The 57,421-nt window shown below is 44.7% G+C and carries 58 protein-coding genes and 2 tRNA genes (2 of these 60 only partly in view); 27 read left to right on the top strand and 33 right to left on the bottom strand.

What is annotated here, in order from left to right; translation table 11 throughout:
• From R7Q48_RS15545 to btuD, 3 genes are all read left to right on the top strand, one after another.
• Positions 1-1,000, top strand: the 3' portion of a protein-coding gene (locus tag R7Q48_RS15545; protein ID WP_017820882.1) for a succinylglutamate desuccinylase. The gene continues 29 nt to the left of window position 1, outside the view; only the last 1,000 of its 1,029 coding nucleotides appear in the window; its start codon lies beyond the left edge, outside the window; its stop codon occupies positions 998-1,000.
• 82 nt (positions 1,001-1,082) lie between these two features.
• Positions 1,083-2,078, top strand: a complete 996-nt coding sequence (gene btuC, locus R7Q48_RS15540) for a vitamin B12 ABC transporter permease BtuC (protein WP_042521936.1) — start codon at positions 1,083-1,085, stop codon at positions 2,076-2,078.
• The gene (gene btuD, locus R7Q48_RS15535) at positions 2,065-2,832 is read left to right on the top strand and encodes a vitamin B12 ABC transporter ATP-binding protein BtuD (protein ID WP_017820884.1); all 768 of its coding nucleotides are present in this window, start codon (positions 2,065-2,067) and stop codon (positions 2,830-2,832) included. Before btuC ends, btuD begins: the two co-directional genes overlap by 14 nt.
• A 70-nt stretch (positions 2,833-2,902) precedes the next feature.
• Here the strand turns inward: btuD and R7Q48_RS15530 are convergent, their stop codons facing one another.
• The 3 genes from R7Q48_RS15530 to R7Q48_RS15520 all read right to left on the bottom strand — a co-directional run bounded on the left by R7Q48_RS15530 (position 2,903) and on the right by R7Q48_RS15520 (position 5,473).
• Entirely contained in the window at positions 2,903-3,478 is a 576-nt protein-coding gene (locus R7Q48_RS15530) for a nucleoside triphosphate pyrophosphohydrolase family protein (protein WP_005377875.1), read from the bottom strand.
• A gap of 109 nt (positions 3,479-3,587) precedes the next feature.
• Entirely contained in the window at positions 3,588-4,160 is a 573-nt protein-coding gene (locus R7Q48_RS15525; protein WP_115385896.1) for a DUF1415 domain-containing protein, read from the bottom strand.
• An 89-nt stretch (positions 4,161-4,249) separates the two neighbouring features.
• On the bottom strand, positions 4,250-5,473 hold the full coding sequence (locus R7Q48_RS15520; protein WP_256902869.1) for an MFS transporter: 1,224 nt from the start codon (positions 5,471-5,473) through the stop codon (positions 4,250-4,252).
• 106 nt (positions 5,474-5,579) lie between these two features.
• Between R7Q48_RS15520 and R7Q48_RS15515 the strand changes: the two genes are divergently transcribed.
• Positions 5,580-6,449 carry a LysR family transcriptional regulator gene (locus R7Q48_RS15515; protein ID WP_017820887.1) on the top strand — a complete coding sequence of 290 codons (870 nt, stop codon included), beginning with the start codon at positions 5,580-5,582 and terminating at the stop codon, positions 6,447-6,449.
• Positions 6,450-6,476: 27 nt separating this feature from the next.
• Here the strand turns inward: R7Q48_RS15515 and R7Q48_RS15510 are convergent, their stop codons facing one another.
• Positions 6,477-6,707: a glutaredoxin family protein gene (locus tag R7Q48_RS15510; protein WP_005377871.1), complete on the bottom strand. Its 231-nt coding sequence runs from the start codon at positions 6,705-6,707 to the stop codon at positions 6,477-6,479.
• A gap of 138 nt (positions 6,708-6,845) precedes the next feature.
• Here R7Q48_RS15510 and R7Q48_RS15505 point away from each other — a divergent pair, with 138 nt between their 5' ends.
• Complete coding sequence (locus R7Q48_RS15505; RefSeq protein WP_005377870.1) at positions 6,846-7,361, top strand: M48 family metallopeptidase; 516 nt, start codon at positions 6,846-6,848, stop codon at positions 7,359-7,361.
• Positions 7,348-8,475 (top strand): 23S rRNA (adenine(1618)-N(6))-methyltransferase RlmF, encoded by a 1,128-nt coding sequence (rlmF, locus tag R7Q48_RS15500; RefSeq protein ID WP_115385898.1) that lies wholly within the window; start codon positions 7,348-7,350, stop codon positions 8,473-8,475. Before R7Q48_RS15505 ends, rlmF begins: the two co-directional genes overlap by 14 nt.
• A 71-nt stretch (positions 8,476-8,546) precedes the next feature.
• Here the strand turns inward: rlmF and R7Q48_RS15495 are convergent, their stop codons facing one another.
• The 6 genes from R7Q48_RS15495 to R7Q48_RS15470 all read right to left on the bottom strand — a co-directional run bounded on the left by R7Q48_RS15495 (position 8,547) and on the right by R7Q48_RS15470 (position 15,075).
• Positions 8,547-8,867 (bottom strand): hypothetical protein, encoded by a 321-nt coding sequence (locus R7Q48_RS15495; protein WP_137281910.1) that lies wholly within the window; start codon positions 8,865-8,867, stop codon positions 8,547-8,549.
• A gap of 70 nt (positions 8,868-8,937) precedes the next feature.
• Positions 8,938-10,533 (bottom strand): S41 family peptidase, encoded by a 1,596-nt coding sequence (locus R7Q48_RS15490; RefSeq protein WP_115385900.1) that lies wholly within the window; start codon positions 10,531-10,533, stop codon positions 8,938-8,940.
• Between the two features lie 364 nt (positions 10,534-10,897).
• The gene (locus tag R7Q48_RS15485) at positions 10,898-11,662 is read right to left on the bottom strand and encodes a transcriptional regulator (RefSeq protein WP_213880136.1); all 765 of its coding nucleotides are present in this window, start codon (positions 11,660-11,662) and stop codon (positions 10,898-10,900) included.
• 30 nt (positions 11,663-11,692) lie between these two features.
• Positions 11,693-12,367, bottom strand: coding sequence for a GntR family transcriptional regulator (locus tag R7Q48_RS15480; protein ID WP_005377862.1), 675 nt, complete (start codon positions 12,365-12,367; stop codon positions 11,693-11,695).
• A gap of 152 nt (positions 12,368-12,519) precedes the next feature.
• A complete protein-coding gene (locus tag R7Q48_RS15475; protein WP_318132371.1) occupies positions 12,520-14,052 on the bottom strand; it encodes an aldehyde dehydrogenase (NADP(+)) in 1,533 nt (510 codons plus the stop codon).
• 21 nt (positions 14,053-14,073) lie between these two features.
• The gene (locus tag R7Q48_RS15470) at positions 14,074-15,075 is read right to left on the bottom strand and encodes a 4-hydroxyproline epimerase (RefSeq protein WP_213963923.1); all 1,002 of its coding nucleotides are present in this window, start codon (positions 15,073-15,075) and stop codon (positions 14,074-14,076) included.
• A 109-nt stretch (positions 15,076-15,184) separates the two neighbouring features.
• Between R7Q48_RS15470 and R7Q48_RS15465 the strand changes: the two genes are divergently transcribed.
• The 7 genes from R7Q48_RS15465 to R7Q48_RS15435 all read left to right on the top strand — a co-directional run bounded on the left by R7Q48_RS15465 (position 15,185) and on the right by R7Q48_RS15435 (position 22,995).
• Complete coding sequence (locus R7Q48_RS15465) at positions 15,185-16,441, top strand: FAD-dependent oxidoreductase (RefSeq protein WP_318132368.1); 1,257 nt, start codon at positions 15,185-15,187, stop codon at positions 16,439-16,441.
• A 124-nt stretch (positions 16,442-16,565) separates the two neighbouring features.
• On the top strand, positions 16,566-17,639 hold the full coding sequence (locus R7Q48_RS15460; protein ID WP_262638490.1) for a polyamine ABC transporter substrate-binding protein: 1,074 nt from the start codon (positions 16,566-16,568) through the stop codon (positions 17,637-17,639).
• An 87-nt stretch (positions 17,640-17,726) separates the two neighbouring features.
• Entirely contained in the window at positions 17,727-18,701 is a 975-nt protein-coding gene (locus R7Q48_RS15455; RefSeq protein ID WP_318132370.1) for an ornithine cyclodeaminase family protein, read from the top strand.
• Between the two features lie 56 nt (positions 18,702-18,757).
• A complete protein-coding gene (locus R7Q48_RS15450) occupies positions 18,758-19,672 on the top strand; it encodes a dihydrodipicolinate synthase family protein (RefSeq protein WP_005377851.1) in 915 nt (304 codons plus the stop codon).
• 73 nt (positions 19,673-19,745) lie between these two features.
• A complete protein-coding gene (locus tag R7Q48_RS15445) occupies positions 19,746-20,867 on the top strand; it encodes an ABC transporter ATP-binding protein (RefSeq protein ID WP_213963920.1) in 1,122 nt (373 codons plus the stop codon).
• Positions 20,864-22,144, top strand: a complete 1,281-nt coding sequence (locus R7Q48_RS15440; RefSeq protein WP_154204651.1) for an ABC transporter permease — start codon at positions 20,864-20,866, stop codon at positions 22,142-22,144. Before R7Q48_RS15445 ends, R7Q48_RS15440 begins: the two co-directional genes overlap by 4 nt.
• Positions 22,145-22,146: 2 nt before the next feature.
• Complete coding sequence (locus tag R7Q48_RS15435; RefSeq protein WP_025766753.1) at positions 22,147-22,995, top strand: ABC transporter permease; 849 nt, start codon at positions 22,147-22,149, stop codon at positions 22,993-22,995.
• Positions 22,996-23,115: 120 nt separating this feature from the next.
• On the opposite strand, the gene R7Q48_RS15430 is transcribed toward R7Q48_RS15435, so the two are convergent.
• Entirely contained in the window at positions 23,116-23,550 is a 435-nt protein-coding gene (locus R7Q48_RS15430) for a hypothetical protein (protein ID WP_017633960.1), read from the bottom strand.
• A 302-nt stretch (positions 23,551-23,852) separates the two neighbouring features.
• Between R7Q48_RS15430 and R7Q48_RS15425 the strand changes: the two genes are divergently transcribed.
• Positions 23,853-26,297 carry a collagenase gene (locus R7Q48_RS15425; RefSeq protein ID WP_256902875.1) on the top strand — a complete coding sequence of 815 codons (2,445 nt, stop codon included), beginning with the start codon at positions 23,853-23,855 and terminating at the stop codon, positions 26,295-26,297.
• Between the two features lie 161 nt (positions 26,298-26,458).
• Here R7Q48_RS15425 and R7Q48_RS15420 read toward each other — a convergent pair whose 3' ends face one another.
• The 7 genes from R7Q48_RS15420 to R7Q48_RS15390 form a co-directional block, all read right to left on the bottom strand.
• Entirely contained in the window at positions 26,459-28,255 is a 1,797-nt protein-coding gene (locus R7Q48_RS15420; protein WP_256902876.1) for an aminopeptidase P family protein, read from the bottom strand.
• Entirely contained in the window at positions 28,255-29,247 is a 993-nt protein-coding gene (locus tag R7Q48_RS15415; RefSeq protein WP_047100689.1) for an ABC transporter ATP-binding protein, read from the bottom strand. Before R7Q48_RS15415 ends, R7Q48_RS15420 begins: the two co-directional genes overlap by 1 nt.
• 9 nt (positions 29,248-29,256) lie before the next feature.
• Positions 29,257-30,240: an ABC transporter ATP-binding protein gene (locus R7Q48_RS15410; protein WP_213880148.1), complete on the bottom strand. Its 984-nt coding sequence runs from the start codon at positions 30,238-30,240 to the stop codon at positions 29,257-29,259.
• Positions 30,241-30,250: 10 nt separating this feature from the next.
• Positions 30,251-31,183: an ABC transporter permease subunit gene (locus R7Q48_RS15405; RefSeq protein ID WP_005377839.1), complete on the bottom strand. Its 933-nt coding sequence runs from the start codon at positions 31,181-31,183 to the stop codon at positions 30,251-30,253.
• Positions 31,184-31,192: 9 nt separating this feature from the next.
• Positions 31,193-32,113: an oligopeptide ABC transporter permease OppB gene (oppB, locus tag R7Q48_RS15400; protein WP_318132367.1), complete on the bottom strand. Its 921-nt coding sequence runs from the start codon at positions 32,111-32,113 to the stop codon at positions 31,193-31,195.
• A 144-nt stretch (positions 32,114-32,257) separates the two neighbouring features.
• Entirely contained in the window at positions 32,258-33,868 is a 1,611-nt protein-coding gene (locus R7Q48_RS15395; protein WP_215810295.1) for a peptide ABC transporter substrate-binding protein, read from the bottom strand.
• Between the two features lie 264 nt (positions 33,869-34,132).
• Complete coding sequence (locus tag R7Q48_RS15390) at positions 34,133-35,239, bottom strand: M20/M25/M40 family metallo-hydrolase (RefSeq protein WP_136976262.1); 1,107 nt, start codon at positions 35,237-35,239, stop codon at positions 34,133-34,135.
• Positions 35,240-35,777: 538 nt separating this feature from the next.
• Here R7Q48_RS15390 and hppD point away from each other — a divergent pair.
• The 8 genes from hppD (at position 35,778) to R7Q48_RS15350 (ending at position 41,390) form a co-directional block, all read left to right on the top strand.
• Positions 35,778-36,851, top strand: a complete 1,074-nt coding sequence (gene hppD, locus R7Q48_RS15385; protein WP_005388950.1) for a 4-hydroxyphenylpyruvate dioxygenase — start codon at positions 35,778-35,780, stop codon at positions 36,849-36,851.
• Complete coding sequence (locus tag R7Q48_RS15380; RefSeq protein WP_042521907.1) at positions 36,844-37,974, top strand: homogentisate 1,2-dioxygenase; 1,131 nt, start codon at positions 36,844-36,846, stop codon at positions 37,972-37,974. The genes hppD and R7Q48_RS15380 overlap by 8 nt, the downstream gene beginning before the upstream one ends.
• Before the next feature lie 9 nt (positions 37,975-37,983).
• Positions 37,984-39,021 (top strand): fumarylacetoacetate hydrolase family protein, encoded by a 1,038-nt coding sequence (locus tag R7Q48_RS15375; RefSeq protein ID WP_114322409.1) that lies wholly within the window; start codon positions 37,984-37,986, stop codon positions 39,019-39,021.
• Positions 39,022-39,042: 21 nt separating this feature from the next.
• Positions 39,043-39,711 carry a maleylacetoacetate isomerase gene (maiA, locus tag R7Q48_RS15370; protein WP_206957294.1) on the top strand — a complete coding sequence of 223 codons (669 nt, stop codon included), beginning with the start codon at positions 39,043-39,045 and terminating at the stop codon, positions 39,709-39,711.
• 195 nt (positions 39,712-39,906) lie between these two features.
• Positions 39,907-40,566: a DUF2726 domain-containing protein gene (locus R7Q48_RS15365; RefSeq protein ID WP_005377831.1), complete on the top strand. Its 660-nt coding sequence runs from the start codon at positions 39,907-39,909 to the stop codon at positions 40,564-40,566.
• A gap of 119 nt (positions 40,567-40,685) precedes the next feature.
• Entirely contained in the window at positions 40,686-41,024 is a 339-nt protein-coding gene (locus R7Q48_RS15360) for a hypothetical protein (protein ID WP_005377830.1), read from the top strand.
• Between the two features lie 179 nt (positions 41,025-41,203).
• Positions 41,204-41,280: transfer RNA gene (locus tag R7Q48_RS15355), tRNA-Val, on the top strand.
• Positions 41,281-41,313: 33 nt separating this feature from the next.
• Positions 41,314-41,390 (top strand) — tRNA-Val (locus tag R7Q48_RS15350).
• 258 nt (positions 41,391-41,648) lie between these two features.
• On the opposite strand, the gene R7Q48_RS15345 is transcribed toward R7Q48_RS15350, so the two are convergent.
• The 15 genes from R7Q48_RS15345 to R7Q48_RS15275 all read right to left on the bottom strand — a co-directional run bounded on the left by R7Q48_RS15345 (position 41,649) and on the right by R7Q48_RS15275 (position 52,724).
• On the bottom strand, positions 41,649-41,879 hold the full coding sequence (locus tag R7Q48_RS15345; protein WP_017820907.1) for a hypothetical protein: 231 nt from the start codon (positions 41,877-41,879) through the stop codon (positions 41,649-41,651).
• Between the two features lie 129 nt (positions 41,880-42,008).
• Complete coding sequence (locus tag R7Q48_RS15340) at positions 42,009-42,647, bottom strand: DJ-1/PfpI family protein (RefSeq protein WP_054729556.1); 639 nt, start codon at positions 42,645-42,647, stop codon at positions 42,009-42,011.
• A gap of 165 nt (positions 42,648-42,812) precedes the next feature.
• Positions 42,813-43,211, bottom strand: a complete 399-nt coding sequence (locus tag R7Q48_RS15335) for a VOC family protein (RefSeq protein WP_017820909.1) — start codon at positions 43,209-43,211, stop codon at positions 42,813-42,815.
• A gap of 205 nt (positions 43,212-43,416) precedes the next feature.
• Positions 43,417-44,055 (bottom strand): hypothetical protein, encoded by a 639-nt coding sequence (locus R7Q48_RS15330; protein WP_054865570.1) that lies wholly within the window; start codon positions 44,053-44,055, stop codon positions 43,417-43,419.
• 126 nt (positions 44,056-44,181) lie between these two features.
• A complete protein-coding gene (locus R7Q48_RS15325) occupies positions 44,182-44,631 on the bottom strand; it encodes a nuclear transport factor 2 family protein (RefSeq protein WP_005377826.1) in 450 nt (149 codons plus the stop codon).
• 163 nt (positions 44,632-44,794) lie between these two features.
• Positions 44,795-45,184 carry a lysozyme inhibitor LprI family protein gene (locus R7Q48_RS15320; protein ID WP_065274430.1) on the bottom strand — a complete coding sequence of 130 codons (390 nt, stop codon included), beginning with the start codon at positions 45,182-45,184 and terminating at the stop codon, positions 44,795-44,797.
• Positions 45,185-45,588: 404 nt separating this feature from the next.
• On the bottom strand, positions 45,589-45,840 hold the full coding sequence (locus tag R7Q48_RS15315) for a TIGR03643 family protein (protein WP_318132366.1): 252 nt from the start codon (positions 45,838-45,840) through the stop codon (positions 45,589-45,591).
• Positions 45,841-45,938: 98 nt separating this feature from the next.
• Positions 45,939-46,439 (bottom strand): GNAT family N-acetyltransferase, encoded by a 501-nt coding sequence (locus tag R7Q48_RS15310; RefSeq protein ID WP_318132365.1) that lies wholly within the window; start codon positions 46,437-46,439, stop codon positions 45,939-45,941.
• A gap of 150 nt (positions 46,440-46,589) precedes the next feature.
• Positions 46,590-46,970, bottom strand: coding sequence for a hypothetical protein (locus tag R7Q48_RS15305; RefSeq protein ID WP_318132364.1), 381 nt, complete (start codon positions 46,968-46,970; stop codon positions 46,590-46,592).
• Positions 46,971-47,123: 153 nt separating this feature from the next.
• On the bottom strand, positions 47,124-47,528 hold the full coding sequence (locus tag R7Q48_RS15300; RefSeq protein ID WP_318132363.1) for a DUF1801 domain-containing protein: 405 nt from the start codon (positions 47,526-47,528) through the stop codon (positions 47,124-47,126).
• A 141-nt stretch (positions 47,529-47,669) separates the two neighbouring features.
• Entirely contained in the window at positions 47,670-48,002 is a 333-nt protein-coding gene (locus R7Q48_RS15295) for a YnfA family protein (protein WP_005377819.1), read from the bottom strand.
• 64 nt (positions 48,003-48,066) lie between these two features.
• Positions 48,067-48,534 (bottom strand): Sbal_3080 family lipoprotein, encoded by a 468-nt coding sequence (locus tag R7Q48_RS15290; RefSeq protein ID WP_005385757.1) that lies wholly within the window; start codon positions 48,532-48,534, stop codon positions 48,067-48,069.
• A gap of 419 nt (positions 48,535-48,953) precedes the next feature.
• Positions 48,954-49,637 (bottom strand): DUF4336 domain-containing protein, encoded by a 684-nt coding sequence (locus R7Q48_RS15285; RefSeq protein ID WP_318132362.1) that lies wholly within the window; start codon positions 49,635-49,637, stop codon positions 48,954-48,956.
• A 249-nt stretch (positions 49,638-49,886) separates the two neighbouring features.
• Positions 49,887-51,362, bottom strand: a complete 1,476-nt coding sequence (locus R7Q48_RS15280; protein ID WP_005377816.1) for a Na+/H+ antiporter NhaC family protein — start codon at positions 51,360-51,362, stop codon at positions 49,887-49,889.
• An 18-nt stretch (positions 51,363-51,380) separates the two neighbouring features.
• The gene (locus R7Q48_RS15275) at positions 51,381-52,724 is read right to left on the bottom strand and encodes a glutamine synthetase family protein (RefSeq protein ID WP_053350396.1); all 1,344 of its coding nucleotides are present in this window, start codon (positions 52,722-52,724) and stop codon (positions 51,381-51,383) included.
• 340 nt (positions 52,725-53,064) lie between these two features.
• Here R7Q48_RS15275 and R7Q48_RS15270 point away from each other — a divergent pair, with 340 nt between their 5' ends.
• The 5 genes in view from R7Q48_RS15270 to aguB are tightly spaced (at most 37 nt apart) and all read left to right on the top strand, a layout consistent with a single transcriptional unit that may run on beyond the window.
• Positions 53,065-53,811, top strand: a complete 747-nt coding sequence (locus R7Q48_RS15270) for a gamma-glutamyl-gamma-aminobutyrate hydrolase family protein (protein WP_206957287.1) — start codon at positions 53,065-53,067, stop codon at positions 53,809-53,811.
• An 18-nt stretch (positions 53,812-53,829) separates the two neighbouring features.
• Positions 53,830-54,387: an HTH-type transcriptional regulator PuuR gene (gene puuR / locus R7Q48_RS15265; protein WP_005377813.1), complete on the top strand. Its 558-nt coding sequence runs from the start codon at positions 53,830-53,832 to the stop codon at positions 54,385-54,387.
• A gap of 35 nt (positions 54,388-54,422) precedes the next feature.
• Positions 54,423-55,907 (top strand): aldehyde dehydrogenase, encoded by a 1,485-nt coding sequence (locus R7Q48_RS15260; protein ID WP_318132361.1) that lies wholly within the window; start codon positions 54,423-54,425, stop codon positions 55,905-55,907.
• A gap of 37 nt (positions 55,908-55,944) precedes the next feature.
• Entirely contained in the window at positions 55,945-57,222 is a 1,278-nt protein-coding gene (locus R7Q48_RS15255; protein ID WP_318132360.1) for an FAD-binding oxidoreductase, read from the top strand.
• 17 nt (positions 57,223-57,239) lie between these two features.
• Positions 57,240-57,421: the 5' end (the start) of an N-carbamoylputrescine amidase gene (aguB, locus tag R7Q48_RS15250; RefSeq protein WP_318132359.1), read on the top strand. It continues 685 nt past the right edge of the window; only the first 182 of its 867 coding nucleotides appear in the window; it begins with the start codon at positions 57,240-57,242; the stop codon falls past the right edge of the window.

Genomic DNA, 57,421 nt, shown 5'->3' with positions numbered 1-57,421 from the left:
TTTAACTGACACGTTAGATGTTCATATTGATGTTGCACCAGCGGAGCAGGTGCTTTCTAGCGGTGTAAAACTTAAACTCTATCAGCGTGGTGTATTAGAAGTAATCCCTGCGAATTATACTCAGGATACGAAGAACATCATCATCTCTTGTGGGGTTCACGGAGATGAAACCGCACCGATGGAGCTGGTGGATTCCATTATTCAAGACATAGAATCTGGGTTCCAGACGGTCGATACCCGTTGTCTGTTCATTATCGCTCACCCAGAGTCCACTCTGGCGCACACGCGATTCCTCGAAGAAAACCTCAACCGTCTGTTTGACGAAAAAGAACACAAACAGACAAAAGAGCTTGTTATCGCCGATACACTTAAGCTGCTTGTTCGAGATTTTTATCAGGATACCGACCCGACAACACGCTGGCACCTTGATTTACACTGCGCGATTAGAGGCTCGAAGCACTATACGTTTGCAGTAAGTCCTAAGACTCGTCATCCTGTGCGCAGCAAGGCATTGATCGATTTCTTGGACAGTGCACACATTGAAGCTGTGCTCCTGTCAAACTCACCATCGAGCACGTTTAGCTGGTACAGTGCCGAGAACTTTGGTGCGCAGGCTCTCACGATGGAGCTTGGACGCGTGGCTCGTATTGGTGAAAATGACCTCGATAAACTGACCGCGTTTGATTTGTCTTTACGTAATTTGATTGCGGAAACGAAGCCAGAACACCTACCAAAACCATGCATTAAGTATCGCGTAAGTCGCACAATCGTTCGTTTGAACGAAGACTTTGACTTTATGTTCGACGACAATGTTGAAAACTTCACCTCATTTGTTCACGGCGAAGTGTTTGGTCATGATGGCGACAAACCATTAATGGCGAAGAATGAAAACGAAGCGATTGTCTTCCCGAACCGCCACGTCGCAATAGGTCAACGTGCAGCTCTTATGGTTTGTGAAGTGAAAACCCGTTTTGAAGAGGGTGAGTTGGTTTACGATTAATCCAACATTGCTTTGAGAAGTTAATTGCAATTTACCGAGGCTTAACTGTAAGGTTAAGCCTCGTTTGTTTTTATCGGCCGCTATGGATTTTCAACAACTTATCCTGAACAAGGAACGACGCTGGCAACGTAACCTGATGGTTATGTCGATCGTCCTCGCTGTACTCTCTGCCATTCACTTGATGGTCGGAGAAATTTTCCTTTCTCCTTTTCAATCCTTATCTGCATTTGAACAGAAGTTATTGGTGGACTTGCGTTTACCGAGGTTAGTGTCTGCGGCAATTATTGGTGCTGCGTTAGCGGTATCTGGCGCGACGTTACAAGTGTTGCTTGGGAACGTGTTGGCTGAACCTGGCGTGCTTGGTATCTCTGGTGGCGCAAGCTTAGCAATGGTCTTAATCATGTTCGCGTCACCTGTTCTTCCTACCCCGATTGTTTTTATGTTGGCAGCGATTGCTGGCTCGATGGTATTCACGTTTGTTTTGGTGGCGATAGCAAGGGCAATGCACCTGACGACGGCTCGATTGCTTTTGGTTGGGGTCGCATTGGGTATTTTATCGAGCGCGATTGTGACGTGGGCATTTTACTTTAGTGATGATCTCAGTTTACGCCAACTGATGTATTGGTTAATGGGCAGTATTGGCGGTGCAAGTTGGTATCAACATACCGTTACTTTGGTGATGTTACCGGTGCTTATCTGGTTATGTTGTAAAGGCAAGTCGCTTGATAAATTGATGCTGGGTGAGATTCATGCGACCCAATTGGGTGTCGATGTGCATCAAATGCGTTGGAAATTGATCCTCGCCATTTCTGTTTTGGTGGGTAGCTCAGTCGCTTTGGGTGGCATCATCAGTTTTGTTGGTTTGGTGGTGCCGCACTTGTTGCGTTTGGCTTTTGGTACGGAAAACCGTTATTTATTGCCACTTTCTGCAATATCTGGTGCTGCGTTGCTTGTATTTGCTGACATCGGCGCAAGACTGTTATTGGACTCCGCAGAGTTACCTTTAGGTGTCATGACAACATCGATTGGCGCACCTATTTTCATCTGGATGCTGGTGAAGAGTCATGATGCACGTTAAACATATGTCGGTTGGTAGTCGATTATTGCCTCTTTCTTTTGAATGCAAAGCTGGCGAAATCGTACATATCGTTGGGCCTAATGGTTCCGGTAAGAGTACTTTATTGGCTGCGATTTCTGGTACGTTAAGTCACCGAGACGGTATGAGTGGTGAAGTGTACGTTGGCAACAAAAACTTGCTTACTTTACCGTTGTCAGAGCAAGCTCATGTTCGAGGTTATTTGTGTCAGCAATCGCGCCCAGCGTTTAATGTTGATGTGTTTCAGTATCTCGCTTTATCTCTGCCAAGTGGTGCTGAGATTGCGGATATCAAAGTGCGTGATGCCGTCAATATGGTGGTGGAGCTGGTACAACTGCAAGATAAGCTTCATCGCAGTATTCAAACATTATCCGGTGGTGAGTGGCAGCGTGTCCGATTAGCAGGTGTATGTTTGCAGGTGTGGCGTACCATTAATCCTTTTTCGCAGTTTTTAATTTTGGATGAGCCAGCAGCACCGTTAGATATTGCGCAAGAGGGTCTGCTCTATCAATTGATTAACGCTATGGCGGCGCAGGGAATTGGAGTATTGGTTGCTAATCACGATCTCAATCGCACATTAAAGCACGCAGATAAAGTATTGCTGCTTAACAACGGTGTGCTGCACTCATCAGGAAGTGCCGATACTGTGCTAACGGAAGAAGCTCTCGGGGAAGTGTTCAATACTCAAGTCAAAAAGGTCATCGTAGATGAGCAACCTTATTTAATCTTTGATTAATGTTTAGGGACAATAAAAAACGACCTACTTGAGGTCGTTTTTTTTTAATCGAGATAGCCAAACTCAACGCTTATTGAGTTAACGGTTTTAGATCTGCAGGGCGGTAGTAAACAGATTTGAGTACTTTGCCTTTACGAATGGTTTTACCTTCCGATACGAAATCTTCGGCGCATTTCGCGATGATGTATTCACCTTTCTGCACCGCCATCAACTTGATGCCTTGTTCTGCGTAGAATGCTTCTGTTTCTGAGTACTCTTGCTCGTTACGGCATACTTTGCTCATGTTGCTTGAATGTACTTCATCCCAGCAAGGAATAAATTCGATACCACGGTTTACCGCAACGTTTAATAGAAGATCAATTAAGTAGCTGATCGCCAGGTTGTCTTCTACTTTGCTGTGGCCAAGATGAACGAGACGGCCCATTAATACATACACGCTGTCTACGATGGCATCTGCTTGCTCAGTTTTACAATCTGCTTCTGCTAGCTCTGTTAGCTCTTCGATCGCCAAAGAGGTGTGTAGTGTGTCTGCTTGCGTATCAAGGCTTGCAGCGTCTGCGACTGGTAAGTCGAACGTACTACGGAACTCGGTGATATCACGGTATAAGTGATCAAAAATCTCTTGGGTTAGCTTTGACAGTTGCATTCTAATTTCCATTGAATCGATTGAAGCGGCAATGATACCAAACCGCACTTTGAACCCCAAGGGCATTGCATCTAACTGGTGATAAATCTGCCTTTGGGAATGGTGGTGCTTAACGAAATAGGTAAGGGAACAGCTTTTTACGTTCTTCCTCTGAAAGGGAGGAAACACGAGCGATGTTTGTATCGGGAATGGATTCAGGATCAGGATAGTGTTTTAGTACCTTTTCCATACTCTCTTCGCGAATCAAATGGAAGATCGGGTAAGGAGAACGATTGGTCAGGTTTTCGTCGTCTTCAGGCCTTGCGCCGCCAAAACAGTAATCAGGATGGAAAGTCGCTACTTGGAAAATACCTTCCCAGTTTTGCTGCTTAATTAATCCTTCAACCCAATCTATGCAAAAGTTGTAGTCCCAGAAATCTTGTAGCATGTTGGGAACCACAACCAACGTGGTCTCAAGTTGTTCGGGCTCTGTGTTACTCAGCTCAATCAGTTGCAATAAAATATCTTCAAGAAGCGTTTCTTCTTGAGTCGCTTCACTAACAAAGATTTTGATTTGTTTATTACGTTGCGGCTTGGCAGCAAACGGACAAAGGTTGAGACCGATTACTACATCGTTGAGCCATTGATCGACCTGTTGAGTGATCGCTTCGATATCTGTGTTTTGTGTTGAACGCGTTGACATACGACTTTCTGGTTTTTATTAAAGTAGCGCAAGCATAGCAGAGTTGGTTATCCAAGTAACCAGAGAGGTATTACGCAAATGAGCGTACCTTAGCTACTCTTTAAACTCGCAGCGTCAGGTGTTTGGTCAGTATGCTTTCTTTCGGCAATGTGTTTCAAATACGCAATCGCAGCAAACATCGCTAGGTAGACGGCGCTTCCCCCCATAAGAACACTCGACCAACCACCATGCTGCCAACAATAAAGAAGTAAGAATCCTCCTAAGCTACCGCCTACGTAGTAGTGTACTAAGTAGAGCGCTGTCGCGGTGGCTTTGGCGCGAGTGGCGTTCTGACCGACCCAACCGTAGGCGAGGGTATGAGTAAAGAAGGCACCAAAACTTATCAGCAACAACCCAAATAGCATTGCAGTCAAGCTTTCAACCGCCGCAATCCACATCCCCGCCATGCTCACTATCGCGCCTAAGAACATACCGAGGATTGATGAATAACGTTTACTCCAGTGGCCTGCGCAACGAGAGGAGAAAGTCCCTCCCAAGTAACAAATAAAGATCAGTGAGGCCAACCCGACGGGCACATTGTGAGGTTCACTCACCAGACGGAAACCCATGACGGAGTAAAGGTTGACGAACAAAGCAAAGTTGAGTCCTCCTATCAGCATCGCGAACCACACGCGTTGGTTTTTAAAATGACCAATAAGCGCACGATTTTGATGGCGCAAGCTGCTTGATGACGGGGTGAAGTTGCGCTGTGTTGGCAATAAATAGTGAACGCCAATGACACCAAGAAGAGTGAGCACCATCATAACTTCAATGGCGACATCAACACTGAAATTGTCCGCCAATAAGCCACCGCTAATACGCCCTGCAATGCCGCCTAATGAGTTAGCCGCAATGTACGTTCCAATTGCCATCGAGAAGGCGTGCTTGTCGAGTTCTTCTGCCATGTAAGCCACGGCGACCGCAGCAAAAGCGGCGAGCGCGACACCGATCAGTGCTCGACATACCACCAAAAACAGAAATGAGTCACCAAACAGCATCAAAGCGGAAAGGGTAGGAATTGAAAACAGACCAGCCATCATGACTGGCTTTCTTCCCACTGATTCTGACAACACAGCCATTGGAACGAGGCTAAAAGAGAGAGCGAGTGTCGAGGCCGCAAATAACCAGTTCACTTGCGTTTCTGAGATCGTGAAAATTTGGGCAAAAGTGGGCAGCATTGGCTGTAGTAGGTATAAATTTGAAAAAACCAAGAAGGAACCAAGCGCTAGCGAGAGCGTAATGCGTTTGTATTCCGGTGTGCCAAAACTGACCATGAATCCTGCCTAATGTGAGCAAATGGAGAGACTGTGATCAATCTATCAGTTCGTTGTAAATTAAAAAAATATATTAAAAATATGGACACCATATATTTTTGATCTAATGGAATCGAAACAACTTAAACATTTTCTGGCGGTCGCTGAACATGGAAACATTACCCATGCGGCGAAAGCCCTGCATATTGCCCAGCCCGCATTAAGCATTTCTATCAAAAAGTTTGAGCAGTCTTTGGGCGTTACCCTATTTCGCCGTGATGATAAAAAAATCAGCTTAACGAAAGAGGGCGAAACGCTACTTATACATGCCAAGCGGGTGATTCAACAGTTGCACGACGCGCAGCTCGCGATTGATGAGTTGAAAGGCTTAGCGAAAGGAGAAGTACGACTCGGAACGCCATCAATGATGGGCAGTTATTTCTTTCCACGAATTGTGATGGCGTTTAAAAGCCAGTTCCCGGAGTTAAAATTGACCTTGGTCGAAGCTGGGACTCAATCGATTCGTCGTATGCTGCTCAATGGTCAACTCGATATCGGTGTGATCAGTTGTGATAATGTGCCTGATGACCTAGAAACTGACCATTTATTTACTAGCCAAATGGTCGCCGTTGTTTCACCTGAGCATGAGTTAGCCCAGCGACACGCTCTTACTTTTGATGAGTTCTTTGAACACGATTTGGTTATGTTTCAGCATGGCTATTTTCACCGCGAATTTTTGGATCAGGTGAGTGAGGAGCATGGGTTTACCATGAAGTCATCATTCGAGACCAACTTACTGCCTTTGATTTTGAGTATTGTAAAACAAGAGTTTGCGATTACCGCGTTACTGGAATTGGTGACTCAACATGAGTCGGGCGTTGTTGGCTTACCGTTTGAACCACCAGTGACGCTGGATCTGGCACTTGCTTGGCGCAAGCAGGGGTATTTATCAATAGCAGATCGAACGTTTATCGACTTTATCAAGCGCTACGTTTAAACGCAGCGCAGATTCATCGTCCGAGCACTAGTCGCCTTTGTACATCTTCTCGAAGTTCTTTGGGTTCCAGCCAATCATTACCCGATCACCAATTTTTAAAACTGGCACTGAACGAGCACCAAGCGCATCAAGTTCTTTGCGACCGCGTTGCATCTTAGCATTGCACAAACGATAGTTAATATTTTTCGAATCCAGATAACGTTGAGCATCTTTGCAGTGAGGGCATTTGTCTTTGACGTAAAGGACGACACGTTTCATTGAGTTTCTCTCCATTATCATTGGGAGGCGAAGTTTAACGGCCTTTCACAATAAATGAAAGGCGAAAGCTAAGGTGAAACTGTCCTTTATCTCAGGTATATTGAGCGCCTTTATTTTGTCATAACAGACGTTAATTCTATGCATCCGTCACTTCGATACATTCAAGGCTACCCACAAAACATCGTAGAGCAGGTGAGCTCATTGATAGCGAGTGGCAAGTTTGTTCCTTGGTTCGAGAAGCGTTATCCCGACAGGCACCAAATCAAAAGCGAAAGGGCGCTCTATGAGTACGCCATGGCAATCAAAAACCGCTACATGAAGAAAGCCGCGCCAATCAGTAAAGTCGTCTACGATAAGAAAATTCACGCGGTAAACAACGCGCTTGGTTTGCACAGTGTAATCAGTAGAAACCATGGCGGTAAGCTGAAGTCGAAAAACGAGATTCGCATTGCCAATGTATTTAAGGATGCGCCCGAGCCACTATTAAGAATGCTGGTGGTACATGAGTTGGCGCATACTCGTGAGAAAAACCACGACAAGGCGTTCTATCAGCTATGTTGCTATATGGAGCCTGAGTATCACCAACTCGAATTTGATGCTCGTTTGTTTATGATTTACCTCGATTTAAAAGCGAATTTGAATGAAGAACAATAATCACAACGCGAAGCAAGCAAAGCCAAAGACTTCAAAGGCGGCTCAGAATAAAGACGCGAATAAAGCCAAGCCGAAGCGTGTTAAAGACAAAGTTGCGCGCAAATCCTCGCAGCCTGCAGGAAAGAGCGAAGTCGAGTTCATAAAAATAGCGAAGAATGGTTTGCATGAGCGTAATGTTCATCGAGGTCGTTACGATTTTAAAAAACTCGTGGAAAGTGAACCACAGTTAAAGCCATTCGTTATCAAAAATCCGAAAGGGGAAGACTCCATAAACTTCTCTGATCCTAACGCTGTTAAAATTCTCAATAAAGCATTGCTTGCTGCGTATTATGGTATCGAGTTCTGGGGCATTCCCGACACCTACCTTTGCCCACCGATTCCGGGCCGCGCTGATTACATTCACCGAGTGGCAGAACTTCTTGATGGTGAAGTAAAAGGTCAGTACGCGCACCAAAAAGTGAAAGCGTTGGACATTGGCGTGGGAGCAAACTGTATTTATCCGATTGTTGGTGTAACAAAATACGGTTGGCACTATACGGGCAGCGATGTCGATCCAAAATCCATCCAATCGGCTCAAACGATCGTAGAGCACAATCGTGTTTTGAAGGGAAAAATTGCACTGGTACAGCAATACAATGATGCCAATATTTATCGAGGTATCATTCAACCGAATGATCGTTATGATGTGACGACATGTAATCCGCCATTCCACCGTTCGGCGGAAGATGCCGCTATGGGCAGCCAGCGTAAAATCGATAATCTAAAAGCAAACCAGCGCAAGAAAGGGCTAAAACCTCAAACCGCACCAGTAAAGACAAGTAAGCCTGCGTTGAATTTTGGCGGTCAAAACGCTGAATTGTGGTGTGAAGGCGGAGAAGCGGCGTTTATCCGAAAAATGGCGAATGAAAGCCAAGCTTTTGCCGCACAGGTCTTGTGGTTTACAACACTTATATCCAAAAAAGACAACGTTCGCCCGATGCGCAAGCAGCTTGAAAAATTGGGTGTGAAAGCCATTCGTGTGGTTGAAATGAGTCAAGGGCAGAAAGTGAGCCGCTTTGTAGCTTGGTCATACATGGATAAGCAACAGCGCAAAGCATGGATTGAACTAAAGTAACGTTGACCGTTTCACACTGAACAATAAAGTAGGAAGCCCGCTGATATCAGCGGGCTTCTATTTTGGGAGATCTAAAACTTAATGATGGGCTCACAATCTAGTGAACTGAGAGAGACAAAAGTATCTGTTTTGGCATAGTACAAGCCACAGGTTTCACCTCTTATCTGCAACGTATATTGGTCTGGAAGATCCGTATAGCTGCCATCCAACAGTTGATTGTTGTTCCCTTTTACTCGTCCTTTTTCAATCAACAAATGCGGTGAGGATTCAAATACGTTATTTGCGACTCTAGGTGCTGGTGTCCCTTGGATTTCTGCGATCGCGTTTTGAATCTCTATGACTGTTTCCGGAGAGTTCTTTTTACTCAATGCTTCAACGGGTTCTTGTGACATAGCTTGGCATCCTATCAAAGAAATCGAAGTGCCTAAGAAAAGCGCAACCCGAATCAGCATTCGTAAAAAGTTAGTTGATCTCAACATGAATTGCCTCTGTTCGTAGCGGAGAGCGAAGATCGCTTAACTCCGGAGATGAAATGTTACGCGGCATGGCGTTGAAACTTGAAGGGGATACTGGCGGACAGGTTCCAGTTTCCATGTAGTTTAGTGCCGCAGAAAGCATACCTTCAGACGGATCGCCCAATGGTTTTGTTAGGTCGTCATTGACCCAGCAACCTTCCACTCTATTGTTTAAGCCTAGCTCGGTATTGATTTGGCTCTTTGGAGTAGGAATAAAACCATCAGCGAAGTCGCCAAATTTTTTCTCGTTCGCCGACTTGAACTGAATAGTGTAGTACATAGTGCCGCAGTTTTGTTCTGGTGAGAACCCATACGGTTTACCTGTGGTTGTTGAACCTATTTGGATAACCTCCACATCAATGCCGCGCAAAGCGTTGATTAACAGTTCACTTGAGGAAGCCGTGCCTCCTGAAGTCAGCACATATACGCGCTTTTTGTTCAGTGTCGGAAGCACTTGATCCGAATATTTCTGTGCTGCCCAGTCTATTGCTAGATTCGTAAAGCGATAGATGTTATCCCCATCTTTAATGGTACGCATCACTTTGTCATTATGAATCAACTCACTGAAGACTCGGTTCTGACCAGCACCGCTTAGCATGTAGCCTACTTGCGAGGACTGAAGGACTAAGCCACCGCCGTTGTAACGTAAATCAACGACGATCTCGTCAACATTCTCTGCTGAGAGCATACTGAACGCCTCAATAAGCGGGGCTTGAGCGCTTGGTTCAAAGGAGTTGTATTGCAGATAGCCGATCCGCATACCATTGTGTGTAATCACTTTGGCATTTTTAACTGGAGAGGTCATGACATCAGAGGCGGTAAGCGTCACGGTTTTCTCTAGACCGTCAACACTCTCAAATGTGAAGGTGTAATCTTGATTGATGTCAGGGTTAAAGAGCGTTTTGTTAATAAAATCAATGTCGGACTGACTACCGGTGTTAACCACATCAATATTATTGATTTTCAGAAGCTTATCACCACGAGCAATGCCGCTTCTATCAGCTGGCGAGGCTTCTTCAGTGTAGGAAATACGAACGTCTCGAGGTTGTACGCCACGTAGGAATGCCCAGTTAAAACCAAATCCAGCAACTAAACCGGATTGCGATGATTTCATATCATCTTCATAAGGGACGGTAAAATGGAAGCGATCTTTTGGTTTACCCGTCGCGGTAGTAGCAGAGGTGACCAGCGTATTGAAGTAATCAGTAACAGTTTTGTAGTTTGCTGGATTATTATCAGGAACCTCGTCATACCATAGATACGTTTCGTTAGTAAAAGCTCTTAAAAAGAGTTTTTCGTGTAATGCAGAGCCCAATTTATCTGGATAGGCGGCATAGTTGTCATATGGGTCCAGTCCGACGCGGGGCGTTTCACATTGGTTGATAAACGTTTTCGACGGTTGGCTAAAATCACCGGCTTTCCATGTTGGACCGTTTGCACTGCTAGTGGACGGAGTAGGTGATGAACCATCACCGCCGCCACCGCCACAGCCTTGTAATAATGCGAGAGTGACTGCCGTTGCTAAAGAATACTTAAATTTCACTTTTCTATGTCCTTATAAATAATAGAATTATAATTATGTGTTTTGCTTTTGTTTTTATTAGCTAGGTGAATGTATTAATTTAATTTGTTCGTCTGCAAATTTATAGTTAAATAGTGTGAGGTAAATAACGTAAAAAAGTTGTCTTTTATCCTTAAGCTAAATTAGTCATTACTTAAGTTTTCTGTCTATTTCAAAAGATCTAACAAGACAATTAATAAGTGTGAAATTAAGACAAGTTCTTAGTTGACTAAGCGATGCTTGCTAAATAAAAATCAGAATTAGATTCAGGAAACGCTTTGAATCAATAATTTGGTAGGGGTATATGATGTTATCTGGGATTTGTTTGATTTATTTGTCTGATGCTTTAACTTAATTTAGTGAGTTGAGCGACGTGCTTTAATAGGCTTCCGTCAATGTTAGGTAAATCATCAGCGAAAAATATCTGAGCACCGGGAGTGCAGCGCATTAATATATTTGTTAGTTCACCTTCATTGTTGGAAGTGTTAACTGCGTTAAGTTTCGCTAATTTATTACAAAGCTCGTCCTCTATTTGCACTTTCTGCTCTTCGGTGAGCCTAATGCGACCTATACATATGCCAGGGTTGATATCATGAGAAAGCGAATCTTGTTGAAATCGCTCTTTGAATAAGGTGTCTAATGCCGTACCTTCTTCCATAATAAATCGACGACCAGAACGGTAAAACAAGCCGTCTCCGAAGTTTTCGACATACCCTAGAATTTCCGCGATACGCAAATAGAATCGTAAGCTTGTATCAGAAAGTCCGTAAGTTTGGGCTATCTCTTGCGGTTTAATATCACGAGAAGTCAGCATATAAATAAAATCAAGTAAATAAGGATGCTCAACGAAAAGGGCGCTCTCTTCATCTGTTAGCATTTGCTCGTTTTGGTGCTGAAGCTCGTTGGCTAAGGTTGCGAGTTCGATGAGATCGGTATTCAGGTAGTTCAGATAAATAAGTACTTTATCCAAACCTAAAGCTGGATTATGTAGGTGGCGTTTAATACTAGATAAAGGGATGCCACTTTTCTCTGACAAGGAATTGTAGCAAAGCCCTTCTTCTTTAATCTTTTGTCGTAGCGCTGCAAGTAAAAACTTTGGTCCAACATTCATCCTTGAATATCACCTTATTCGTTATTCCGTTTACTGGCTGATATTTTGCCTTTCAAGCAGCAGGTTTCGAATCGCTGTGCCCGCTTCTAGAATGTGCTTTTTCAGTAGATACTTGGCGCCTTCGATATCGCGATTTTGGCACATTTCAAACAAGCTTAAGTGCTCTTCTTCTGCCTTTTTAATGCCTGTAGTAAACAATAGCTGCATACGTATGTATCGGTCACACTTTGTGTTCAGGTTGTAAATGACGTCCATAGTTTCAGGCATGTTGGCTGGCGCATATAGGGCTTTGTGGAACTCGTAGTTGTAGTTGCTCCATTCTTCTACTTCGTCGCCACTGTTCACTACTGACTCGAAACGTTCGCGAACTTCGCGCGCGCGTTCAAGGTCAGCGTCTGTCATATTTTGAATCGCGCGCTCTAAAATGTGGCATTCCACGACAGCGCGCAGTTCAAATAGCTCATTGATTTTCTCTGGAGATAGCTCAGTGACCGTCGCACCTTTGTGAGGTTCAAAGCTAACGAGTCCTTGTGCTTCCAATTGAACTAACGCTTCACGCACAGGAATTCGGCTAACATTAAACTCTTTTGCTAACGCATCTTGACGTAAAGGTTGACCAGTTTTTAACTCGCCCTTCAAGATCTGAGTTCGAATTGCTTCCTCAACGAGCTGAGTGCGCGTTTTAAAAACAGGTTTCTGTGACATTGAAGTCTCCCGTGAAATTAATATTGTATCCAATCCATTTTACTTTAGTAGTTTATTGTTTTTCTGGCACAAACCAACTAGGAAAGAAGGTTTTGAGAAGTAGAGTGAAATAAAAGGCATCAGTTGATGCCTTTTTGAGCCATTTGTTGATCTTATTGGGACACACTGCCATCTATGGCGCGTTGGATACCCAGTGGGTTCGACGCTTTTAATGAATCCGGCAATAAAGATTCTGGCAAAGCTTGATAAGAGACCGGACGCAACCAACGATGAATAGCCTCCGCACCGACAGATGTTGAGGCAGAATTGGTTGAAGCCGGATATGGTCCACCATGAACCATAGCGTAACCAACCTCGACGCCAGTTGGCCAACCGTTGAATACAAGGCGTCCGGCGATTTCTTCCAAACTTGGAAGCAGTTGCTTGGCTTGTTCTTCGTCTTCAGCGGTAGCGTGAAGGGTTGCGGTGAGCGATCCAGTCAGTGAATCACTCAGTTTCAACATGTCATCGAAATCTTCACAGATTACGATTAACGATTGAGGACCAAATATTTCTTCCTCCCATTGCGGGTTTTCACGCCAGTTTTTACTGTCCGTCACGAACAGTGCTGGTGAGACATTGGTCGTTTCTGCTTGTTCAGAACGAGTGACGTTAATGCCTGTTTCGGAAGCTCGCTTATCCACTTCGGATTCATACGTTTCTCGGATTCCTTGCGTTAGCAAAGTGGCCGTTGATTGTTGTCGAATTAACCCTTGAGCGATTTCGATAAAGGCTTGCGTTTCTGGGCTATTCAAGACAAATACAACGCCTGGTTTTGTACAAAATTGTCCACAGCCCAAAGTCATAGAAGCCACAAACTCTTCAGCCAATGAGGCGTTTGCTCGTATGGCTGAAGGGAGAATAAATGTTGGGTTAATCGCCCCTAGTTCACCATAGAAGGGGATTGGCTCTGGTCTTTGCTGAGCTAGACTGAACAGCGCACGGCCACCACCGACGGAGCCTGTAAACCCAACCCCTTTAATTTTTGGATGGGTAACGAGTGCTTGGCCAAGTGCGCGTTTGTTGCCTTGCAATAGCGTGAAGATGGCTTGCGGTAAGCACTCTTTCTCCAGTGCAGCCTCAATACACTCTGCAACAAGTTGACTGGTGCCAGGGTGGGCGGTATGGCCTTTTACAATCACAGGGCAGCCAGCAGCCAGTGCCGAAGCCGTATCACCTCCTGCAGTAGAAAATGCGAGCGGAAAATTAGACGCACCAAACACGGCGACAGGGCCAATTGCTATTTGCTGACGACGAATATCTGGTTTTGGCAGTGGTTGGCGGTCTGGGTTTGGCGTATCGAAGATTGCTTGATAGTGATTACCCGAGCTCACAACCTCGGCAAATAGTCTTAATTGGCTCGCGGTACGTCCTATTTCACCGCTTAAACGTGCTTCGGGAAGGGCAGTTTCTAAATGAGCACGAGCAACGATTTCTTCACTCTTCTTTTCCAATTCAGAGGCGATAGAGCAAAGTAAGCTCGCTCGCTTTGCATTGCTTAGTTGGCGAAACTCACGCGCAACGCTTTGGGCGGCTGAGGCTGCTTGATTAACTTCTTGCTCCCCATGCACCGGAAACTCTGTGGGTAGAGGCTCACCAGTAAAGGCGTTGACTGCGTAAAAAGTGGTTGGTTCTTGTGGGGTCATCATTCTTCCTTACTATCCTTATTACTTCACTTCAAATCCGTACGCATATGGGTCTTCATCGTCTACCCATATCGTGTTGTGACCGTATACTTGTGCCCATCCTTCAATGCTTGGCAAAATAGCCGCTTTGCCATTCACTTCGGTAATGCCTTCTATACGTCCTTGAAATAGGCTGCCGATGATACTTTCGTGAACAAAGTCTTCTCCTTGATTGAGTTTGCCTCTTGCATGCCATTGCGCCATGCGCGCACTTGTTCCCGTACCACATGGCGAGCGATCCAACGCTTTGTCGCCGTAAAACACAGCATTTCGAGCGGTAGCGTTTTCTTGAGTGGGCTCTCCGGTCCATAGCACGTGAGAAACACCGCACACTGTTGGATCTTCTGGATGTACGCACTCAACCGCTCGAGATACCGCTTCGCGAACTTTTGGAGAAAGCATCAAAATTTCATCTGGAGAGTAGTGTTCAAGTCCGGCGTAGTTTTCTTGAGGATCGACGATTACGTAATAGTTTCCGCCATAAGCAACATCGACAGTGAGCTCACCTAAGCCCTTTATGTTCACGGTTACGTCTTGGTGGGCAAGGTAAGCTGGTACGTTAAATATCTTCACCGACGTGACCTTGTCACCTTTTGTTTGGTAGTGCACTTCGATTTGTCCTGCTGGGACATCAAGTATCAAACGGCCTTCTTTTTTGGGAGTGATAAGGCGATTCTCGATAGCGGTAGTGACGGTTCCAATGGTGCCGTGGCCACACATTGGTAAGCAGCCACTGGTTTCAATAAACAGAATTGAAGCGTCTGCGTTATCGCTGCAAGGAGGCAAGACAACTGACCCCGACATCATTGAGTGTCCGCGAGGCTCAAACATGAGTGCCTGACGAATCCAATCATAATGCTCAAGAAAGTATTGGCGCTTTTCGCTCATGGTATTGCCTTCGAGTGGAGGCACACCGCCTGCGACCAGCCTAACTGGGTTGCCGCAGGTGTGGGCATCAACACAGAAAAAAGTTCCTTGTCTCATTTTTCGCTCCTTGCTGAAAAAATGGTTGAATTAAACAATAGTGATGTTAACGTAATGTAAAATATATTGTATACAATCTACGTTTTCAAGTGTGACTCGGAGCATATTTATGTTGGTCAAGGATGAAACTAAAAAGGAAAGGATCGCTGTGATAGGTGCGGGGATTATTGGCTTATCAATTGGCTTGAAATTGCAGCAGCAAGGTTATCAAGTCACGATTTTTGATCCCAATGGCGTGGGGAATGGATGCTCTAAGGGAAATGCAGGCCATATCGCGACTGAGCAAATCTTCCCTCTTGCAACGCCAGCGCTGCTTCCACAATTACCTAAAATGCTGCTAGATCCCAAAAGTCCGGTTTCGATCCGTTGGCAAGATATTCCAAACACAATCGGGTGGATGATTCGTTTTCTATTACAAACCAAGCCATCAGCCGCGGAGCGGGCAAAAAACGCGATTAAGAGTCTTAACGAGCGGTCAGTGGCAAGTTGGCGTGGCGTGCTTGATTCAATCGGAAAAGCGCATCTAATAAAAATGAATGGTTCATTGCTCACTTTTGAAAACGAGAAACTGTTTCAGAATTATCAAAGTACGCTTAACTCACTGGCTAAAAACGGTGTGACGCATCAAGTTTGGACACAAGAGGAGATTCGAGAGCGGATACCTGATCTCAGCCATAAGGTTCGTATCGGAGTCTTTTTTCCCGAAACCGGTCATACGCTAGACCCTTATCAGCTCTGTGTTGAGCTAAGTGAAGCCTTTGAAGAGCTTGGCGGTAAGGTTTTACAAAAAGGTGTATCTGCGTTGGCGAAAAATGGCGATGTGCTGGTTGAGTCTCAAACACATTCATTTGACCGAATCATTGTTGCCGCTGGTGTACATTCTAAGCCTTTGATTCGGCAACTAACCGGAGTCAAAGTGCCTATTCAAGCCGAGCGTGGTTATCACCTAATGGTGGATGACAAGCGTGATGTACTGCCATTTCCTATTAGCTCTGCCGATAGAAAATTCATCATGACTCCGATGTCTGGTGGGCTACGCTTGGCAGGCACTGTTGAGTATGCCGATGTAGAATCAACACCCAATATGAAACGTTCAGAAATGCTTTTTCAGTTAGGTGATGAGATGTTTGAATCGGGGTTAAATCCACTCAAGCAAGGAGAAAAGTGGATGGGGAATCGGCCTTCAACAGTCGACTCGTTACCGGTTATTGATAGCATTTGGGATGGAAATGTATTACTGGCATTTGGCCACCAACACCTTGGATTAACTCAAGCGGCGATTACGGCAGATCTCCTTTTAGAGCTTATCGAAGGAAAGCCGACATCGATTGATCTTTCACCTTTTTCATTACAACGATTTGCCTGAAAAATTTAATATTAAATATTGTATAAAATATATTAAATGCTAATGTTAACGTAATTTTAACAAAAACTGGTATCCAACAGCCGTACTCGGATGCCTCCAGAAAAACAACCAAAAGGAGTAATACATGTCACGAATGACCAAAGCACCATTGGCGCTGTTGATTTCAGGAATGCTGTTGGGGACCTCTGCTTATGCTGAAGACAAATTGACGGTCGTATCTTGGGGTGGTGCATTCACCAAGAGCCAAGTGGAGGCATATCATAAGCCTTTCATTAAAAAAACAGGTGTTGAGATCGTATCCGAGGATTTCAGTGGCGGATTAGCCGAAATTAAAGCGCAGGTGGAAGCGAACAACGTGCGCTGGGATTTGGTTTCTCTCGACAAGCCGGACATTGTTCGTGGTTGTGCAGAAGGGCTATTAGAACCAGTGAGCCCAAGTATTTTGCCTCCGGGCGCAGATGGAACACCAGCACAAGAGGATTTCATTGATGGTGCGATTCACGAGTGCGCAATCAATACCATCGTGGTGTCCACAGTATTAGCGGTGAACGAAGACGCGTTTAAAGGTAAGGTTTTGCCTAGCAAGTTGACCGATCTTTTTGACCTAAAAACTTTTCCAGGTCGACGTGCATTGCAAAAACAACCTCAGGGTAATCTTGAGTGGGCACTATTGGCTGATGGTGTAAAACCAGAAGAGGTCTACAGCCTGCTCGAAACCGAAGCCGGGCGTGAGCGTGCGTTTGCTAAGTTGGATACGATCAAATCAGAAGTGCTGTGGTGGACAACAGGTGCCCAGCCACCTCAAATGCTTGCTGACAAAGAAGTGGTGATCGCCTCGGCGTTTAACGGCCGAATTCACAATGCCCGTAAAGATGAGGGTCAACCATTTCGGATTATATGGGACCGTCAAATGGGTTACATGAATGGATGGGCAATACCTAAAGGGAGTGAGAACACAAAGCTTGCATTGGACTTCATCGCTTTTTCTTCAGGAACAAAACCATTAGCTGATCAAGCTAAGTACGTTGCCTACGGGCCTACGCGTAAATCGTCTTCGGCGGAGGTGAGCCCAGACATTTTAGCGAACCTTCCTACCGCACCTCAAAACTTCCAAACCGCCTTCCTGATTAACGATGAATGGTGGTCAGACTACGCGGATGAACTAAATGAAGAGTTCAACACCTGGCTGCTTAACTAGGCGTTAAATTATGTATGGGGCCGAGTTTTCATCCATAAGCGAGGTTCCGTACTTTTCCTCAACTGTATTTATGTTTTCGGAGAAATGATGAAAGTCATCGAAGCACAGCAAGTCGCGCAATGTTTAACAATGAAGTCTCTTATTGAAACGATGCGTGAAATGTACTCGCGGCCAGCGACAATACCTCAACGCCGAGTTATGCCCTTAGAAGAGGGAGAATACGAGGCGTTTGCGCTACTTCCAGCTTGGAACCAGGAGTTGATTGCGGTGAAAGCCTTTACGTATTTCCCGCATAACCCTGAGCACGGCAAAGATACGCTTGCATCTAAACTGCTTGTTTTTAGACGAAATGATGGTGAGCCGCTCGCACTCGTAGACGGTAAAGTTTTAACGTTTTGGCGCACCGCCGCAGCTTCTGCGTTGGCAGCGGACTACTTAGCGTGCCCCGATGCTGATCGTTTGTTGATCTGCGGAACGGGCAATCTTGCGCCTTATTTTGCGTGGGCATACGCTGCGGTTCGCCCACTTAAGCAGGTTTATATTTGGGGGCGTAACTCAGACAAAGCCGAGGCGACGGTAGATGCCATTGTGTCATCTTCAGAGTATCAGTCGCTTCCTGATGAGCGTCGGTTCCGTGTTTCAGTCGTAGAAAATGTGGACCACGTTATCAAACACGTTGACATCATCAGCTGTATTACCGCATCAGCAGAGCCTTTGTTTAATGGCGCAGACGTGCAGCCGGGCACCCATATTGATTTGGTCGGTAATCATGACTTGGATAAGCGTGAATGCGACTCCGAAGCAGTGCAACGAGCACAGGTGTATGTTGATAGCCGTATTAATGTATTAGCCGAAGCGGGCGATCTTCTCATTCCAATTCAAGAGGGCGTGTTCACGTCAGACGATATTAAAGGGGAATTACCGCAGCTTTGCGCCCAACAAATCTCAGGACGTCAAAACGATGAGGTCATTACTTTATACAAATCAGTTGGCAGTGCTTTGGCTGATTTGGCCGCTGTAAAGGCGGTGTTGTTAGAAAATGGCATAGATAGCCATGCCTGAGCATTTTTGCTCGTTCATTTAAATTGCATACAATATACATATAAGGAAAGTAGTTCATGAAAATTGATTGGAAAGGTGTTTATCCGGCGGTCAGTACGCAATTTCGTCAAGATCAGTCAATCGACTTAGACGCAACGCAAACTGTTATAGATAACCAAATTAAAGATGGTGTGAATGGCATTATCTGCTTGGGTACTGTCGGTGAGAACTGTGCGTTGTACCCGGAGGAGAAACGCCAGGTCTTGCAAGCGGCAAAAGAAGTCGTAAATGGCCGTGTGCCTTTGATTGCTGGTACAGCAGAGTCTATTACCACAGCAGCTGTTGATTACATGCAGGATGCGTACAAAATTGGTATCGATGGTTGTATGGTGATGCCTGCCATGGTTTACCGCACGTCTGAGAGCGAAACGTTCGAATATTACCGCACGCTAGCAGAAGCAACGCCAGAAATGCCAATCATGATTTACAACAACCCGGTTGCTTATGGTGTAGATGTAAACCTCGATATCATGGCGAAACTGGCTGAGTTTGAAAGCATTGTAGCTATCAAAGAGTCGACCACTGATACTCGTCGTATCACTGAGCTTTACAATAAATTTGATGACCGCTTTACCGTGTTCAGCGGTGTTGATGACATCGCTCTTGAATCATTGATGCTAGGTGCGACCGGCTGGATTTCTGGTTTAACCAACGCATTCCCAGAAGAATCCGTCGCGATTTATAAACTGGCAAGCCAAGGTCGTTATGCTGAAGCGTTAGAAATCTACCGTTGGTTCTTACCGCTACTGCGTTTAGACACCATTCCTACGCTGGTTCAGTGCATTAAATTGGCCGAGCAAGTCTGCGGACGTGGATCTGAACAAGTTCGTGCGCCACGCCAACTTTTACAAGGTGAAGAGCGTCAACAAGTCATTCAAATGGTTGAACATGCGTTAGAAACCCGCTTAGACCTATCCAAATACAATCTGTAATTGTGCTGTTTAGTAGAGCGTTAACTGACGCTCTACTTATTCGTAATATTCAAAAAATGAGAAGAGGGAAGTCATGAGCACGGAAAACAAGGACTATGTCAGCTTTCAACACGTTAAGAAAACCTACGATGGCACGAATTTGGTGGTGAAAGACTTCAACTTAGATATTGCTCCTGGAGAGTTTGTTACTATGTTGGGGCCGTCAGGATCGGGCAAGACCACTTGCTTGATGATGCTAGCAGGCTTTGAAACTGCGACCGGTGGAGACATTTATATTGATGGCGTTCCTGTTAATCATCTCGCGCCGCACAAGCGCGATATTGGTATGGTGTTTCAAAACTATGCGTTGTTTCCACATATGACCATTGCTGAGAATCTTGCGTTTCCTTTAAAGGTGCGAAAACTCGACAGTGACACGATTCAAAGCAAAGTTCAGAGTGTATTAGAAATGGTCGAGCTTGAGCATGTTGCGACTCGATACCCGAAGCAGTTATCAGGTGGTCAACAACAGCGTGTTGCGTTAGCGCGAGCATTAGTGTTTGAGCCTAAACTCGTGTTGATGGATGAACCACTAGGCGCGTTAGATAAGCAGCTGCGTGAGCAAATGCAGATGGAAATTAAACATTTGCATGAAAAGCTTGGCATTACCATTTTGTATGTGACGCACGATCAAGACGAAGCTCTCACTATGTCCGACCGTATTGCGGTTTTTAATCACGGCGAAGTGCAACAACTCGCGACACCAACCGAGCTTTATGAATCTCCGAGTAATACGTTTGTTGCGCAGTTTATCGGAGAAAACAACCAACTCTCAGGTTTAGTCAAAGAGTGGGACGGAAAGTATTGCCAAGTGCTCGTTGGGAAAGAGTTATTTACTGCGAAACCTGTCAGAGTCTCTGAGCAAGGGCAGAGAACAACACTTTCCATTCGACCAGAAAAGATTGTTATTCAACCAGAGAAAGCGTCTTGTGAGAACCAAGTCTCGGGCGTCCTACGAGAATTGATTTATCACGGTGATCATTATCGTCTGGTCATCGAAGTAGAGAGCGTTGGTCACTTCATCGTTAAAGTACCTAACGATAATCGTAAACACTTGCAGTTAACGCCTGGCTCAATTTGTCGTATTGGTTGGCAAAGTGACGATTGCCATGCTCTTGATGGGACACAAACTCAAAGTAGCGAGGTAGCAGCATGAGTCGAGAGCTAACCGCATTAGATTCTGTATTGGAAATCGAACGCCAAGTTCATGAGCAAGAAACCAATTTGAAAGCGCAGTTGCAAAAGGCCGAGCGCCGAAAAAAGCTTCGCTCCATTATGCTCACAACGCCATTGGTGTGTTTTATTCTGCTTACGTTTGCTTTTCCTATCCTCGACATGCTTTTTAGAAGCGTGGATAACCGAGAAATATCCCTGTCACTACCACAAACTATTCAAGCCTTAGAAAGTTGGGATTATCAAGGTCAGCCTCATCAAGAAGTCATTGAGGCATTCTCTGTTGAAGTACTTGCGCTTTATCAAAGCAAAGAGCTGCCGAAAATAGCCAACCGGATGAATATTGAAGAGTCTGGTATGCGTAGTTTACTCATGAAAACCGGCAGAAAGTTGTCTCGTTTGACGTCGCTGCCGAGCTCGGTGACACAGTTGGCTAAGCTGGATAAGCGATGGACTAATCCTAAATATTGGGCGGCGTTTAAGAATCTTAGTGGCGCATTAACATTCAGTCACTATCTTGCAGCGCTAGATTTGCAAGTGAATGAGTTTGGAGACATTGAGCCCCAACCAGAAAAACGCCAAATATACGTCGACCTTTTCTTTAAAACTTTTTGGATGTCTATTTCAATCACCTTAATTTGTTTGGTGATGGCGTACCCCGTTGCTTACCTGCTTGCCAATTTACCTGATAAGCGCGCGAACTTACTTTTAATTATTGTGCTGCTGCCATTTTGGACATCATTGTTAGTCAGAACCACGTCTTGGATTGTTCTGCTGCAAAACCAAGGGGTCATTAATGATCTCCTTATTTGGTCGGGTTTTACTTCTGAGCGAATTCAGATGATTCACAATACCTTCGGAACGGTGGTGTCTATGGTGCACATTCTGTTGCCTTTTATGATCCTGCCTCTGTATAGCGTAATGAAAGGAATTAGCCCAACTTATTTCCGTGCCGCTCGTTCTCTAGGCGCGACGCCTTTCATTGCGTTCATCAAAGTTTATATGCCGCTTACGTTACCGGGGATAGGTGCGGGGGCCTTGCTTACTTTCATTCTTTCTATTGGCTTCTACATTACGCCCGCTTTGGTTGGTGGAAGAAGCGGACAGATGATCTCCAATATGATTGCCTATCATATGCAGACATCACTGAACTGGGGGATGGCTGGCGCATTGGGTGGACTGCTTTTGTTCGTTGTACTGGTTCTGTTTTATATATTCAACCGTGTGGTTGGTATTAATAACCTTAAGGTAGGAGGATAACCATGGCATTACCAAACTATGCATCAAAAGTAGAGCGAGTTGCTTACGCAGGTTACTTAGCTTTTTGTGGGTTGGTGCTGTTCTTTTTAATCGCTCCAATTCTGACCATCATCCCGTTATCGTTTAATGCAACGCCTTACTTTACTTTTACCGAGGGGATGTTAAACCTTGATTCGGAAGCGTATTCTACTCGCTGGTATCAAGAAATGTTTACTAGTGATCAGTGGCTGTTGGCGCTGAAAAATAGCACGTTCATTGCTTTTATGGCGACACTCGTTGCAACAGGGCTGGGAACTCTGGCGGCGTTGGGTTTAGCCAGTAGTAATTTGCCTTTTCGCAATACGATTATGGCGCTGTTGATCTCACCCATGATCGTACCAGTCATTATCTCTGCTGCTGCGATGTACTTTTTCTACACGCGCCTTGGCTTGTCACAAACTTATCTAGGCGTCATTTTGGCACACGCTGCTTTAGGTACGCCTTTTGTCGTCATTACCGTTACTGCGACGTTAAGCGGCTTTGACCATAGCTTGGTAAAAGCGGCGGCTAGCTTAGGAGCAAACCCTGTTTATACTTTCAGACACATTACCTTTCCGCTGATTCGTCCGGGGATGATTTCTGGCGGCTTGTTTGCTTTTGGCACTTCGTTCGACGAGGTTGTGGTGGCGTTATTCCTGACTGGGGCAGAACAAAAAACCGTTCCGAGGCAGATGTGGTCAGGAATTCGAGAGCAAATTAGTCCGACCATATTGGCGGTCGCTACGTTGTTGATTTTTATGTCGGTGTGTTTGCTCGTGACATTAGAAGTTTTACGTAGACGTAATGTACGCATTCGAGGCATTCAAGAATAACCAAACTTTTGCTTTGTTGGTCACTTTGCACTTTTGTTTAGGGGCACCTCAATTTTTGATCAAATGCGCCTCATTGTAGGCGCTTTTCTTTTGTGTTTGTCGTCAGCGATGACTGACATATCACTCTGGTAGCTTAATGCCAGCTTGCTCGAAACGTGCCAAAGGCGACTTGTTTGATCGCTGATACCAACTAGCTGGCATGTTTGATTTAAGTCGCGCTTTTTCTTCCTTGCTAATCACAACATAATGCAAAAACGTATCAAGTGTGGTTCCCATCACGTCGAATGTCATTTCCCCATCTTTGCTGATGGCTTTCAATAACCCAGCGACGGTTTCCTCAGAAACTAACGGTTCAACCACCGCGTTTTTTCGCTCTTTTATTGACGTTGAAGCGGGCAGGTTTGCACGTGCCGTCTCCCAGCAAACTTTGTTGGTTTTACTGATAAGGTTGTGCTTGTAGCAGTAGTAACTGAATAAAAAGCGTGGCAGGTTTTGCCAGCGTTCGGCTTGGACTTCTAACCAAAGGTGTTGTAGCTCAATATCAGCGTCGGTCATAGGAGTTGTTTAGCAAAAAGAAAAGAAACCATTTTATAGCTTTTGTGAGGAGCAATAAAAGATATTTGAATGGAAAGATAAACAACTAGTTGATCAATATTACTAAAGCAAATCGATTTCTGGCAAGCCCGTGCAACGGCAACTCGAGTACCAAAAACTGATACCGCCACATCTAGTTGTTAACAAAATGTTTCTTCTTGTCTTGCGAGTAGATTATATGGAGATGCTCTTGCAGTAATAAGGGCAGTGGCGATGCAAAAGACGTAATGCATCTAAGGAAAACTCAATATAGAAGAAATTAGATGGAACTGAAGACTTTGAGTGTCGCGATTGCGACAACATTAACCAGCACTGGCGTATTTGCGTTAAGCGAGCCAGTTTCTCAAGTTACAGAGCAACATGCACATTCGGCTCATACACACGGTGTTGAATCCAATCGAGTTGAATACCAACCAACCGCAACTCTCCCTATTCAGCCCTCCAAGGCAACTCGAGTACAGTCACTTGAAAGCCTTGATGAGTCGAGCACTGCTTGTGATTTGGAAGCATTGGTTACCGAAAGCAGTAACCAATTGATCGGCGAAATTTTAAGTCAGGGCGCGACGTGTGTGAACCAGCTATTCTCTGCTGAAAGTCGGATTCAAGAGTCGGTATTTAGCTCCGATCATATGTACAACATTGCGAAGCGTACTACGACATTGGCGAAGGGGTATACAGGTGGCGGGAGCGATGAACTAGAAACGTTGTTCTTATACTTGCGCGCGGGTTATTACGCCGAGTTTTACAATGACAACATCTCATTTATTGAATGGGTCACACCAGCGGTGAAAGAATCAGTGGATGCGTTTGTTAACAACGCAAACTTCTACGAGAACAGCGATCGTCACGGCAAAGTGCTTAGTGAAGTCATCATCACTATGGATAGTGCGGGCTTGCAGCACGCGTACTTACCACAAGTGACCCAGTGGCTTACTCGTTGGAATGATCAATACGCCCAGCACTGGTATATGCGCAATGCGGTTAACGGTGTTTTTACTATTTTGTTTGGTGGGCAGTGGAACGAGCAATTTGTGCAAATAATTGGCAATCAAATGGACCTTGCCAAAGCTTTAGGCGATTTCGCTCTAAGGGCGTCATCAATCGGTACTGAAGATGAGTTTATGGCCGCGAATGCGGGGCGAGAGCTCGGGCGTTTGACCAAGTATGCGGGTAACGCGAGTTCTGTGGTGAAGAGTCAGCTAAGTCGAATCTTTGAACAGTATGAAATGTATGGTCGGGGTGACGCGGTTTGGCTTGCGGCGGCGGACACCGCCTCATATTACGCAGATTGTAGTGAGTTCGGAATTTGTAATTTCGAAACTGAGCTAAAAGGCTTAGTGCTATCGCAAACTTATACTTGTAGTCCAACAATTCGAATATTGTCCCAGAATATGACGCAAGAGCAACACGCGGCCGCATGTTCTAAAATGGGTTACGAAGAGGGTTACTTTCATCAGTCATTAGAAACTGGTGAACAGCCAGTAAAAGATGACCACAACACTCAGCTCCAAGTCAATATCTTCGATTCAAGCACTGATTATGGTAAGTACGCAGGGCCAATTTTCGATATTAGTACTGACAATGGCGGTATGTACTTGGAGGGCGATCCTTCCCAGCCGGGGAATATTCCCAACTTTATTGCTTATGAAGCCTCTTATGCGAACGCGGATCACTTTGTCTGGAACTTAGAGCACGAATACGTGCATTACTTAGATGGTCGATTTGATCTCTATGGAGGGTTTAGTCATCCAACTGAAAAAATAGTGTGGTGGAGTGAAGGCATTGCAGAGTATGTCGCTCAAGAAAATGACAACCAAGCAGCACTTGAGACGATTCTAGACGGCTCGACATATACCTTAAGTGAGATTTTCGAGACTACTTATGATGGGTTTGATGTCGATCGAATTTATCGTTGGGGGTACTTAGCTGTACGCTTTATGTTTGAAAATCATAAAGATGACGTAAACCAAATGCTGGTGGAAACACGCCAGGGGAATTGGAGCAATTACAAAGCAACGATCACCCAATGGGCGAATTTATATCAAAGTGAGTTTGAGCAGTGGCAGCAAGCCCTTGTCTCAAATGGTGCACCTAATGCAGTCATAACCGCAAACAGTAAGGGGAAAGTCGGTGAAAGCATTACATTTAGCAGTGAAAACAGTACAGACCCAAACGGGAAGATCGTCAGCGTCTTATGGGACTTCGGTGATGGCTCGACAAGTACACAAACCAAGCCGACGCACCAATATGGGAGTGAAGGGGAGTATTCGGTCAGCCTAAGTGTGACAGACAGTGAAGGCTTGACGGCAACCGCCACTCATACTGTTGTTATCTCAGCGTTGGGCGGTAATGACACATTGCCACAAGACTGCGCGGTGCAAAGTAAAGTAAGCGGTGGACGCCTAACAGCAGGAGAGCCCGTTTGCTTGGCAAATCAACAAACCATTTGGCTGAGCGTGCCAGCGGTGAATGAGAGCTCAAATCTGGCGATAACGACGGGAAACGGTACGGGCAACCTAAAGCTTGAATACAGTAACTCTGGTTGGCCGGATGGTACTAATCTTCACGGGTGGTCAGATAATATTGGTAATGGAGAGTGTATTACGTTGTCAAATCAGAGTAACTACTGGGGCTATGTTAAAGTATCTGGTGACTTTGAGAATGCCGCCATCGTCGTTGATTTTGATGCTCAGAAGTGTCGTCAATAGGGCATTTTAACTGCATCATTTTAATTTAATTGATCGCCTCGCTAACATTGCGGGGCGTTTTTGTTTTTCACGCCGTTATCTCTATAAAAAAAACCAGCCCGAAGGCTGGCAAACAAGGAGTTTGAGATGAAAATGAAAACGTTATAAAGCTTGCTGATATCCTATTTCTCAATAAGTTGGGTTGTGCGTTGAAGCCAGTTTTTATCTTGCGTATCAAGAAAAGGGCTAAGTGCTTGATAGACTCGTGAATGGTAATGATTGAGCCAGTCTAGCTCTGCTTGATCTAGCATTGATAAATCAAGGGCGTTGGTCGCAATTGGAGCAAGAGTGATGGTCTCAAAACCGTAAAACGTGCCGAACTCATTTTGTTCTACTTCTACAACTTTAAGAATGTTCTCTATTCTTACCCCGTACTCACCTTCGCGATAAACGCCTGGTTCATTAGTAATGACCATACCCGGTTTTAGTTCAACCTCGTGGTGGCTTTGCGAGAAATTTTGTGGGCCTTCGTGAACATTCAAGCAAATGCCCACGCCGTGTCCAGTGCCGCACTTGTAATCAATACCATGTTGCCATAAGACGCCACGCGCCATGATATCAAGATTGGCACCCGTAGAGCCTTTCATGAATCGAGTCTGAGTCAGTCGGATGACCGCTTTGAGCACCAAGGTATAATCTTTGCGCTGCTTAATGGTCGGTGACCCGAAGTGGAAAGTACGGGTGATGTCTGTTGTCCCGCCAAGGTATTGGCCACCAGAATCGACGAGAAAGAAGTTGCTTTCATTGACTGCCGCATTGCTTTCTTCATCGGCGGCATAATGCATTTTTGCCCCGTGAGCTGCGAAGCCTGCGATAGTGCGGAAACTGTCACTCACATAATGTCGGGTTTGACGGCGATAGTGATTCAGTTGTGCCTCAGCAGACAATTCTGTAACGAGTCCGCTTGGAACTTGCTCTTCGAGCCAGTTCATGAACCTTACGATTGGCACACCATCATCTGTTAATGCCTGTTCTAGGCTAGTTAGCTCGGTCGCATTTTTTATGGCCTTCATTGCCGTTACAGGGCAAGCCATTGGCTTTAGATTCACATTCTGTTCAATCGAACTCACCAATAAGCTGTCTGTGTGGGTCGGGTTAAAAGCGAGCGATAATCCCTCACATTGCTGATTTAAATACTGACTTACGTAGTTGTAATGGCGAATGTGTACACTCTGCTCGGTCAGCGCTCTTTCAACGTCTTGAGGCAGTTTGGCCTTATCAATAAACAGTGACGCAAGTGATTGCTCTACGATTAGATAGGCTTCTGAAACTGGGCAGTAATTCGTATCACCACCTCGAATATTCATTGTCCACATGACATCATCTAGCGTTGACACTAATAAGCTATCTACTTGGTTCTCGGTTAACCAAGAACGGATTCTCGCTAACTTATTTTCAGTGTCAACGCCAGCAAAAGCGATGGGGTGCTCGAATACGGGTGCACTTGGGCGAGGTGGTCTTTCAAGCCAAATCGGTGTGAGTAAATCTAGGTCGAGAATGATCTTAATGTTTTTCGCTTCAAAGGCTTGTTTGAGGCCTTGATAAAAAGCGTAACTGATGGCGCGCCCGTCAACCGCGATAATACTGTTTTCTGGTAGCGTGGTAGCCAGCCATTTGGCAACTGTCGGCGTTTCTGGTTGTTTGGCTTTAAACAGTTCAAGTCCTGTGCCGTGTAACTGTTCTTCAGCTTGAATATAGTAACGACCATCAGTCCACAGGCCACCACCTTGTTGGGTAATGACGACATCGCCTGCTGAGCCGGTAAAACCTGAAATCCAGCTTCGCGCTAACCAATGATCCGCTGAGTATTCACTGTTATGTGGGTCATTGTTGGTCACGATATATGCAGACACGTTGTGAAAGGACATTGCCTCACGCAATAACGTAAGGCGTTGGTTTACTGAGTTAGTATTGTTCATTAAATGGTTCCTAAAGTCATATTTGAGCAATAGATATGATGCTGCTCCGAGCCTGTTTTTATTGGGTTCTGTTGCCCGCATACTTCTGTTGCTTCTGGGCATCGAGTACGAAAAACGCAACCGCTAGGTGGGTTAAGTGGAGAAGGAAGGTCGCCGGGCAATAGTTGTATTTCACGGTCACGTGCTAATTGCGGATTAGCTATCGGGACAGCAGATAACAGTGCTTTGGTGTAGGGGTGTTGTGCATCATCAAATACTTGATCGTAACGTCCTACTTCCATAGGTTTACCAAGATACATCACCATAACGCGGTCGCTGATGTGGCGCACCACGCTTAAGTCGTGCGCAATCATCACCAGTGTTAACCCCATTTCTTGTTTAAGATCATCTAGAAGATTGATGACCTGAGCTTGTATGGAGACGTCTAGCGCACTAACGGGTTCATCACACACGACCAAATCTGGATTGAGAATTAATGCTCTGGCAATGCCCACACGCTGGCATTGACCTCCGGAAAATTCATGTGGATAGCGGTTTCGCTGGCTCGCCAAGAGACCCACTTTATCCATCATAGCGATGACACGCTTTTCTACCTCTGCCCGTTTAAGTTGTGGCTCGTGGGTGAGCAGTGGTTCGGCGATGCATTCTGAGATGGTTAATCTCGGATTCAAACAAGCGGATGGGTCCTGAAACACCATCTGAAATTCTCTACGTCGAGAGGAAAGGTCTTTTTTACTAAACCCGAGCATGTCTTGACCTTTCCAAGTCAACTCGCCATGTGTAGGTTCAATTAAGCGAAGTAAGGCGCGTGCAAGCGTTGATTTTCCGCAGCCTGATTCCCCCACAATGCCAAGTGTTTCACCTCTATAAACATCTAAGTCGATACCATTGACCGCTTTCACGATTTTACGTCGACTTGGAATAAGGTGACGCGAAACAGGAAAGTGGACGTTTAAATCACGAGCAGACATGAGGACTTCTTTTTTGTTCATAACGCCTCCTTAAGCTTTTATTTGAATAGGAGTGATAACACTGGGTGCGTTAACGTGACAGGCAATGGACTGGCTCGTGTTTAATGGAGAAAACCGTGGGGTTTCGTATTGGCAACGCGTCTCTCGATGCTCGCACCGCTCTCTAAACGGACACCCTTTATGGTTAATCAACGCACTTGGTGGGTTACCTGGGATGGTTGGTAAACGCGGCATATCTTCAGTGATAGAAGGAATAGCCTTTAGCAGGCCTTGAGTATAGGGGTGAGCAGGTTGAGCGAACAATGTCTCGGTATCTGATTGCTCCATTTTTTGACCACCATACATGACCAATACGCGATCACACATCTCGGCGACGACGCCCATATCGTGAGTGATCAGTAAAATGGCCGTATTGAACTCTTGTTGTAAGTCTCGTAATAGCGTCAAAATTTGAGCTTGAACGGTTACATCTAACGCGGTGGTTGGTTCGTCTGCAATTAACAACTCGGGCTTACACAACAAGGCCATCGCTATCATGATTCGCTGACGCATTCCGCCAGATAATTCGTGAGGGTATTGATTCATCCTAGTTTCGGGAGAGGGAATACGCACCGCATCCAACATGTGAATCGATTCAATTTTTGCTTGTTTTCGGGTCATTCCTTTATGAATCATGAGAACTTCACAAAGCTGTTTGCCAATTTTCATAAATGGGTTGAGTGACGTCATCGGATCTTGAAAGATCATTCCGATTTTCTCTGCACGGATGCGGTTGAGCTGCTTTTTAGACATCGCGAGTAAATCATCACCGTGGAACATTGCGCTTCCAGACACGGCGCCGTTATCCGCGGTTAACCCCATTAATGCGAAAACAGACTGGCTTTTTCCCGAACCTGATTCCCCAACAATCCCAAGAGTTTCGCCCGCTTTAATCGAGTAGGAGAGATTACTGACCGCTTGCACTTGCCCATCTGGCGTATCGAAGCGCACGTTCATGTTTTCAATAGATAGCATGGGTTTGTCCTTATCGGTCTTTCGGGTCAAGAGCATCACGCAAGCCATCGCCGATGAAGTTAAAACAAAAGAGGGTGGCAACTAAAAACAGAGAGGGAAAAAGCAGCATCCACAATGCAACGTCAATCGTTTTTGCGCCTTCGGAAATTAGGATTCCCCAGCTCGTGTCTGGTGGTTGAACACCAAGCCCTAAGAAGCTCAAAAACGATTCGAACATAATGAATCCTGGTACCATTAATGAGGAATAAACCATCACGATCCCAAGCACATTAGGCAGAACATGGCGTCGGACAATTGTCAATTTAGAAACCCCAATAGAGTGTGCGGCTTCGATGAACTCTCTCTTTTTTAGACCGAAGGTGACACCACGTACAACACGGGCAATGCCCAGCCAAGATACCATTCCGATCACGATAAAAATCAGGTAGATGTTGTTGCCAAAAAGGGTAACAAACAGGATAACCATAAACATAAATGGCACCGAATCGAGCACCTCAATAATGCGCATCATTACGCTATCGACAACGCCGCCAAGATAGCCGGAAATACTTCCCCAAATCGTACCAATAACAACGGCGACTAAGGCGCCGACAAAACCCACCAAAATAGAGAGCCTGCCGCCTTGCATCGTGCGAGCAAAGACATCTTGCCCGAGATCATCGGTACCAAAGTAATGGCCACTGCTCAGTGAAGGTTTCCCTAGCTCGTATGGATCGATGAGCACTTCCCAGTCAATTTCATCATGGCCAAAAGCGGCAAGAGAGGGGCCGAAGGTGATGCATAAGGTAATGAACGCCAAAACATACACTGATGTCATCGCGGCTCTGTTTTTACGAAATCGAGTCCATGCATCCTGCCAAAGACTGCGACCTTCGACGGCTTCAATATTGTCGACGACTTGATCTTGCAGAGCTTGTGTATCCAGTTTTTTTATCGTTAACATGCCGGACTCCTAAACGCGTATACGAGGGTCGATCATCGTATATAGCAAGTCGACCACAAGGTTAAAGAAGATAGTGAGTGAAGCGACAATCAGAGTAATGCCCATTACTAGGCTGTAGTCGCGGTTGAGAGCCCCAGACACAAAGTGTTGTCCCATGCCACCTGTACCAAAGAAAATGTCGATAATTACCGAGCCTGTCACGACAGACACAAACGCAGGGCCGAGCATCGCAACGACGGGAATCAGGGATGGTCGCAAAGCGTGATGGAATAAAATGTAGGTTGTGGACAAACCTTTGGCTTTTGCCGTTCGAATGTATGGTTGGTTGAGCGTTTCAATCATTGCGCCACGCATGACGCGTGCAATACTCGCAATGGAGCCAATCGCCAGGCTGAGCACGGGAAGAACAAGAAAAGCCAGCTTTCCTCCTTCCCAACCACCAGCAGGGAACCAGCCGAGCTGAATAGCGAAGATCATGACTAAAACTGGAGCAAGCACGAAAGCCGGAACCACAACTCCAGTCATCGAAAGTGTCATCAGGCCGTAATCTAGGCGGCTATTTCGGTTCAATGCCGCAATGGTGCCAAGTAACATGCCAAGTGGAACGGAGATACAAAAGGAGAGTACGCCTAATACTGCTGAAACTGGCCATGATTGTGCGACGAGCTGTGTAACACTGAAGTCTTGATAAACGAAGCTCGGACCGAGATCTCCTTGTATGAAATTACCAATGTAAATCCAAAACTGAGTAAGGAAGGGCTGGTCCAAATGGAATTTTGCTTCGATATTCGCACGTACCACCTCTGGCATAGGCCGTTCCATATCAAATGGCCCCCCTGGTGCAATGTGCATCAGCCAAAATGATACGAGTGCGATGAATAGAAGCGTGGGGATAGCGATAGCTAATCGCTTAACAATGTACCAAATCATGATCCATCATCCTTTGGTCATCCGAAATCACTTCGAACGGTTATGAATAAAAAATGGTCTGAGCTCAGGTTGCCTTCTCCACCGAGAGATATGAGGAACGGCAAGTAAACATTGAACTTGCCGACTCAGACCGAAAACATGCTTTTAGTGGGCTTTTACATAGACATTCTTGCGGTAGTACGACGACTCAGGGTTTGTCAGTTCGTAGCCGCCCACGTAAGGCTTGATGAGGTATTGATCGTTACCCGGACGATAAATAGGAATAATGGCCATGTCTTCAATCAGCATGCTTTCTGCTTGTAGATACAGTTCTGATGGGTTGCTCATGGTCTTTGAGCGAGCCATTAACTCGTCGTATTGCGGGTTGTTATAACGAGAATCGTTGTACTCGCCACTAGAAACGAAGATATCCAACCATGTAGAGGCTTCATTGTAGTCGGCCGTCCAGCCGCCGCGAGTAATGTCGGTCGGCTCTTTAAGTGCGTAGAACACTTTCGGTTCTAGCTGTTTTATCGTGACTTGCGCACCCAATCGGCTTTTCCACATGCCTGCCATGGTGGTTGCCATTTTTACGTCCATCGAGAAAGTTGGTACGGTAAACGTTAACTTAAGCGGATTGCTTTTATCGTATCCAGCTTCTGACAGTAATTGCTGCGCTTTTTCGATACGTTTATGGCGGTTCCAAGTTGCGAACTCAGGAGTGTGAGATTTAAAACCATCTGTTTGAGGTGGCACAAGGGTATACATTGGAACCCCACCGTTTCTCAAAATAGCACTTGTTAACAGTTGACGGTCAATGGCATATGAGAGGGCTTTACGAACCCGCACGTCTTTTGTTGGCCCTTGTTGAGTGTTGAGGTAATAGAATGTGGAGCCAAGAGACGCACTGGTGCTTGCCACTTCTTGTGGGCGTTGTTGAATTAACTTTTTCTTCTGAGCGGCAGGAATGGAAACCGCTTGGTCTATCTCACCAGCTAGGTAGCGGTTTAGCACTACGTTTGCATCACCAATTGGTAGCCAGGTGACTTTTTCCAGCACTACATTGCTTGCGTCCCAATAATGTGTATTTTTAACCATCACCAGTTTTTCGTTAACTTTCCATTCAGAGACAGTAAACGCACCATTTGTAACTATATGTTCTGGCTGGGTCCAACGGTTGCCATGTTTTTCAATGGTCGCTTTATGAACGGGGGCAAGCACTGGATGACTTAATAGTTTCGTAAAGAAGGGAATAGGCTCTTCGAGTGTTACCTGGAACGTTTTTTCATCCAGCGCCTTCACGCCCAAAGACTCGGGTGCGGCGTCGCCTTTCATAATGGCTTGCGAGTTTTCGATATTTGGAATGGCCGCAAACCAAGCGTACGGTGAAGCAGTGCTTGGATTCAGTAAGCGTTGCCAACTGTAGACAAAATCTTGTGCAGTGACCGTTTCGCCATTTGACCATTTTGCATCACGTAAGTGGAAGGTATAAACTGTATTGTTGTCATTGACTGACCAAGATTCAGCAACACCAGGAATGGTTTTACCTTGCTTATCTTGAATGACCAGACCTTCAAACAGGTCTCGACCGAGATTGAAAGCGGGCTCTGCGGCTTGCTTGGCTGGGTCAATAGAAGTAACTTCAGCCCCATTGTTTAGCGTAATTTCTTGTGTCTCATCGAGGGTCACACCTACGGGATACGGCGCGGCATAGCTTGATGTTGCCAGTATTGGACTCATCATCGACGCTAATAAAAGCAACTTAGGTAATTTCATCCTTGTCTCACTCTTTTCATCCTGAAAGATGCCAAAAATGTATATTGTATAAATTGTCTACACAATCGAGTTTTAACATTACTGTAACAGGGTGTCAGGTGTTGAGCTGTCTGGTCTCAAAAAGTGAGCTAGGGGAATTTCTTTGAAGATCTGATATCAAGTTGGCATGACGGGAAGTAATTTTGCTTCGATACAAATTAAAATCCCCTTCAAGCACAGGCTAGAAGGGGAAGATAGTCAGTCTGCTCTTCAAAAGGCACGACGTTAACTGACTAGGAAATGTTTCACGAACTCAGTGATTTTGACCATATCACTTACCGCGATAAACTCTTCTGTCGTGTGTACTTTTGCCATGCCAGTTGAAAGGTTGACCGTTGTGAGACCTTTCTTGTTAAAGTTATTGGCATCGCTACCGCCGCCAGTGCCTTTTGTGAAGGCGTCAATTCCCAACTCTGAAAACGCTGTTTTTATAGCGTTTACGTGTGGGTGGTTTTCTTCAATAACAAAAGCGTCGTAGGCTCGGCTAGATTCAATTTCGACTTCTGCACCGTGTTTTTTACAGACAGACTCTAATGTTGAGATCATATGATTGACCTGAGCATCTAGTTTATCGCCATTCAGGGAGCGTGCTTCTGCCACGATTTTTAATTCAGGCATAACAATGTTTGTGGCCTGACCGCCGTTAACCATACCGATGTTGGCTGTCGTTTCTTCGTCGATGCGAAGTAGCTTCATTTGGTTGATAGCATCAGCCGCCACCATGATCGCACTGATGCCTTCTTCTGGCGCAAGCCCTGCGTGTGCTGGTCGACCTTTGATTTTTGCCATGATCTTTTGCTGGCCTGGGGCTGCGGTCACAATGGTGCCAATAGGGCCACCCGTATCTAACACGATTGCTTCCGTTGAAGTGACGTGTGACATATCGAAGTATTGTGAACCGAATAAACCGCCTTCTTCATACACGGTGAAAGCAAGTTCTAACGTTTTGTGCTCACGGTTTTCCGCTTGAATACAACGAACGGCTTCCATGATGGCAGCAATACCAGATTTATCATCGCCACCAAGAATCGTATTGCCTTTTGAACGGATAACGCCGTCTTCGATGATTGGCTCAATGCCAATACCTGGAGTGACCGTATCCATATGACAGCTCATTAGAATAGAGCCGTCTTTTTTGCCGTCTAAACGGGCGTACACGTTAAAACCGTTAGAAATGTGCTCAGGTACTGGAAGTTTGCGTACGGTAAAGCCTAGCTCGCCTAGCTGTTCTGCCAGTGTTTCTGCAATTTGTTTTTCGTTTTTTGATTCGCTGTCGATACGTACTAGTTGGCAAAAGTGTTCAACTAAGCGTTCTTGATTGATGTGTGTCATTAGATGTCTCTTTTTCTGATCGAGCGTGAAGCCTTGTGGCTCGGCTCGATAGGGAACAGAGCACCACTTATGGCACAGTTACTTTTGAATAAAACTGAGGTGAATCAATAAAGGGGTATCCATGACACGATTCTGACCAATGAGCCTTTCGAACTGTATGAAGCGTCACGAAACATTACTTTTGATGTTTTGCAGGATCAAATGAATAAATCGGATAGAGATAGGGTGCAATAGACTTTCCATCCCCTTTTGCTTTTTGAGCTACGTTGCCAAGATAAAATGCCAAAGTAACAACTTGTTTACATTTTATGTGGTGGCGTAAAGCCGAAAATATCAATCTAATATATTGAAAATAAGCAGTTTGTTTGATGTTTACGAAAGTGGGTTCGATGCGTTCTCTGTGTGTAACATATATTTTACAATTATGCGTAAAAATCGCCAAGATAAAGATTTCTCCCCACGTATTCCAATTTCTCAAGACCTGCGCCAAGTTAGAAAAATAAGTCCAAACAAAAGCTACTGAGACAAGGAGAAAGTCATGGTTGATGCATATAACCCACTAGGAACAGACGGATTTGAGTTTGTTGAATATACTGCTGCTGACAACAAAGGCATTCAACAGCTTAAAGATCTGTTTATATCGTTAGGTTTTGCGGAGATTGCAAAGCATCGCTCAAAAGAAGCGTGGTTATATCGACAAGGTGACATTAGCTTTATTGTGAATGCGCAGCCGCATAGCCAAGCTGAGGGATTCGCCAAAGTTCACGGTCCGTCGGTTTGTGGCATGGCATTTCGTGTGAAAGACGCCACAGTTGCTCTGGCGCATGCGTTAGAGAAAGGCGGTAAAGAATATAAAACGGAAATTGGGCCGATGGAGCTAAGCATTCCTGCTATTTATGGCATCGGTGAAAGCTTGCTTTATTTTGTCGACCGTTATGGAAAGCAGAGTATTTATGATGTCGATTTTCGTTTTTATGATGATGCTGATGAACGTTTATCAAAAGCGAATGTTGGTCTTTACGAAATCGACCACTTAACGCACAACGTTAAGCAAGGCAACATGGATGTCTGGTCTGGTTTCTATGAGCGCATTGGTAACTTCCGCGAAATTCGTTATTTCGATATCGAAGGTAAGCTGACTGGTCTTGTCAGCCGTGCGATGACCGCACCTTGCGGCAAAATCCGAATTCCTATCAATGAGTCGTCAGATGATAAATCACAGATTGAAGAGTTTATCCGTGAATACAATGGCGAAGGTATTCAACACATCGCATTGACCACTGACGACATCTACGAAACGGTCAAAACCTTGCGTGAGCGAGGCATGGACTTTATGCCAACGCCAGATACTTATTACGAGAAAGTCGATCAGCGTGTTGAAGGCCACGGTGAAGATGTAAGCAAGCTTCGTGATTTGCAGATTCTTATTGATGGTGCACCAACGAAAGATGGCATCTTGCTACAGATCTTTACTCAAACCGTTATCGGCCCTGTGTTCTTCGAAATCATCCAACGTAAAGGCAATGAAGGCTTTGGCGAGGGTAACTTCAAAGCGTTGTTTGAATCGATAGAAGAAGACCAAATTCGCCGAGGAGTATTGAGCGATGCATAAATGGATCACATTCCCTCACCGGGAGGGAGTGTGCTCTAAACAAGCACATGCTGACTTCCCGGAAGAGGCAATTTATGAACGTGAGGCAGGTCGAAGTGGCTTCTTCGGCCCCGCAACACATTTTCATCATCAACATGCCCCAACGGGGTGGTCTGAGTGGGAGGGCGAGCTACGTCCACGAGCGTTTGATTTTAATCTAGTCGAAAAAGCCAGCCATATTACCCCTTGGGCAGTCCCGCATCTATTACACAACGCGAATTGTAAAGTTCGTGTTTGGCGTATGGATGAAAAAATGGACTTCTTGGTGAGAAATGCAGATGGCGACGAACTGCTATTCATCCACCAAGGTACGGCAGATCTCTACTGTGATTATGGTCATTTGAAAGTGAGCGAAGGGGATTATGTCATGATCCCGCGCTCAACGAGCTGGCGTTTAGAACCAAGCGAGCCGATGTTCATTCTGATGATTGAAAACACCGATGCGGCTTATACATTGCCCGAAAAAGGCATGGTTGGAAACCACGCGGTGTTTGATCCGGCGGTTTTAGAAACGCCGTCGATCAACGATCAGTTCCGTGCTCAATATTCTGAGAATCAAACACAGGTTCAGGTGAAACGCCACGATAAAGTCAGTGTTATCACTTACCCATTCAACCCGCTGGATGCGATTGGGTGGCATGGTGATTTGGCGGTAGTAAAAGTGAACTGGCGTGATATTCGTCCACTTATGTCACATCGTTACCATTTACCGCCTTCTGCACATACTACATTTGTAGGAGCAGGATTTGTGGTGTGTACCTTCGTTCCTCGTCCAATTGAAAGTGATCCTGGAGCGCTCAAAGTACCGTTCTACCACAACAATGACGATTATGACGAAGTCTTGTTCTACCATGCAGGTGATTTTTTCAGCCGTGACAACATTGAAGCAGGCATGGTGACATTCCATCCAGCAGGATTTACGCATGGTCCTCACCCGAAAGCATTCAAAGCAGGGCGAGAGCATAAGAAGACTTTTGCCGACGAAGTTGCGGTCATGATTGATACGCGTCACGCACTTCAGTTTTCGGATGAGCTGGAAAAAGTAGAAAACAAAGAATACGTCTATAGCTGGCAAGAGAAGTAAGAGGCAAGGATGAAATTAGCAACCAAGAAAAATGGCACTCGTGACGGTTTGTTGATGGTCGTGAGCAAAGACTTAACGCGCTGCGTACCTGCGACAGAAATTTTCCACCCTATGAACTTAGCACCGACGATGCAGGTGGCGCTTGATAACTGGGATACGCTAGCACCGCAACTGGAAGAGCTATACGTTGCACTGAACAATGGCACGGTTGCAGGGTATGAAGAGTTTGAAGCGCACTACTGTGAGTCGCCGCTTCCTCGCGCTTATCAGTGGGCTGATGGCAGTGCTTACGTAAACCACGTTGAGTTGGTTCGAAAAGCTCGCGGCGCTGAAATGCCAGAGAGTTTTTGGACGGACCCGTTGATGTACCAAGGAGGCTCTGATGCCTTTATTGGACCTTGTGACAACATCGAGTTTGCGAGTGATGAATGGGGTATTGATTTCGAAGGTGAAGTTGCTGTGGTAACTGGTGACGTACCAATGGGCGCGAGTGTTGCAGAGGCTCAGGAGTCGATTCGTTTGATCATGCTGGTGAATGATGTCTCACTGCGCGGTCTAATTCCGGCAGAGTTAGCTAAAGGGTTTGGTTTTTTCCAATCTAAACCTTCTTCTGCGTTTTCTCCTGTGGCAGTAACACCTGACGAACTAGGCGATGCGTGGTACGAAAACAAAGTGCATTTACCACTGGTCTCGACATACAACCACAAGCCGTTTGGTCGCCCAAATGCGGGTATCGATATGACGTTTGATTTTGCAGACTTAATTGTTCATGCGACTAAAACGCGCCCGCTATCTGCTGGGGCAATTATAGGTTCTGGCACGGTCTCTAATAAGCAAGGCGCCGAATATGGCACTTCGATTGAGGAGGGTGGTGTTGGTTATTCATGTATCGCGGAAGTTCGCATGATTGAAACCATTCGTGATGGTAAGCCGTCGACTAACTTCATGTCGTTTGGAGATTCAATTAGATTGGAAATGTTCGATGCGGATGGCAACAACATATTCGGTTCGATTGACCAACAAGTTAGCCAATATCTCAAGCACTAACAGTGCTGGTTGGGAGACGATATGAGCGATAGCATGATTTTATACGGATACTGGCGATCATCGGCGGCATATCGTGTGCGTATTTGCTTGAATCTTAAAGAGTTATCGTATGATTCAAAATCGGTACACTTGGTGCGCAATGGTGGCGAACAACACAGTGACGAGTACCATGAGTTAAACGCTTCTGAACTGGTTCCTTTGCTAGTGGATGGGGAGGTTCAGTTAACCCAGTCACTGGCGATCATTCAATACTTAGAAGAACACTACCCGGATGTCACTGTGATCCCCGAGCAAACGCCGCTTCGATACCAAGCGCAAGCTTTGGCTCAGGATATTGCAATGGAGATTCATCCCCTGAATAACTTAAGAGTTCTACAGTATTTAGAGGGGGAGCTAGCTTGCGAACCAGAGCGCAAAGTCGCTTGGATTCATCACTGGATCCACAAAGGTTTTACAGCATTAGAAGAGAAACTTCAGAAGCATCGTAAACTAAATGGTGATTGCAAGTTTAGCCTGACAAGCTCGCCATCTATTGTCGATATTTGTCTGGTACCACAATTTTATAACGCACAACGCTTTGGTGTAGATACCTCTCTTTATCCAACCATTAACGCTGTTGTGCAGTCATGCAATCAACTGCCAGCTTTTATTGATGCGATGCCAGAGAATCAGCCAGACGCTAATAGTTGATTCTTAGCATACATAATGTATTAACAAAATTTAAACGAGCCAATCCAAGTGTGTGATTGGCTCGTTTTTATTGGTGAGCAAAATTTTCTGTTTCTCGCTATCGTCGTGGCGCCTCAAAATTGCGAGGTTTTGTTGCTCTGCATAACATTTCCATTTACGCTTTGAGCAACGAGTTGTTTTGGATGCACTTTATTTATGACCAACATTTTTATCATTGTTGTTCTTCTGGTTTTATTCTTCTTTGTTATTCAAAAGTACGTGATTAAGCACGATGACACGCGTGATTATCCTTATCGCTCGAAAGGCCCTCTGCTCAGAGGTCAAGAGGGTGCGTTCTATAATGCGTTAAGAGCGGCGGTCGGGGAGCATGCCGTAGTATTCGCGAAAGTAAACATGTCCAGTTTGGTTACGCCAAAAGAAATCAAAAATAAGAAGCAGTTTTTTGTCGCGAACAATCGTATATCTCGAAGCTATTTTGATTACGTTATTTGTGACCCAAGGACACTAGAGCCGCGCGTTATCGTTGAATTGGATAATGGGCAGGAGCTAAACAAGGGTAAGATAGAAAGACAAAAGTTATTGATTCATGTTTGTAAGACGGCCAACCTGCCTTTAATTGGCGCCTCGATAAAGCACAGTTATCAAGTTGGGCGATTACGTCGTTTGCTTGCGGCACACATTGATTTGATTGAGCCCGATAAAGAAGTGCGCTTTTGCAAAAAATGCGGCAGTCCGATGATCATTAAAACCGCAAGCCAAGGTGAGTTCAAAGGGAGACGTTTCTTTACTTGTAGCCGTCAGCCGAATTGTACATACACCGAAAATTATAACGTTGTGTTTGAGGCGGACGACTAAACACGACAATTAACCTGCAGAAATAAGGGGCTTTGATTAGAGATGATCAAAGCCTTTTTTGTATCTGTCCTCAAGGCAAGACCTATACTTTGAAAAAGAGTGCAGAATAGGGCAGCCATATGCGATACGGATGGATTTTGTCAGCATTGTTCATCGCATCTAATGTTAGTGCGATACCTAATTTGAAACCACTGGAGTGTGAATTGACAGAGACACCCCAAGATCATTTCTTGTTTTACCGAGAGCAAATGGTTTACCACAGTGAGCAGTTTGTCATATTTCAAAACTTCAAAGGCAGGGTGAGCACTCAAGTGGACGTCAAAACAGGAGAGTTGATTCGTACAACCTATATCGGCGAACCATTTAAACCTAAATATCAGATTTTGTTCGGCACTTGCCCTAAGGTATCGCAAACCTTACAGATTTGGATGCTCAGTGAAGTGCCTTACGACAATTAAGTGAGATAATAAAAGTTATATAGATCACACTTTTAAACCCTGCAGGCTCAGTCCTTGTCGATAAAATCATCTGAAAACGCGTGTTGAGTTTACATTTTCGCCAAACGGTTCAAAGTTGGTAAATTTGTGCTTGCACCGTCGTTCGCTTATAGCTAATATCCTCGTCGTTCCAGAGAAATGCGTCCGTAGCTCAGCTGGTTAGAGTATCGCCTTGACATGGCGGGGGTCGGTGGTTCGAGTCCACTCGGACGCACCATTCTGAATTGAATGGTTAGGAACATAAAAATTTGGGTCCGTAGCTCAGTTGGTTAGAGTACTACCTTGACATGGTAGGGGTCGGCGATTCGAGTTCGCCCGGACCCACCAAATTTTAAAAAAGCCCACCTTTTGGTGGGCTTTTTTGTGTCTGTAATTCATTGATACTCAAGTAAAACTACTTCTTTTCTTGTCCCTTGTTTTTGCTCTGCGTTAGCCCCTTGTTAAAGATAAAAGCGCACTACCTGATCCGCAACACAACCTCAAAACCCTAAATGCAATGCATAAGGTGCATACACTTCAAACCCACTAGAGCCGTCTATAAATCATGTTGCGTGCCACTAGCCGTGGCATTAGAGACACTGACTATTAATCTAAATTATCTGGCGTGTGAAGATTGGTGCCGCATATTGTACATTTGTAGTCACCAGTCGCTTCGCCTTCCATTAATGAGCTAATTATTGCTGCAAATAGACCTGAGAAGAAACCTTTAGCTTTTTTCTCGGTCTTTTCCTGCGCTTTAGAGAAGCTTTCGTACCGATGTAGCGTTACTTCTTTACAATTACAGCAAAACGCTCTTGTCTCTTCAGAACCGTACATTTTTACCAATTGATTTACTCCCTGTAAGTTAATTTCCCCAAGTGGCGTTATGTTCAAGGGTAAGTCGCACAAGACTGATGTGTGACTTACCCTAAACACTAAAACTAACGTATTGTAAAACACCACATGTTATGAATGATTATTTAACGCCTTGTTATCCGAGCTTGCTAACTCTGCTGATTGAATAGTTGTGGCAATAAGCTCTTCAAACAGCTCTAATTGCCCAGCAGGTATCAATTGATTTTGTATAGCTTTTCGTTTGTTTGAGTCAAATAGCCGCTCTGTTAACCAACCAATTAGATACATCAGTGAAAGGCAGCCACCGGCCGTCGCTACATTACCGTCTATCACGAGAGGCAGATCCTGAACATCTCCTCCCATACTTTGTAGAACATCCTTTGCATCTGGGTTTGTTGTTAATCGCTTGCCTTTTAGTAAACCGAGTTCATGGAGGATGAATGATCCCGCACAAATCGAACCTATTAGCTGCCTATTTGGATCAAGATTCAACGCTGACATAAATTCAGCATCTTTTAAAGCGGCTGGAATACCCCGTTTGCCGCTTGTAATAAGAACGACATCTTGATTCGTCACCTCAGAAAGGTGTCCGTCTGTTTTAACTTTCATACCGAGGTGGGAATGATGTTCAGATTTAGTTCCAAGTATACTTACTGTCCAACTGTCGGTTGTGCGCCCCAGCAAGTCATACATAAGAAAGAAATCGACATCCGTGAAATCATCAAATAAAACAACGCCGATTTTATACATAACATTTATCCTTTTGGACTTACTCGTAAGTCGCAAAATGTGTAGTAGGAGGGGAGGGGCATTCGATACACAAGCTTCTGCTAAGCACCTTAAATACCAAAGGCGGTGCAAACTAACAATGCCATGTGTACCAAATCCCTATTATAAAACTTTGTTATGTTTGTTTTATGAGCCTGCCCAGAAAAACTCAACCCTAATACCACTTGGGTCGTAACACATTAAATGTTTTGCGGGTCCTGTTTTAACAAGCTCGGGACCAAACTCAATTTCGATTCCCGACGCCATAAATTGATCACGCAACTCATCGAGTTGCTTCTCAGTCTCTACGAGTAAAGCTAAGTGATGCAAACCAATATTCGTTTTTCTGTCAAATGGAGTGGCGGCATCAGCCTTAGCCGCCCATAGTGTAAGCATGATATGCCCATCACTCACAAATATTGCCGGGTAGTCTGGATTTCTTTTTACTTCACTCCAACCTAATTGTTCAGTGAAAAACTTCGCGCTTGCTTCTAGGTTAGATACGGTTAAACCTACGTGGTGTATGCCTTTTGTTAACACAGTCACTTTGTTTCCTTACTCGTTTTAATGGCTATCGAACAAAGATAACTCGATAAAAAGTAAGCATCAATACACATATATTGATTAACTTCGTCAATCTATTCGAATACGGTAATCCAACTGGAAACATAACATTGTAAACAAGAACCCCAATCTTGAACTAAAAATTAAACTTAGAGTTCATTCTTAAGTGCTGTATTAATCAAATACATTAATAGCCATAATATTTAAGCCAGCCTATAGGGCATATCATTCCATTAAAGGTTTGAATGTTCTTATTCAAGCTAACGTCTTCCAATTTGTAACAGTGAACAACATTACTAGTCGAAGTAGATGCTGGTGTTGAATACGTCACAGGTTTAGAAGCGTTTGCTTTATGTATTTCATGTGCTCGCTGCTGGTTTATCGCCACTTGATTCTTGTGATTGTTAACTTCTCGCAACCCAGATTCTAAGGGTAGGTGCCAATCCTTACATGTTGTTCCTAAACCATCATTCTGAGACTGATATTCTGATAACGCTACACGAGCTTCATTTACAGACTGATCGATATCGGACTGATCGACTAGCCAAGTAGAAAAAGAATAGTTAATGGCCTCTCGATAGTTTACGGATTGCTCTAAGCTATAAGCATCGGAGTGAAAACAGGCCTCTACCACTGCCCATTGAGTCGATAGGTTTGATAATACGTTTTCAGGTATAGGCTGAAGCTGGCTTTGCGTAGACTGGCAACCGGTTAGAAGAAAAGGGACAGGGAGTAGTTTTAGAAAAAATTTTTGGTTCATTTTAATTTTAAAATTAGTGCAATCTTTTTCATTATCATAATACAGGACGATTGAAGAAAGTAGCATTTCTATCAGTAAGGGAATATAGCTAACGCACTGATAAGGTGTGAGTAAAGCGATATCAAAGCCCTCAACACACCTTAACTACGAATACTACCGCATAACAAAGATGCTATGCGGTAGCGGTAGTATTCAGGCTTGAACAGTTTGTCGCACGTTGCTCTCGCCTGACAGCACGGAAATTCTCTCAAAATCTCGACTCGGGAAGTCAGGGTCTACGTACACAAACATACGACTTATCATTTTTCCTTCAAACTCAAATACACTACAAAAACGCCCTGTGGAAACTTTGTTGTCCGGCCAAGAGGTACCATCACTCATTACGCCGCCTTCCTGTCCTTCAACAATGACCTTGTTTCCAGCAGTCGTTATTTGAAAGCCGTCTATGTCGTGCCAGATACTAATCAACGAGCTACCAATCCTATTGCCAAACTCCACTAAGGCACTCTTTCCTTTCGCTTGCCCAAATTTAGGAAAGAAAAAATCAACATCCTCTGAGAATAGATCCAGATAGCTAGGATCACCGGCATCTATTTTCTCGAAATACTTAACTACTAGCCCAACTAAATCGTCTTTTTCCATAATTATTTCACACCCATATTAGCTTTACGCACAACGCAGGGTTAAGTAGTAAGCGGAGCGACCACTCAACCTGAACGTTTGCATCTTAAACACCGAGTACATTTAAACTGAAATTGCCAAGAGTTGCGAATCTTATTGAAGTGCTTTGTTAGATGTAATCCGTTTAGCCTACGTATACTCCATTGAAGTACTCGACGCGTTCTAACGTCATTCTTAACTTACACTCTTCAATCTGGACACCTTGCCAGGGTGAGGGTGTGGAAGACAGGCCCGTAAATTCACATTCGGCGTCTCTGTATTTTAGCCAAGCTCTTTGGGCCTTTCGAAATGGCTCTACCAGTTCGGTCTGAGACCATGTTTTCCTTAGTGCTTTTTCTTCCTCACCTATTCTAGCGATTGCTTCCTTGTAACTTTCGTTAAGCTCTTTATCTGCAGATTCCATCTTCTTTTCTACACACTGATAACCAGCCATAACGCCCCCGCCTTTTACTTTGCAGGGATCTTCAACATCATCAGAAGCCAAGCAAGGTAAAGAAACCAACGCAAACATCATAAGTAATTTGTTCAAAATTGCCTCCAAGCTCCGAGTGCTTGTTAAACCGTTATCCGCTATTTTTCCTTTTTAATCATGCAGCTTTTTATCTGTGCCTTCAAAGATAAAATAGAAGGTTAGTGATTCTAGTGCCTAAACAGAAGGTAAAAGAGATTGATACACGGATTAAATGACGCCTTAATCTGAGTTACTTTTAGTGGGCGTTTTGTATCAATCTTTTCTGTGGAATCATTAGTTTGATGGCGACTGAGGACGTTAAGATGACTCCCATTGAATTTATTATCGCCCTGAAACACCTAGGTTGAATTAAGTGGTGACTATTCCCCTCCAATCATGGAGTTGATTCAAAGGTAGGGCGATAAATGTTGCGATTCGTAATAAAAATTTATGCCAAGTGCAGTTCGCTATCGCGGCTTATATTGAGTTGGGCAATAACCTCTAATGATGTCTGAGTTTCGTAGCTTGTTGTGTTTTATATTGCGCCCCGAAACCCTTTTACGCCACAATTTAAAGCTACTTGATTTGAGCCGGCTACGCATAAACTGAATCACGTCGGATTCATTCAAACCAAATTGGAATTCGATAGCCTCAAATGGGGTGCGGTCTTCCCATGCCATTTCTATTATTCTTGACTCAGTTTCAGAGGTCAGTTTCATTTCAAATAACCTATTTTAGAAAAGAGATTTCTACGACGGAAATTGAGTCTTGGTTCAAATGTTCTTATATGCGTGCTTAGTGTTTAGCGACTTAACACCTACAAAAACTTCTCAATGAGGACTTCGTCTACGTATTTCCCACGAACTTTTGCATGCTTCTTCGCGGTCCCTACGATTTCGAAGCCTTGTTTGAGATAGGCTGATAACGCTCGCTCATTACCGCTGCGAACGTACGCAAATAGTTTTTCGTAACCCTTTTGTTTGGCTACTTCGAATGTCGATTTGAAAAGCTGTTTAGACACACCTTGGCCACGAGCACCGTCACTAACAAACGTACCAATTATGCCAACATGGTCAAAAGCTTTTGTATATTGTGCAAAGGGCTCGATATTTTGGAAACCAATGACTTGTGAGCTATTTTCGGATAAAGCGACTGTAAACACGCCCCGTTCTGGGAAATGAGTAATGAACTCTTTTTCTTCTTCAGGTGTGAAAGGCGTATCTAATACAGTGTATAAACCTTCAATAATGATGGGATTGAGGACGTTTGTAATGCCTTCAGCATCACCTAAAGTTACCTGACGTACAATTAAATTCATGCCACTTAGCTCCTATTAAAATTAGGGCTGTTTTGTACATGAGTTGGAGACTTGCGGCAACAAGTAACGTCATTAAGTCGTAAAGAATATACCTATTACACTTAAACGGCGGTTAATAGTGCTGATTGTTACTTTAGTATTTCTGATATATCACTTTTTAAGTGACGGCTTAACTTCTACAGAATATTTCCACATCACGATCCCGTTTTCTACAAGATCATAACTCGCGCTTTGACCCTCGGAGTTGAGTACAAATACCGGCATTTCCATCCTTGACGTAGCGTCATCTCGGTTGCATGACATGGTAGCTTCAAGCTGTATGCTATTTTTGCTCGGTTCTGAAAGGGTTCCTAAGTACGTGCAGCCGTCGACAAAACTGGTTTTGCTTTTTCCTTTAGAGGATATTTCAAAAGTCGGAAAAATGAATGTTGATTGAGGCTCTGTTACTACCACATTGACTTGATAGTTCGTCGCTGAAAAAGCATTGAAATGAGCTCCAAGCATAAGTAAGAACAAGATTTTTGATTTCATAAACTCTTCTTTATTTCGATATTACTAGTTTGGTTACGGCGCTATTAACGTGACCACTTAATCTAAAACTTTACTGCGGAAGCATTAAAAAGGATACAAAGGTAGAGTAGTTGAATATGGTTAATCGGCCGTAAATAGTTTTATTAAGCGATTTTACATACCTAAAAGAAGTAAGTTCTTTCGCTTTTGATAGGTTAATGCTAATTCTAAACAGGTCTTGATTGAAGCTTCTGGCAAAGGTGCTGATAAAGATAGAATTATTGCTCGATTACCCTGAAACTCAAGTGAGTCACTATACAGTTCGCGGAATGTGTCGACGAGCTTAGTTTGGCAATTAAAGAACAGATAATAACGACTAGGCGTTTTCTGTTTCCAATCCATCCTTACCGGGCTACCTGTTTTCACACTGTAGCTTGGCTCTCCCCATTTTAGAGATTCTTCAACTTCCCCCAGTTTTAATTCAGAAGCGATAGTTAAGACGATATTTCGTAGCTCTTCTATCCGAATACGCACATGTTTTGGATACTCATCAAATCTTGCCTTCACTGCATGGTTCATTAGTATCTCCCATAAATAGCGCCGTTTTGGGGTGAAGCCCAAGCGTACTTTGGCTATGTAGCAATTACGTCATAATGTTATTAATCAATAAATCTAGCACATAGCCAAAATACTAAGCGTAAGGGTTTCCCTCGGTTACGTTTAGGATGCTCTGGGTGAAAACATGATGATTGACATGCCAAGCATAGCGACAGAAACCCCCACTATGTCCCAGAGCGTTGGTCGAACGCCGTCGATACACCACAACCATAGAATTGCGACAAAAATATAGACACCTCCGTAAGCAGCATAAACTCTGCCAGTTGCGGTAGGATGTAAAGATAGAAGCCAAGCAAACATAGCAAGGCATAGCGCTGCTGGTACCAAAAGCCAAACTGACTTATCTTCCTTTAACCAGAGATAAGGTAAGTAGCAGCCTAATATTTCTGCAATGGCGGTTATAAAGAAAAGCCCAATGGTTTTGACTTCAGTCACTTAAACATTCCTATCTTTCTCTACAAATATATGATGCTTGTTAAATGGGCAATTGTTCGGCTCATTACATTTCGCCCAGCTTAATCTTGGATTGAGCCTCACTCACGGTTTGTTTACCGAATAACAAATCCATCATCGAAATGATTCGTTTGTTGTCTTTACCCCATTTATCTGGATTCGCGCTGTTTGGTGCTTTAAATTCAACTTGTCCTACTTTTTCGTTATTTTTGTAGGCTTTGATCTGAGCATCAGCGATAAATGTTCTAAAATCCCAGCTCCAGCGTGATACGTAAGTAAGTGTTAGCTCAGAGCTAACGGGAGGCGTGCCGTCGCTTACGACTGTGCATTTATGGGCGGTATCCAAACACCAGTCTTGCATCGAATCTAAGAAAACATCTCGCGTGGCGTTGTCTTTTACGATGGTGATTTCCTTGCTCTGATTTTCTTTCGAGATTGTTTCTACCGTATACTTTGGTGCCGCACATGCAGCTAATAGAATAGGCAAGCTTAGAATGATGAGTTTTTTGTGCATCTTATGTCTCTTTTTTTTTAAATTTATATATTCAAACAACTTCAAGATACTGAGTTCAACGAGAATAACTAACAAGCATGGCAACTGTTATTAACAAAACCTTTAGAGTAGAAGGGTTTGTTTCGGGAGTATGCCAATGTCTCGATGCAAAATAATTAGTAAGAGATTGCTATTGCGTTATGTTAACTCTTGAACTTATGTCCGTATCAATGTCCAGAATTCTTCGCATTGAAGTTTTTGAAGTGCAATTCTAACGGAATTTTAAATTGCTGCATAATGCTCAATTAAGAGGAATAGGGGAGCTTATCGTTAAACATAACGTGTAGTGCTGTAAATTCGTCCCTAAGACTAAGCTAAAAGGGCCCAATGTTTTAAAATAGCTTCTTGTCTATTCTGTTGAGTGAGTTTTCAATGTTGTCTCATACTAGCCACTTAAAAGAGCGCTGTAAGAACTCGTCTGCATTATCAAGGACGATTTCACCGTGAGCCATAACCAATATATTAGGTTTCCAAGACAGCAATTTATTTAAGTGTTTTCGAGCCTCTTGTTTGCTAAACATAAAACTTAGGCGCCAATCCAAAGGCATTTTTCCATTCGGAGCAAGAATACCGGCCCCTTTAGCCACAAACCGCTGCCAGTAGTTAAAGTCCTGGCCAGAAAAATTCTCGACGAGGTCAGTAACAATTAAGGTCTTTGAAAGTCGATGATAAAACACACACTCTTCCATTAATGGAGAGCCAGAAAATAGTTCTTGTTCAATCTCAGAGTTCCAAGCATTACCGCCTTGGTTAAGTGAAGCGTGAAAGTGTATATCACGGCACTTCTTAATGACTTCATCTGTGCCATAAACTTCTGCGCTAGGATAGGCAAATACCCATTCAGATAAGAACAAGTGGTGTAAATGATTAGGAGCGATTAAGTATTTCACTTGGCCTAGATTGTTGACTTGCTCTCTAATCGAATTTGATAACTTAATTGGACTATGAATCCAAAGGCCACCATCAGAAAGCCTAACAATAGTCATACGAGTGGTGTATGGGAGTCCTAAAAATTGGACGGGATCTCCATCAAATATCCATATCTCATGGGCTAACTTTTTCATGTCTCTCCAACCGTTAACACTGTATTAAGGCGGCATTTAAGTTACTCAAAAGCTGCCTTGCTGCACAATAAACGCTTCGCTAAGCGTAAACCAAAAATATTAGGTTTACCAAACCCTTATTGAGTGCAGCTGTATATCTTTGAGTATTTTTATACTGAACGGGCGTAAAGTAGTTTTAAGAGGATCATTTGACTTGATAGAACAAAACCCCGCTATTTTTGAGCAGGGTTTTGCAATTAGATAAAGGGGCTAACCGATGATGAAGAAGAAAATCGCGGTTGCAACAATACCAATCAACGCATAAGGAAACTGTGTGGTTGCGTGTTGCATTGCTGTACAGCCTGAACCTTGTGCAGATAACACGGTTGAGTCACTAAAGAAACAAGAGTGGCTCCCTGCCGCTGATGCTGAAAGCAGCGCGGCAACGGTTAAGTGTAGAGGCACACCAAGCTGTTCGCCCAAAGGTAGAACAATTGGCATCGCTACTGCAAACGTTCCCCAAGACGATGCCGTTGCAAATACCAACGCGCCCGTAATCATAAAGATAATCGCAGGGAAGTAAGACGCTGACAGGTAAGGGCTGACGGTCTCAATGACATACTGCGTGACGCCCAATGAGTCGTTGACCGATTTCAACATGAAACCACCAATAACGGTCGCAAGCGGCAGTAGCATAACCTTAATGCCATCATAAACAGCTTCGAACATGTCGTTCATCGAGATCAGTTTTTGTGCGCCGTAAAAGCTAATAGTAAAGATTAACGCGACGAAAACACCAGCAAGTAGATCGATACCAAAATACCAACTTGCGGCAACAAGTACGATCATTGGTAACAAGAAGTTGACAAGGCCCATGGTTGGGTTGGTATGTGCAGATACATCGGGACCAAAGTCGACATCTGTTGCACCGTCTGGACGAACTTGACCATTCTTCGCACGCTTTTCTGCCTTTTTCATCGCACCTAGATCTGGGATCTTTTCCATTGCAACCAGCAAAACAATCACCAGCGTTACCCAGCCGTAAGCCATGTATGGAATAGCTTCAATGTATGCTTTGATACCATCTCCCGCTTCTGCTACTCCGTTTGCTTCTAGCAACGAACTGAAGAAAATTGCCCAAGTGGAAATTGGTACGAGGATACAGATAGGTGCGGCGGTTGAATCCACAAGATATGAGAGCTTTTCACGCGAGATTTGGTAGCCGTCCGTAACTTTTTTCATTGAGGAAGAAATTGCAATCGCATTCAAATAATCGTCGATAAAGATCAGAATACCTAACGCAAAGGTCATCAGCATCGATTGCTTACGGCTTTTTACTTTCGTGACCAGCATGTCGGAGAAGCTTAAGATACTGCCGCCTTTCTCCAAAATAGCAATTAGGCCGCCCATCAAACCACAAACGAGGATGATCCAGGCGATAGTTTCATCCATCATTACACTCATGGAAATATCAACAATCTGTTCCACCGCTTCAGTTGGGTTAAGCAGAAGAACACCGGCAATAGCGCCGCTAAAGAGGGCTTCCACAGTTCGGTGTGTTGTCAGCGCAAAGACCAATACCAACGCCGTTGGTAAAAGACTCATCCATCCGTAGGCTTCGCCTTCCTCATGGTTCAAACCGATTGTGGTAAAAAAGACAAACGTCGCAACCGAGATTAAAGAAACAATAATGTGTTGAGAGTTGATTTTAAGAGGCGCATCCAGCGCCTTGGTCTGCGTAGTCATAAAGTTCATTTCCTTTGTTTATGCCGAGTGCAACATCCAGTCGATTTCCAATGGAGTAATCGCTCGCTCAAATTCTGCGAGTTCACTCTGTTTGCAAGCTAGATACAAATCGATAAAGTCTCTTGAGATGTATTGAGCTAGCTCACTGTGCTCCAGTCGCTCTAGAGCTTCTGACATACGCAGAGGTAACTCAATTGCATCATCACTGAGAGTCGGTGGACATTGATCTTTGGTGTAGCTTTCACTCGCTAATACTGCGGAAAGTACTACTGCAGCGAGAATGTATGGGTTAACGTCAGCGCCTGCTATACGATGCTCTATACGGCGATTTTTGCTATCGCTGATAGGCACACGCAACGCAACACCGCGGTGGTTTTCTCCCCAATCGGCTTTGGTTGGGACGTAAGCGCCAGGAACAAAGCGACGGTAAGAGTTAACGTTAGGACAGATTAGGGCCATGGCATCGGATGTTTGTGACAGCATCGCTGCCATGGTTTGATAGAAGAAGGCGCTCGCTTGACCGTCTGATTGGCTAAAGTGGTTGTTACCATCTGTATCAACCAAGCTGAGATGAATGTGCATGCCATTACCCGCTTGCTCACTAAAAGGTTTCGCCATAAATGTGGCGTCAAATCCGTGCTGATGAGCGACCTGGCGAATCAAGCGTTTTGCGATGATGATTTCATCACATGCTCGAAGTACATCTTTAGAATGGTTGAAGTTGATTTCGAACTGCCCTGGTGCCGATTCAGATAGGGCTCCGGAAGTGTTTAAACCTTGTTCTAATGCAATTCGATTAAGGTCGGCCAAGAAATCAGCGTAGTCATCTAGTCCATCAAGGTCGTAAACCTCGGTATCTTTTTCTCGAGTTTTTTTCGTGGGGTTAATTGCCGTTAATGGTTCGCCATTTTCGCCGCGGGTTTTGTCTATTAAATAGAACTCCAGCTCGAGCGCGACGCAAGGATATTGGTCTTTAGCATGCAGTGTTTGCAATATAGAAGCGAGAATGTTTCGGATGAACAGTGGGTTAGGGTGCTGCCCGGTTTCATCCATCATACTAAGCAGTAGCTGACCAACTTGTTCTTTTGCCGTCGGCATTAAGGTGCCGCTGATTGGATAGCAGAGATTATCTGGTTCTCCGAGATCTTCTCCCAACCCGGCTGTTTCAACGACGTTACCTTTGGTATCTAGGGTGATGGTCGAAAGGGGGAGGGCAACACCTTTATTCAGTTTTTCTAGAGCATCTATCGGGATGCGTTTTCCTCTTGGGGTGGCATTTATATCGGTAAAGATGAGATCGATAAATTCAATATCGGGCCATTTTTGTTTAAAATTTTTTACTTCCTGTAGATACGATTCCATTTTCTTCTCCAAATAGCCTGACGAGTAGAAATTAGAAATAACCAAATTAACAAATAAATTACAGTATTCTGAGCGAGTTGTTTGTTTTTTAGGTTATTTTTAATTTAAACATGCACTTACACTGTGTCTTTGATGTTTAACGGCTGGTTTTTATGTCTTTCTGTTAACTATTTTGTAACAGTTGGTTTTGTTTTGTTCAATATAATGAGCATAAATATTCAGTTTTGAAGCCTAAAAAGTGCGTCAGATCACGTTGTGACGATAATAATGGTCATCTGTGTTGATAATTTTGTACATGGTTTGTAGGGTTTGTGTTAAATAAATTGAACATGGACATATCATGGCAGATACACACAAACCCATCATTGGTGTGGTTAGCTGCGCTAAAGAGTTGGGTGGCTATCAGATACAAGCGGTCAACGACTTTTACCTTCGCGCCATAAAGGATTTTGGAGGACTACCGATTATGTTGGCTCCCGACATGTCGGGCGATGACGTAACCACCATCCTAGACATATGTGATGGTTTTCTTTTTCCTGGCAGCCACTCTAACGTTGCGCCACATCGATACAATGCAACGCACGAAGAGAGCTACAAAGATGAAGCTCGTGATGAGCTCTCATTCACGTTAATTCGTCATGCGGTTGACCAAAACATTCCGTGCCTTGGTATTTGCCGCGGCTTTCAAGAGATGAATGTCGCACTCGGTGGCTCGTTAAACCCAGCCGTTCATGACTCCGGCTTCAATGACCATCGTGAAGCGCCTGTTGAAGATTTCGAACAAAAATACGCGCCAGCACACGCTGTGCTAGTTCAAAAACAGAGCTTATTTGAACAATGGCTGGTGCAAAATCATTGGGAAAACACCTCCTTCTTTGAAGTGAACACACTACACAACCAAGGCGTCGATCAGCTTGCTCCTCTATTACAAGTAGAAGCTAAAGCCCCGGATGGCTTGGTAGAAGCATTTAGTCTTCCTAATCAAAAATTTTTCGTTGGCGTGCAGTGGCACCCAGAATGGGAAGCAAAAACCAATCATTTCTCTCAAATTTTGTTCAATGAATTTATGATGGCTACCTCTCGTTAAACGTTTGGAGCTGTATGAATGGACAATCAAGAGATTGGTAAAAATATTGTTCAGTTACGAAAAAAACATGGATTGTCACAAAGGGAACTAGCCGAGCGCGCTGGTATTACCCACAGTGCAATCTCATCCATTGAAAATGGCAAAGTGAGCCCGTCGGTCAGCTCACTACAAAAAATCGTTAATGTATTTTCTTTATCGTTATCAGAGTTTTTCACTTTTGAACAACCTTCGAACGATGAAGTGAAAGTAGTCATCAAGCCGTCAGATCTTGTGGAAATCGGGAGCGAGACGGTGTCCATGAAACTGGTAACGAATGGTGACAAAGATCAAGTCATCGGATTCTTGATCGAGGAATATGCACCTTATGGAACCACTGGTGCGGCAGAAATCAAACACGAAGGCGAAGAGATTGGCACCGTATTAGAGGGTGAAATCACTCTGGAATATAAAGGGCAATCTCATGTCATAACAGCGGGCGAGTCGTACATTATTGATACGACGAAGCCCCATCGATTTACTAATCACACAGACAAGGCTTGTCGAATGATAAGTGCGCATACGCCAACCACATTTTAGTGGGGGCTTGCCTTGTGTGATCACAAGGAGAGCGTATGAAAACCCAAGAGCAATGGATTGAACTAAAAAACAATCTAAACATCGAAAACAGGGCGTACATTAACGGTGAATACAGTGCCGCTTTAACAGGGCAAACCATCCCGGTAGTTAACCCAGCAACAGATGAGATATTCACCGAAATCGCCCGTTGCCAAAATGAAGATGTTGATCTCGCGGTTTCATACGCTCGCCAAGCATTTCGATCCGGTCAGTGGAGCGAGAGCAGCCCAGCTCATCGCAAAGCAGTGCTTAAACAGTTTGCTGACTTGATTGATCAACACCAAGAAGAATTGGCTCTGCTAGAAACGCTTGATACCGGTAAGCCTATCTCTCACAGCTTCTCTACCGATATTCCTGGTGCGGCGAGTGCATTACGCTGGTATGCAGAAGCTATCGACAAAGTGTACGGAGAAGTTGCCCCAACGGAAAAAGACGTACATGCCTTTATTTCCCATCAGCCAATTGGCGTGGTCGCTGCGGTTGTGCCGTGGAACTTCCCCCTTTGGCTTGCGTGCTGGAAGCTTGGTCCTGCTTTAGCCGCTGGTAACAGCGTGATCTTAAAACCTTCAGAGAAGTCATCACTGACCGCGATATTCTTAGGCCAGCTTGCATCTCAAGCGGGCTTGCCAACAGGCGTTTTCCAAGTTGTGACGGGTTTTGGTCATGAAGCTGGCGACGCGCTGGCGAAACACCAAGATGTAGACTGCATCGCCTTCACTGGCTCAACGCGCATTGCAGGTCAACTGATGGTCAGCTCGGGTGAGAGCAACCTAAAGCGCGTGTTTGCAGAAGCGGGCGGCAAGAACGCGAACATCGTGTTTGAAGATTGTGATGATTTAGACCGCGCAGCAGCAGAAACCGCTGCAGGGTGTTTCTACAACCAAGGTGAGGTGTGCGTCGCGGCAACCCGCTTGCTTGTTCACGAAAGCATCAAAGATCAGTTCATAGAAAAAGTTATTCAAGCGTCGAAAGCGTTCACGCCAAAAGACCCAATGGACCCAAGTTCATCCATGGGTGCGCTTATCGACCAAGATCATAAATCAAAAGTGTTGGAATACATCTCGTTAGGTGAATCAGAAGGTGCAAACGTACGTTGTGGCGGCGATGTCGATGGGCAGGGCGCATTTGTTTCCCCAACCATTTTAGACAACGTCGACAACAAGATGCGTGTCGCCCAAGAGGAAATTTTTGGTCCGGTGCTGTGTGTCATTCCATTCAAAGACGAAGCGCAAGCAATTGAGATCGCTAACGATTCGAAGTACGGCTTAGGTGCTGCACTTTGGAGTAGCAATATCAACCGTGTTCATCGCGTAGCAAAACGACTGCAAGCCGGCTCGGTTTGGGTCAACAACTACAACGAAGGTGACATGACGGTCCCATTTGGCGGATTCAAAATGAGCGGAAATGGTCGAGACAAGTCTCTCCACGCGATTGAAAAATTCACCGAAACCAAAACCACTTGGATTCGCCTCCATCCTTAAGCCTGCTGACGATTACGATAAATAAAGGAATAGTTCTATGAACAAGCATACGGATTCGTTCTACGCGCACTCTGTGCCAAACATGCCGGAATACCCACAACTGCAAGACAACATCGAGTGCGATGTGTGTGTAGTTGGTGCGGGATTCTCTGGTCTTTCTTCTGCGCTGCACCTTGCAGAAAAAGGTTTTAAAGTCGTTGTGTTAGAGAGCGCAAAAGTGGGCTTTGGAGCAACTGGTCGTAACGGTGGCCAAATCGTTAACAGCTACAGCCGAGATGTTGACGTGATTGAAAGCCGTTACGACCAAAACCAAGCTAAAGCTCTGTGCGATATGATTTTTGAAGGCGGCGATATCATCCGTGGCCTGATTGACAAATACGACATCAACTGCGATTACAAGCAAGGTGGTTTGTTCACGGCACTGAACAGTAAACAACTCAAAGGGCTAGAAGAACATAAGAGGAACTGGGAGCGTTACGGAAACGACCAAATGACTCTGCTTGACGCAGGAGAGGTAGAACAAGCGGTAGGTGCGAAAGTGTACACTGGCGGTTTGCTGGATATGCGCGGTGGTCATATTCACCCGCTTAAACTGGCATTAGGTGAAGCCGCTGCGTTCATTTCTCTAGGTGGTCAAATCTTTGAGCAGTCGGCGGTGGTGTCGATTGATAAAGGGATTAACCCAGTAGTGAAAACAGCGCAAGGCAGCGTGAAGAGCAAGTACGTGGTACTGGCAGGTAACGCCTACCTTGGTGGTTTGGCACCAAACATCAGCAACAAAGCGATCCCGTGCGGCACACAAGTGGTGGCGACTCAGCCTTTGAGTGATGAGCAGCTAAAACAAGTGCTGACCAGTGACTACTGCGTTGAAGACTGTAACTACTTGCTTGACTACTTCCGCTTAACCGCCGACAAGCGTTTGTTGTTCGGAGGTGGCGTAGTTTACGGCGCACGTGACCCAGAAAACATTGAAGCATTGATTCGTCCGAAGATGGAAAAAGTCTTCCCACAATTGAAAGGCATCAAGATTGATTACACCTGGACAGGTAACTTCTTGCTGACTTACTCACGCATGCCGCAATTTGGCTCGTTTGCAGACAACATTTACTACCTACAAGGCTACAGCGGTCACGGCGTAACGTGTACTCACCTCGCAGGCAAGTTGCTGGCTGAAACCTTGACTGGACACGCAGAACGCTTTGACGCGTTTGCGGCTCTGAAACATTACTCCTTCCCGGGGGGCCGCCACTTCCAAATTCCGTTTACGGCAATGGGCGCGGCTTACTACAACCTACGTGACAAACTGGCGATTTAAGAGATAAGGAATATCCAATGAGCAAAGTAGTGAAATTTGCAGCTCTTCAACTGACGAAAAGCTGGGATCTGGAAGATAACTTAGCCAAAGCCAAAAAGGCGATTCGTGAAGCAGCACAAAACGGTGCGAACGTGATTCTTCCTCAAGAGCTGTTCGCCGCGCCTTATTTCTGCAAAAAACAAGAAGCGAAGTATTTCGA

The organism is Vibrio sp. 378 (genome assembly GCF_033339435.1).
Note: the sequence above shows the minus strand (reverse complement) of the source record. Positions and strands in the feature narration are given on the sequence as shown.

Bases quoted from the DNA above. Each gene is read 5' to 3' on its own strand.
- btuC (WP_042521936.1), top strand. From the start codon at position 1,083: ATGGATTTTCAACAACTTATCCTGAACAAGGAACGACGCTGGCAACGT.
- btuD (WP_017820884.1), top strand. From the start codon at position 2,065: ATGATGCACGTTAAACATATGTCGGTTGGTAGTCGATTATTGCCTCTT.
- R7Q48_RS15530 (WP_005377875.1), bottom strand. From the start codon at position 3,478: ATGCAACTGTCAAAGCTAACCCAAGAGATTTTTGATCACTTATACCGT.
- R7Q48_RS15525 (WP_115385896.1), bottom strand. From the start codon at position 4,160: ATGTCAACGCGTTCAACACAAAACACAGATATCGAAGCGATCACTCAA.
- R7Q48_RS15520 (WP_256902869.1), bottom strand. From the start codon at position 5,473: ATGGTCAGTTTTGGCACACCGGAATACAAACGCATTACGCTCTCGCTA.
- R7Q48_RS15515 (WP_017820887.1), top strand. From the start codon at position 5,580: ATGGAATCGAAACAACTTAAACATTTTCTGGCGGTCGCTGAACATGGA.
- R7Q48_RS15510 (WP_005377871.1), bottom strand. From the start codon at position 6,707: ATGAAACGTGTCGTCCTTTACGTCAAAGACAAATGCCCTCACTGCAAA.
- R7Q48_RS15505 (WP_005377870.1), top strand. From the start codon at position 6,846: ATGCATCCGTCACTTCGATACATTCAAGGCTACCCACAAAACATCGTA.
- rlmF (WP_115385898.1), top strand. From the start codon at position 7,348: ATGAAGAACAATAATCACAACGCGAAGCAAGCAAAGCCAAAGACTTCA.
- R7Q48_RS15495 (WP_137281910.1), bottom strand. From the start codon at position 8,867: ATGTCACAAGAACCCGTTGAAGCATTGAGTAAAAAGAACTCTCCGGAA.
- R7Q48_RS15485 (WP_213880136.1), bottom strand. From the start codon at position 11,662: ATGAATGTTGGACCAAAGTTTTTACTTGCAGCGCTACGACAAAAGATT.
- R7Q48_RS15480 (WP_005377862.1), bottom strand. From the start codon at position 12,367: ATGTCACAGAAACCTGTTTTTAAAACGCGCACTCAGCTCGTTGAGGAA.
- R7Q48_RS15475 (WP_318132371.1), bottom strand. From the start codon at position 14,052: ATGACCCCACAAGAACCAACCACTTTTTACGCAGTCAACGCCTTTACT.
- R7Q48_RS15470 (WP_213963923.1), bottom strand. From the start codon at position 15,075: ATGAGACAAGGAACTTTTTTCTGTGTTGATGCCCACACCTGCGGCAAC.
- R7Q48_RS15465 (WP_318132368.1), top strand. From the start codon at position 15,185: ATGTTGGTCAAGGATGAAACTAAAAAGGAAAGGATCGCTGTGATAGGT.
- R7Q48_RS15460 (WP_262638490.1), top strand. From the start codon at position 16,566: ATGTCACGAATGACCAAAGCACCATTGGCGCTGTTGATTTCAGGAATG.
- R7Q48_RS15455 (WP_318132370.1), top strand. From the start codon at position 17,727: ATGAAAGTCATCGAAGCACAGCAAGTCGCGCAATGTTTAACAATGAAG.
- R7Q48_RS15450 (WP_005377851.1), top strand. From the start codon at position 18,758: ATGAAAATTGATTGGAAAGGTGTTTATCCGGCGGTCAGTACGCAATTT.
- R7Q48_RS15445 (WP_213963920.1), top strand. From the start codon at position 19,746: ATGAGCACGGAAAACAAGGACTATGTCAGCTTTCAACACGTTAAGAAA.
- R7Q48_RS15440 (WP_154204651.1), top strand. From the start codon at position 20,864: ATGAGTCGAGAGCTAACCGCATTAGATTCTGTATTGGAAATCGAACGC.
- R7Q48_RS15435 (WP_025766753.1), top strand. From the start codon at position 22,147: ATGGCATTACCAAACTATGCATCAAAAGTAGAGCGAGTTGCTTACGCA.
- R7Q48_RS15430 (WP_017633960.1), bottom strand. From the start codon at position 23,550: ATGACCGACGCTGATATTGAGCTACAACACCTTTGGTTAGAAGTCCAA.
- R7Q48_RS15425 (WP_256902875.1), top strand. From the start codon at position 23,853: ATGGAACTGAAGACTTTGAGTGTCGCGATTGCGACAACATTAACCAGC.
- R7Q48_RS15420 (WP_256902876.1), bottom strand. From the start codon at position 28,255: ATGAACAATACTAACTCAGTAAACCAACGCCTTACGTTATTGCGTGAG.
- R7Q48_RS15415 (WP_047100689.1), bottom strand. From the start codon at position 29,247: ATGAACAAAAAAGAAGTCCTCATGTCTGCTCGTGATTTAAACGTCCAC.
- R7Q48_RS15410 (WP_213880148.1), bottom strand. From the start codon at position 30,240: ATGCTATCTATTGAAAACATGAACGTGCGCTTCGATACGCCAGATGGG.
- R7Q48_RS15405 (WP_005377839.1), bottom strand. From the start codon at position 31,183: ATGTTAACGATAAAAAAACTGGATACACAAGCTCTGCAAGATCAAGTC.
- oppB (WP_318132367.1), bottom strand. From the start codon at position 32,113: ATGATTTGGTACATTGTTAAGCGATTAGCTATCGCTATCCCCACGCTT.
- R7Q48_RS15395 (WP_215810295.1), bottom strand. From the start codon at position 33,868: ATGAAATTACCTAAGTTGCTTTTATTAGCGTCGATGATGAGTCCAATA.
- R7Q48_RS15390 (WP_136976262.1), bottom strand. From the start codon at position 35,239: ATGACACACATCAATCAAGAACGCTTAGTTGAACACTTTTGCCAACTA.
- hppD (WP_005388950.1), top strand. From the start codon at position 35,778: ATGGTTGATGCATATAACCCACTAGGAACAGACGGATTTGAGTTTGTT.
- R7Q48_RS15380 (WP_042521907.1), top strand. From the start codon at position 36,844: ATGCATAAATGGATCACATTCCCTCACCGGGAGGGAGTGTGCTCTAAA.
- R7Q48_RS15375 (WP_114322409.1), top strand. From the start codon at position 37,984: ATGAAATTAGCAACCAAGAAAAATGGCACTCGTGACGGTTTGTTGATG.
- maiA (WP_206957294.1), top strand. From the start codon at position 39,043: ATGAGCGATAGCATGATTTTATACGGATACTGGCGATCATCGGCGGCA.
- R7Q48_RS15365 (WP_005377831.1), top strand. From the start codon at position 39,907: ATGACCAACATTTTTATCATTGTTGTTCTTCTGGTTTTATTCTTCTTT.
- R7Q48_RS15360 (WP_005377830.1), top strand. From the start codon at position 40,686: ATGCGATACGGATGGATTTTGTCAGCATTGTTCATCGCATCTAATGTT.
- R7Q48_RS15345 (WP_017820907.1), bottom strand. From the start codon at position 41,879: ATGTACGGTTCTGAAGAGACAAGAGCGTTTTGCTGTAATTGTAAAGAA.
- R7Q48_RS15340 (WP_054729556.1), bottom strand. From the start codon at position 42,647: ATGTATAAAATCGGCGTTGTTTTATTTGATGATTTCACGGATGTCGAT.
- R7Q48_RS15330 (WP_054865570.1), bottom strand. From the start codon at position 44,055: ATGCTACTTTCTTCAATCGTCCTGTATTATGATAATGAAAAAGATTGC.
- R7Q48_RS15325 (WP_005377826.1), bottom strand. From the start codon at position 44,631: ATGGAAAAAGACGATTTAGTTGGGCTAGTAGTTAAGTATTTCGAGAAA.
- R7Q48_RS15320 (WP_065274430.1), bottom strand. From the start codon at position 45,184: ATGATGTTTGCGTTGGTTTCTTTACCTTGCTTGGCTTCTGATGATGTT.
- R7Q48_RS15315 (WP_318132366.1), bottom strand. From the start codon at position 45,840: ATGAAACTGACCTCTGAAACTGAGTCAAGAATAATAGAAATGGCATGG.
- R7Q48_RS15310 (WP_318132365.1), bottom strand. From the start codon at position 46,439: ATGAATTTAATTGTACGTCAGGTAACTTTAGGTGATGCTGAAGGCATT.
- R7Q48_RS15305 (WP_318132364.1), bottom strand. From the start codon at position 46,970: ATGAAATCAAAAATCTTGTTCTTACTTATGCTTGGAGCTCATTTCAAT.
- R7Q48_RS15300 (WP_318132363.1), bottom strand. From the start codon at position 47,528: ATGAACCATGCAGTGAAGGCAAGATTTGATGAGTATCCAAAACATGTG.
- R7Q48_RS15290 (WP_005385757.1), bottom strand. From the start codon at position 48,534: ATGCACAAAAAACTCATCATTCTAAGCTTGCCTATTCTATTAGCTGCA.
- R7Q48_RS15285 (WP_318132362.1), bottom strand. From the start codon at position 49,637: ATGAAAAAGTTAGCCCATGAGATATGGATATTTGATGGAGATCCCGTC.
- R7Q48_RS15280 (WP_005377816.1), bottom strand. From the start codon at position 51,362: ATGACTACGCAGACCAAGGCGCTGGATGCGCCTCTTAAAATCAACTCT.
- R7Q48_RS15275 (WP_053350396.1), bottom strand. From the start codon at position 52,724: ATGGAATCGTATCTACAGGAAGTAAAAAATTTTAAACAAAAATGGCCC.
- R7Q48_RS15270 (WP_206957287.1), top strand. From the start codon at position 53,065: ATGGCAGATACACACAAACCCATCATTGGTGTGGTTAGCTGCGCTAAA.
- puuR (WP_005377813.1), top strand. From the start codon at position 53,830: ATGGACAATCAAGAGATTGGTAAAAATATTGTTCAGTTACGAAAAAAA.
- R7Q48_RS15260 (WP_318132361.1), top strand. From the start codon at position 54,423: ATGAAAACCCAAGAGCAATGGATTGAACTAAAAAACAATCTAAACATC.
- R7Q48_RS15255 (WP_318132360.1), top strand. From the start codon at position 55,945: ATGAACAAGCATACGGATTCGTTCTACGCGCACTCTGTGCCAAACATG.